The organism is Reyranella sp. (genome assembly GCF_017305915.1).
Lineage (GTDB): Bacteria > Pseudomonadota > Alphaproteobacteria > Reyranellales > Reyranellaceae > Reyranella.
Genome location: NZ_JAFKJN010000018.1, coordinates 273690 through 331360, shown reverse-complemented (window position 1 = coordinate 331360; position 57671 = coordinate 273690). Strand labels below are relative to the sequence as shown.

The 57671-nt window shown below is 67.7% G+C and carries 48 protein-coding genes (2 of these 48 cut by a window edge); 26 read left to right on the top strand and 22 right to left on the bottom strand.

What is annotated here, in order from left to right:
* The 12 genes from J0J01_RS18750 to J0J01_RS18695 form a co-directional block, all read left to right on the top strand.
* Positions 1 to 135 carry the end of a glycosyltransferase family 4 protein gene (locus J0J01_RS18750; RefSeq protein ID WP_296383317.1) on the top strand. Its footprint begins 936 nt before the window's first position, so the window shows 135 of its 1071 coding nt (coding positions 937–1071); its start codon lies off the left edge, out of view; its stop codon occupies positions 133 to 135.
* Positions 135 to 1364: a glycosyltransferase gene (locus tag J0J01_RS18745; RefSeq protein ID WP_296383315.1), complete on the top strand. Its 1230-nt coding sequence runs from the start codon at positions 135 to 137 to the stop codon at positions 1362 to 1364. Before J0J01_RS18750 ends, J0J01_RS18745 begins: the two co-directional genes overlap by 1 nt.
* Positions 1364 to 2407, top strand: a complete 1044-nt coding sequence (locus J0J01_RS18740) for a glycosyltransferase (protein ID WP_296383314.1) — start codon at positions 1364 to 1366, stop codon at positions 2405 to 2407. The genes J0J01_RS18745 and J0J01_RS18740 overlap by 1 nt, the downstream gene beginning before the upstream one ends.
* Positions 2404 to 3684 (top strand): hypothetical protein, encoded by a 1281-nt coding sequence (locus J0J01_RS18735; protein WP_296383312.1) that lies wholly within the window; start codon positions 2404 to 2406, stop codon positions 3682 to 3684. Before J0J01_RS18740 ends, J0J01_RS18735 begins: the two co-directional genes overlap by 4 nt.
* Positions 3681 to 4841, top strand: coding sequence for a glycosyltransferase family 4 protein (locus tag J0J01_RS18730; protein WP_296383310.1), 1161 nt, complete (start codon positions 3681 to 3683; stop codon positions 4839 to 4841). Before J0J01_RS18735 ends, J0J01_RS18730 begins: the two co-directional genes overlap by 4 nt.
* Positions 4838 to 6346 (top strand): hypothetical protein, encoded by a 1509-nt coding sequence (locus tag J0J01_RS18725; RefSeq protein ID WP_296383308.1) that lies wholly within the window; start codon positions 4838 to 4840, stop codon positions 6344 to 6346. The genes J0J01_RS18730 and J0J01_RS18725 overlap by 4 nt, the downstream gene beginning before the upstream one ends.
* The gene (locus tag J0J01_RS18720; RefSeq protein ID WP_296383307.1) at positions 6343 to 7182 is read left to right on the top strand and encodes an ABC transporter permease; all 840 of its coding nucleotides are present in this window, start codon (positions 6343 to 6345) and stop codon (positions 7180 to 7182) included. The genes J0J01_RS18725 and J0J01_RS18720 overlap by 4 nt, the downstream gene beginning before the upstream one ends.
* 1 nt (position 7183) lies before the next feature.
* A complete protein-coding gene (locus J0J01_RS18715; protein ID WP_296383306.1) occupies positions 7184 to 8509 on the top strand; it encodes an ABC transporter ATP-binding protein in 1326 nt (441 codons plus the stop codon).
* Positions 8506 to 10101 carry a hypothetical protein gene (locus J0J01_RS18710; RefSeq protein WP_296383303.1) on the top strand — a complete coding sequence of 532 codons (1596 nt, stop codon included), beginning with the start codon at positions 8506 to 8508 and terminating at the stop codon, positions 10099 to 10101. Before J0J01_RS18715 ends, J0J01_RS18710 begins: the two co-directional genes overlap by 4 nt.
* 7 nt (positions 10102 to 10108) lie before the next feature.
* Positions 10109 to 11044: a glycosyltransferase family 2 protein gene (locus J0J01_RS18705; RefSeq protein WP_296383301.1), complete on the top strand. Its 936-nt coding sequence runs from the start codon at positions 10109 to 10111 to the stop codon at positions 11042 to 11044.
* Complete coding sequence (locus tag J0J01_RS18700; protein WP_296383300.1) at positions 11041 to 12405, top strand: glycosyltransferase; 1365 nt, start codon at positions 11041 to 11043, stop codon at positions 12403 to 12405. The genes J0J01_RS18705 and J0J01_RS18700 overlap by 4 nt, the downstream gene beginning before the upstream one ends.
* Positions 12406 to 12572: 167 nt before the next feature.
* Positions 12573 to 13457, top strand: coding sequence for a glycosyltransferase family 1 protein (locus J0J01_RS18695; RefSeq protein ID WP_296383298.1), 885 nt, complete (start codon positions 12573 to 12575; stop codon positions 13455 to 13457).
* Between the two features lie 312 nt (positions 13458 to 13769).
* Here the strand turns inward: J0J01_RS18695 and J0J01_RS18690 are convergent, their stop codons facing one another.
* On the bottom strand, positions 13770 to 14813 hold the full coding sequence (locus tag J0J01_RS18690) for a PIG-L family deacetylase (RefSeq protein ID WP_296383294.1): 1044 nt from the start codon (positions 14811 to 14813) through the stop codon (positions 13770 to 13772).
* A gap of 71 nt (positions 14814 to 14884) precedes the next feature.
* Here J0J01_RS18690 and J0J01_RS18685 point away from each other — a divergent pair, with 71 nt between their 5' ends.
* The 7 genes from J0J01_RS18685 (at position 14885) to J0J01_RS18655 (ending at position 24933) form a co-directional block, all read left to right on the top strand.
* A complete protein-coding gene (locus J0J01_RS18685; protein ID WP_296383292.1) occupies positions 14885 to 16129 on the top strand; it encodes a glycosyltransferase in 1245 nt (414 codons plus the stop codon).
* On the top strand, positions 16126 to 17268 hold the full coding sequence (locus J0J01_RS18680) for a hypothetical protein (RefSeq protein WP_296383288.1): 1143 nt from the start codon (positions 16126 to 16128) through the stop codon (positions 17266 to 17268). The genes J0J01_RS18685 and J0J01_RS18680 overlap by 4 nt, the downstream gene beginning before the upstream one ends.
* A 1266-nt stretch (positions 17269 to 18534) precedes the next feature.
* The gene (locus J0J01_RS18675) at positions 18535 to 20073 is read left to right on the top strand and encodes an outer membrane beta-barrel protein (RefSeq protein ID WP_296383287.1); all 1539 of its coding nucleotides are present in this window, start codon (positions 18535 to 18537) and stop codon (positions 20071 to 20073) included.
* A 16-nt stretch (positions 20074 to 20089) separates the two neighbouring features.
* Positions 20090 to 20767 (top strand): polysaccharide biosynthesis/export family protein, encoded by a 678-nt coding sequence (locus J0J01_RS18670; RefSeq protein WP_296383285.1) that lies wholly within the window; start codon positions 20090 to 20092, stop codon positions 20765 to 20767.
* A gap of 225 nt (positions 20768 to 20992) precedes the next feature.
* Positions 20993 to 23377, top strand: coding sequence for a polysaccharide biosynthesis tyrosine autokinase (locus tag J0J01_RS18665; RefSeq protein WP_296383283.1), 2385 nt, complete (start codon positions 20993 to 20995; stop codon positions 23375 to 23377).
* 36 nt (positions 23378 to 23413) lie between these two features.
* On the top strand, positions 23414 to 24196 hold the full coding sequence (locus tag J0J01_RS18660) for a metallophosphoesterase family protein (RefSeq protein ID WP_296383281.1): 783 nt from the start codon (positions 23414 to 23416) through the stop codon (positions 24194 to 24196).
* Between the two features lie 122 nt (positions 24197 to 24318).
* Complete coding sequence (locus J0J01_RS18655; RefSeq protein ID WP_296383279.1) at positions 24319 to 24933, top strand: hypothetical protein; 615 nt, start codon at positions 24319 to 24321, stop codon at positions 24931 to 24933.
* 3 nt (positions 24934 to 24936) lie between these two features.
* Here the strand turns inward: J0J01_RS18655 and J0J01_RS18650 are convergent, their stop codons facing one another.
* From J0J01_RS18650 to J0J01_RS18580, 15 genes are all read right to left on the bottom strand, one after another.
* Positions 24937 to 26220 carry a nucleotide sugar dehydrogenase gene (locus tag J0J01_RS18650; protein WP_296383454.1) on the bottom strand — a complete coding sequence of 428 codons (1284 nt, stop codon included), beginning with the start codon at positions 26218 to 26220 and terminating at the stop codon, positions 24937 to 24939.
* A gap of 22 nt (positions 26221 to 26242) precedes the next feature.
* Positions 26243 to 28138 (bottom strand): nucleoside-diphosphate sugar epimerase/dehydratase, encoded by a 1896-nt coding sequence (locus tag J0J01_RS18645; RefSeq protein ID WP_296383277.1) that lies wholly within the window; start codon positions 28136 to 28138, stop codon positions 26243 to 26245.
* Between the two features lie 110 nt (positions 28139 to 28248).
* A complete protein-coding gene (locus J0J01_RS18640) occupies positions 28249 to 28812 on the bottom strand; it encodes a sugar transferase (RefSeq protein WP_296383275.1) in 564 nt (187 codons plus the stop codon).
* Entirely contained in the window at positions 28812 to 29918 is a 1107-nt protein-coding gene (locus J0J01_RS18635) for a hypothetical protein (protein ID WP_296383272.1), read from the bottom strand. Before J0J01_RS18635 ends, J0J01_RS18640 begins: the two co-directional genes overlap by 1 nt.
* A complete protein-coding gene (locus J0J01_RS18630) occupies positions 29899 to 30138 on the bottom strand; it encodes an acyl carrier protein (protein WP_296383270.1) in 240 nt (79 codons plus the stop codon). Before J0J01_RS18630 ends, J0J01_RS18635 begins: the two co-directional genes overlap by 20 nt.
* Positions 30135 to 30596 (bottom strand): VOC family protein, encoded by a 462-nt coding sequence (locus J0J01_RS18625; protein ID WP_296383269.1) that lies wholly within the window; start codon positions 30594 to 30596, stop codon positions 30135 to 30137. The genes J0J01_RS18630 and J0J01_RS18625 overlap by 4 nt, the downstream gene beginning before the upstream one ends.
* A 5-nt stretch (positions 30597 to 30601) precedes the next feature.
* Complete coding sequence (locus tag J0J01_RS18620; RefSeq protein ID WP_296383267.1) at positions 30602 to 32326, bottom strand: HAD-IIIC family phosphatase; 1725 nt, start codon at positions 32324 to 32326, stop codon at positions 30602 to 30604.
* 9 nt (positions 32327 to 32335) lie between these two features.
* Positions 32336 to 33226 (bottom strand): XrtA system polysaccharide deacetylase, encoded by an 891-nt coding sequence (locus tag J0J01_RS18615; RefSeq protein WP_296383266.1) that lies wholly within the window; start codon positions 33224 to 33226, stop codon positions 32336 to 32338.
* Between the two features lie 84 nt (positions 33227 to 33310).
* Positions 33311 to 34438 carry a glycosyltransferase gene (locus J0J01_RS18610; protein WP_296383264.1) on the bottom strand — a complete coding sequence of 376 codons (1128 nt, stop codon included), beginning with the start codon at positions 34436 to 34438 and terminating at the stop codon, positions 33311 to 33313.
* Positions 34438 to 36051: an aldo/keto reductase gene (locus tag J0J01_RS18605; protein WP_296383263.1), complete on the bottom strand. Its 1614-nt coding sequence runs from the start codon at positions 36049 to 36051 to the stop codon at positions 34438 to 34440. The genes J0J01_RS18610 and J0J01_RS18605 overlap by 1 nt, the downstream gene beginning before the upstream one ends.
* A gap of 7 nt (positions 36052 to 36058) precedes the next feature.
* Positions 36059 to 37348, bottom strand: coding sequence for an aminotransferase class III-fold pyridoxal phosphate-dependent enzyme (locus J0J01_RS18600; RefSeq protein WP_296383261.1), 1290 nt, complete (start codon positions 37346 to 37348; stop codon positions 36059 to 36061).
* Between the two features lie 32 nt (positions 37349 to 37380).
* Complete coding sequence (gene pseI, locus J0J01_RS18595) at positions 37381 to 38430, bottom strand: pseudaminic acid synthase (RefSeq protein WP_296383259.1); 1050 nt, start codon at positions 38428 to 38430, stop codon at positions 37381 to 37383.
* 7 nt (positions 38431 to 38437) lie between these two features.
* Positions 38438 to 39625: a UDP-4-amino-4,6-dideoxy-N-acetyl-beta-L-altrosamine transaminase gene (gene pseC, locus J0J01_RS18590; protein ID WP_296383257.1), complete on the bottom strand. Its 1188-nt coding sequence runs from the start codon at positions 39623 to 39625 to the stop codon at positions 38438 to 38440.
* Between the two features lie 3 nt (positions 39626 to 39628).
* Positions 39629 to 40621, bottom strand: a complete 993-nt coding sequence (pseB, locus tag J0J01_RS18585) for a UDP-N-acetylglucosamine 4,6-dehydratase (inverting) (RefSeq protein ID WP_296383255.1) — start codon at positions 40619 to 40621, stop codon at positions 39629 to 39631.
* Positions 40622 to 40940: 319 nt separating this feature from the next.
* A complete protein-coding gene (locus J0J01_RS18580; RefSeq protein ID WP_296383253.1) occupies positions 40941 to 42542 on the bottom strand; it encodes a GNAT family N-acetyltransferase in 1602 nt (533 codons plus the stop codon).
* Between the two features lie 192 nt (positions 42543 to 42734).
* Between J0J01_RS18580 and J0J01_RS18575 the strand changes: the two genes are divergently transcribed.
* Together J0J01_RS18575 and J0J01_RS18570 are read left to right on the top strand one after the other, a co-directional pair.
* Positions 42735 to 43925, top strand: a complete 1191-nt coding sequence (locus J0J01_RS18575) for a hypothetical protein (protein WP_296383252.1) — start codon at positions 42735 to 42737, stop codon at positions 43923 to 43925.
* Between the two features lie 2 nt (positions 43926 to 43927).
* Positions 43928 to 45373, top strand: a complete 1446-nt coding sequence (locus tag J0J01_RS18570; protein WP_296383250.1) for a hypothetical protein — start codon at positions 43928 to 43930, stop codon at positions 45371 to 45373.
* Here the strand turns inward: J0J01_RS18570 and J0J01_RS18565 are convergent.
* From J0J01_RS18565 to J0J01_RS18540, 6 genes are all read right to left on the bottom strand, one after another.
* Positions 45351 to 46100 (bottom strand): class I SAM-dependent methyltransferase, encoded by a 750-nt coding sequence (locus tag J0J01_RS18565; RefSeq protein ID WP_296383248.1) that lies wholly within the window; start codon positions 46098 to 46100, stop codon positions 45351 to 45353. The two genes, J0J01_RS18570 and J0J01_RS18565, sit on opposite strands and share 23 nt — an antisense overlap.
* The gene (locus J0J01_RS18560) at positions 46081 to 46635 is read right to left on the bottom strand and encodes an acyltransferase (RefSeq protein ID WP_296383246.1); all 555 of its coding nucleotides are present in this window, start codon (positions 46633 to 46635) and stop codon (positions 46081 to 46083) included. Before J0J01_RS18560 ends, J0J01_RS18565 begins: the two co-directional genes overlap by 20 nt.
* A 21-nt stretch (positions 46636 to 46656) precedes the next feature.
* Complete coding sequence (locus J0J01_RS18555; protein WP_296383244.1) at positions 46657 to 47580, bottom strand: phytanoyl-CoA dioxygenase family protein; 924 nt, start codon at positions 47578 to 47580, stop codon at positions 46657 to 46659.
* Between the two features lie 81 nt (positions 47581 to 47661).
* Positions 47662 to 48141, bottom strand: coding sequence for a GNAT family N-acetyltransferase (locus tag J0J01_RS18550; RefSeq protein WP_296383242.1), 480 nt, complete (start codon positions 48139 to 48141; stop codon positions 47662 to 47664).
* Entirely contained in the window at positions 48138 to 49577 is a 1440-nt protein-coding gene (locus tag J0J01_RS18545; RefSeq protein WP_296383240.1) for a hypothetical protein, read from the bottom strand. Before J0J01_RS18545 ends, J0J01_RS18550 begins: the two co-directional genes overlap by 4 nt.
* A gap of 54 nt (positions 49578 to 49631) precedes the next feature.
* Entirely contained in the window at positions 49632 to 51626 is a 1995-nt protein-coding gene (locus J0J01_RS18540) for a right-handed parallel beta-helix repeat-containing protein (protein WP_296383238.1), read from the bottom strand.
* Between the two features lie 105 nt (positions 51627 to 51731).
* Between J0J01_RS18540 and pseG the strand changes: the two genes are divergently transcribed.
* From pseG to J0J01_RS18515, 5 genes are all read left to right on the top strand, one after another.
* The gene (gene pseG / locus J0J01_RS18535; RefSeq protein ID WP_296383236.1) at positions 51732 to 52760 is read left to right on the top strand and encodes a UDP-2,4-diacetamido-2,4,6-trideoxy-beta-L-altropyranose hydrolase; all 1029 of its coding nucleotides are present in this window, start codon (positions 51732 to 51734) and stop codon (positions 52758 to 52760) included.
* Positions 52761 to 52770: 10 nt separating this feature from the next.
* The gene (locus J0J01_RS18530) at positions 52771 to 54153 is read left to right on the top strand and encodes an O-antigen ligase family protein (protein ID WP_296383235.1); all 1383 of its coding nucleotides are present in this window, start codon (positions 52771 to 52773) and stop codon (positions 54151 to 54153) included.
* Positions 54154 to 54488: 335 nt separating this feature from the next.
* Complete coding sequence (locus J0J01_RS18525; RefSeq protein WP_296383234.1) at positions 54489 to 55817, top strand: outer membrane beta-barrel protein; 1329 nt, start codon at positions 54489 to 54491, stop codon at positions 55815 to 55817.
* Positions 55818 to 55917: 100 nt separating this feature from the next.
* Complete coding sequence (locus tag J0J01_RS18520; RefSeq protein ID WP_296383232.1) at positions 55918 to 56457, top strand: polysaccharide biosynthesis/export family protein; 540 nt, start codon at positions 55918 to 55920, stop codon at positions 56455 to 56457.
* Between the two features lie 126 nt (positions 56458 to 56583).
* A protein-coding gene (locus tag J0J01_RS18515; RefSeq protein WP_296383230.1) for a polysaccharide biosynthesis tyrosine autokinase crosses the window boundary here: on the top strand, positions 56584 to 57671 show its start. 1156 nt of this gene lie beyond the right edge of the window; only the first 1088 of its 2244 coding nucleotides appear in the window; the start codon lies at positions 56584 to 56586; its stop codon lies off the right edge, out of view.

Genomic DNA, 57671 nt, shown 5'->3' with positions numbered 1-57671 from the left:
GCGCTGGCGGCGACGATCCTCGACCAGCTCGGCCGTGGCCGCGCCGATCCCGCCGCCGTCGAGCCGTATCGCCGCAAGCATTTTGGCGCGGCGGCGCAGCGCCTGCTGGCCCGCTTCGTCGAGGAGAGGCGCTGATGGCGCGCCGCATCTGCCTCGTGACGCCCGGCAATCTCGCCGCCAATCCGCGCATCGTGAAGGAAGCCGATGCGCTGCAGGACGCTGGCTATGAGGTCACCGCGGTGGTGTCCGACTACTCGCAGGGCCTGCGCCGCTTCGACGACGAGATCAGCGGCCAGGCGAGGTGGCGTGTGGTTCGCGCCCCGCGCGCCTCGAGCGAGCGCTATGTCCGCGCCGCGGCGCGCGTCGCGGCAAAGGTGATCGACGGCGTCGGCGTCAGCATTCCGTCGGCGATCGCCGCACCCGCGTCGGGCGGACCGGTCGCGATCCTGCGCGAAGCCGCCTGCGGCGTGGCGGCCGACCTCTACATCGCGCACTACACCGCGGCGCTGCCCGCGGCCGGCGCCGCAGCCGAGCGCTACGGCGCGCTGCTCGGCTTCGATGCCGAGGATTTCCATTCGGGCGAAGGCGACGGCTCGCCGGCCGAGTCGCTGCGCATGGCGACGGTGCGGGCCGTCGAAGCCAAGTGGCTGCCGCGCTGCAAGCATCTCACCGCCGCGTCGCCGCTGATCGCCAAGGCCTATGCCTCGGCCTATGGCGTGCAACCGGTGTCGGTGCTGAACGTCTTTCCGCTCAAGATGGCGCCGCACCAGCCGGCCGCGCCGCGTCCTGCCGGGGCGCCGCTGCGCGCCTACTGGTTCTCGCAGACCATCGGTCTCGATCGCGGATTGCAGCCCTTTCTGCAAGCGATGGCCGTGGCTCGCACAAGCATCGAGCTCGACCTGCGCGGCGCCGATCCGTGGGCCCATGGCGCGGCCTTGCTGGCGATGGCGCGCGACCTCGGCCTCGCCGACCGCGTGCGCGTGCTGCCGATGGCCTCGCCGGACGAGATGGTGCGGCTGGCAGCCGCCTACGACCTCGGCCTGTCGCTGGAGACCGACGTGAGCGAGAACCGCCGGCTCTGCCTCACCAACAAGATCTTCACCTATCTGCTGGCCGGCGTGCCGGTGGTGATGAGCGACACGCCCGCCCAGCGCCAGCTCGCGCCCGATCTCGGCGAGGCGGCGGCCGTGGTGTCGCTGTCCGATCCCGCGGGCATCGCGATGGCGCTCGACCGACTCGCCGGCGGCCTCGAGGCTGCCAAGGCGCACGCCACGCGGCTCGGCCGCGAGCGCTACAACTGGGAGACCGAGAAGCGGGCGTTGCTGGCCTCGGTCGAGACCGCGTTCGCGCGAGGAGGGCGTTGATGCGCCTCCTGCTGACCGCCGATCCCGAGATCGAGGTGCCGCCGCGTCTCTATGGCGGCATCGAGCGCATCGTCGACGTGCTGGTGCGCCGCCTGAAGGCCAAGGGCCATCAGGTCGGCCTGGTGGCACGCGAGGGCTCGACATGTTCGGCCGACGTCTTCTATCCCTGGCCGGGCAAGAGCTCTTTGTCGCGCGGCGACACGGTCTCGAACACACTGGCCTTGTGGAAGGCCAAGCGCGACTTCCGGCCTGACCTGGTGCACAGCTTCTCGCGCATCGCCTACCTGACGCCGCATCTGCGCGGTCGCGTGCCGCTGGTGATGTCGTTCCAGCGCGAGCCGACGCCGCGCACCGTGGGCTTCGCGAGCAGGCTCGCCGCGCCCGGTACGCTGACCTTCACCGGCTGCAGCGAATACATCGCACGCAACGGCCGGCCGAGCGGCGGCGAATGGCTGGGCATCCCCAACTTCGCCGACACCGAGAGCCTGCATTTCAGCCCGAGCGTGCCGGCCGACGCGCCGCTGGTCTTCCTGAGCCGCGTCGAGGAGATCAAGGGCGCGCATTGGGCGATCGAGATCGCGCGTCGCACCGGCAACAAGCTGATCATCGCGGGCAACCATTCCGACAGCGGGCCGGAAGGCCAGTACTGGCGCGACAAGATCGTGCCCGAGATCGGCCGCGACGGCGTCGAGTATGTCGGCCCGGTCGACGACGTGCAGAAGGACAAGCTGTTGGGCGGCGCCAGGGCGATGGTCGTGCCGATCCGCTGGAACGAGCCGTTCGGCATCGTGTTCGCAGAGTCGCTGGCCTGCGGCACGCCGGTGATCTCCTGCCCGACCGGCGCGCTGCCCGAGATCGTGCGGCCGGGCGTCGAGGGCTTCCTGATCGAATCGATCGCGGAGGGCTGCGACGCGGTGGCCAAGCTTGGCAGGATCGATCGCGCCGCCTGCCGCAAACGCGCGGTCGAGCACTTCTCCGCCGAGGCCGTGCTGGCTCGCTATCTCGAGCTCTACACGCGCCTGGTCGCGAGGAAGGCCAAGTGACCCGGCGCCTCGTCCTCGCGAGCAGCCATTTCGCGCCCAGCAACCTGGTCGGCGGCCATCGCGCGCGGCTGCTGTCGCGCTACCTGCCGGAGTTCGGCTGGGAGCCGATCGTGGTCACCGGCGATCCGCGACACTACCAGGAGCGGCCCGATCCCGATCTGCTGCGCCTGGTCGCGCCCAGCCTCGAGGTGGTGCATGCCTCGACCCTGCCGCACCAGCCGCTGGTCGGCGATGTCGGGATTCGCGCCTTCTGGGGCGCCTACCGCGCGATCGCCAAGCTGGTGCGCGAGCGTGCCGCCGACTTCTTGATGGTGACCATCCCGTCGAACTTCTTCGCGCCGCTCGGCCGGCTGGTCCATCGCCGCTTCGGCGTGCCGTTCGGCATCGACTACCAGGATCCGTGGGTCGCCTACTGGCCGGGCGTCGAGCGCAAATTCTCGCGCGCCTGGGGCTCCTACACGCTGGCGACGATGCTCGAGCCGTGGTCGGTGAAGGGTGCCGCGCTGATCACCGGCATGGCGCCGGGCTATGTCGCGGGCATGCTCGAGCGCAATCCCGAGGTCGCGAGGAACGCCGTCGTCGCCACCATGCCGATGGGCAGCGCGCCGGAAGACTTCGCTCTGGTGAGCGCGCTGCACCGCGCGCCCTTCCTGTTCGATCCGGCCGACGGCCGCTTCCACATGGTCTATGCTGGCGCGATGCTGCCGGCGGGCTTCGTCGTGCTCGACGCCTTCCTGTCCGGATTGCGGGCGCTGAAGCAGAGCGCGCCGGCGGTCGCCGACAAGGTGCGGGTGCATTTCGTCGGCACCGGCACCTCGCCCGACGATCCGAACGGCCACCAGGTGTTGCCGCGCGCGCGCGCTGCCGGCGTGACCGACATGGTCGACGAGCATCCGCATCGCATCGGCTACGTCGACACGCTCAATCACTTCCGGCAGTGCAGCGCCGTGCTGGTGCTCGGCTCGACCGAGCGGCACTACACGCCGTCGAAGGTCTTCCAGGCGATCCTGTCGCAGCGGCCGGTGTTCGCGATGCTGCATGCCGAGAGCACGGCGACCGGCATGATCGAGCAAGTCGAGACGGGCAGGGTGCTGCCGCTCACCGAAAACGCCATGCCCGAGCCTTCAGCGGTGGCATCGGCGCTGACGGCGATGGTCGAGATGCCACGCGCCGTGCCGGCGACGATCGACGACTCGTTCGAGCCCTTGTCGGCGCGCGCTTCGGCGCGGGCGTTTGCGGAGGCGCTGGACCAGGCTTGTGTGCGGGGGCAGCGATGAGCCTGCGCCTCGGCTTCCTGGTCAGCCACCCGATCCAGTACTACGCGCCGATCTTCCGCGCGTTGGCCGAGCGCTGCGACCTCTCGGTCTTCTTCGCCCATCGCCAGACCGGCGAGGGGCAGGCCAAGGCAGGCTTCGGCATCGCCTTCGACTGGGACGTCGACCTGCTGGCCGGCTACCGGAGCACTTTCCTGACGAACGTCGCGCGCCAGCCCTCGACCGACCGTTTCAGCGGCTGCGACACGCCCGGGATCGCCCAGGAGATCGCGCGCGGCCGCTTCGATGCCTTCGTCGTGCCGGGCTGGGGTCTGCGCACCTATCTGCAGGCGGTGCGCGCCTGCCGCCGCGCGCGGGTACCGGTCATGGTGCGGGGCGATTCGCAGTTGCCGGGCCAGCGCAGCACTGCTGTTCGCCTCGCCAAGGCACTGTTCTACCGGCGCATGATGCGGCGATTCGACGGCTACCTCTATGTCGGCCAGCGCAGCCGCGCGTACTTCGAGCACTACGGCGCGCCGATGTCGCGGCTGTTCTTCGCGCCGCATTGCATCGACAACCAGGCCTTCACCCACGACCGTCCGGCGCGCCGCACGCCCGACGGCCGGCGGCGGCTGCTGTTCGCCGGCAAGCTGATCGAGCGCAAGCGGCCGCTCGACCTCGTCCGGGCGGCGGCGCTGCTGCAGGGCCGCGGCGCCAAGGTCGAGGTCGCCTTCGCAGGCTCGGGCGAGCTCGAGGCCGAATTGAAGCGCGCCACCGAGGCAGCCGGCCTACCCGCCGTGTTCCACGGTTTCGTCAACCAGAGCGCGCTGCCCGCCACCTACGCCGCGGCCGACCTGCTCGCCCTGCCGTCGGACGCGCGCGAGACCTGGGGGCTGGTCGTCAACGAAGGTATGGCCTGCGGCCTGCCGGCGGTCGTGTCGGACGCGGTGGGCTGCGGTCCTGACCTGATCGAGGAGGGCGCCACGGGCGCAGTCTTTCCGCTCGGCGACATCGAGGGGCTGGCGGGAGCGCTGGCGCGCACGCTTGCCCTCGATCCCGCGCGCAGCGGCGAGGCAATCAGGGCGCGACTGGCCGTCTATTCGCCCCGTCGCACGGCACAAGGTATTATGGATGCTGCCACCGCCCTTCGGCGGCTCGCAGGGAACGAGACAGGGCTTTGAGAGCGACAAGACGACAACAAGCGCCGCTGGGGGCGAAGCTGGCGAGGCCAGAGCGGTTCACGACGCTCAGTTACGGCTTCCTCGAGCAGGTGTTCCTGTTCATGGGGGTCGGCCTGTTCGTCCTCGGCCTGTTCTCCAAGGACCCCGTCGCCTTCGCCGTCGGCGGCATGACGCCGTACGCGATGGTGCGGATCGTCGGCCGCCCCAACATGCCGGTTGCCGTCGTCTACATGCTGCTGTGGCAATGGGCGCAGGTCTTCGCGCGGGCGATACAGACGTTGCCGGACGGCGAGGCCCTGGGCGGCGGCATTTTCGGCCCCAACGTGGAGCGGGCCTACTGGTACATGCTCTCGAGCGTCGTGGTCCTGGCGATTGCGATGCGGGTGACGCTCGGCACCCTGCCCGAGCCGACGCCCCAGGCGCGGTCCTGGCACGCGCGCTGGCAGCCGCGCGACCTGATCTCGGTCTATGTCGCGACGCTCGCCCTCGCGGTGCTCCTGCGGTTCAGCGGCCTGATGTCCGGTGCCCTCGAGCAGCCGTTGACGGCGGTGCTTCACCTCAAGTCGCTGGCGCTGTTCCTGCTGTTCGCCAACGTGCTGACGACCGGTCGCGGCGGCGGCTTCATGACGTGGGTCGTGCTGTTCGAGGTCGTCAACGGCTTCGCCGGCATCCTGGCGGACTTCAAGTCGGTCTTCTTCTTCCTGGCCCTGGCGGCGCTCGCGGTGCGCATCCGCTGGACGGTCACGATGGGCATCGGCTCGGTCGTCTGGGGCACGGTGCTGATCTTTCTCGCGGTCTTCTGGACCGGCGTGAAGATGGAGTATCGCCAGTTGGCGACCGGTTCGGAGGAATCGCAGGCCGTCACGGCGTCGCTCAGCGACCGTCTGGGCTATCTCGGCAGCCGCGCCGTTTCCCCGAGCAGCGTCGACTGGGGCGAGTCGGGCTACTTGCTGCTGATCCGTTTCGCCTATGTCGACATCACCGGCTCGGTGATCACCGTGCAGGAAGCGTCACCCGAGCCGCAGGCGATGCGGCAGTGGAGCGATGCGCTGGCCCACGTGCTGCAGCCGCGCTTCCTGTTCCCCGGCAAGGCCGCCCTGTCGGACAGCGACGTCTATGTCCGGCTGGCCAAGGGCGATCCGACCGAGGAAGTGCGCGCCGGCACCTCGATCAGCGTCGGCTATATCGGCGAGAACTACGCCGATCTCGGCTTCCCGGGCATGCTGCTCGGCATCATGGTCATCGGGCTCGGGGTCGGGCTCGTCTGCCGGTACTTCATGACCCGCAAGAACCTGCCCTGGATGGTCCGGGAAGGCACCGTGCTAGTGATCATCTACTCCTCGGTGAACACCGTGGAAGCGTCGCTGCCGAAGCTGCTGGGCGCCATCATCATGGTGTCGATCGTCTTCATCGTCATCGTACGCTTCGGGTATCCGCGCGTGCTGCAGTGGCTCGACCGCCCGGCCGGCGGAGCCCGGCGCGTCGTGCGACGAGCGCAGACATGAATGCACAAGCAAAGGCCCCGTACGTCGTCCTCGAAGCGGGGCGGGCCGATCGGCAGTACTGGCAGGACTTCTGGCGCTTCCGCGAGCTTCTCCTGATCCTCGCCTGGCGCGACGTGTCGGTGCGCTACCGGCAGACCACCGTCGGCATCGCCTGGGCGTTCATCCGCCCGTTCCTCACCACCGTGGTGTTCACGGTCGTGTTCGGCCACATCGCCAGGGTGCAGCCCGACAATGCAGTGCCCTACGCGCTGGTGGTAATCGGCGGGCTGCTGCCCTGGACCCTGTTCGCCTCGGTGCTGGGCGACGCGTCGAGCAGCGTCATCTCCAACGCCAACCTGATCAGCAAGGTCTACTTCCCGCGCCTGATCGTGCCGCTCGCCACCGTGCTGGTCGCGCTGATCGACTTCGCCGTCAGCCTGTCGATCCTGGCGCTGCTGATGCTGTGGTACGGGGTCGTGCCGGGCTGGCAGATCCTGCTGCTGCCGCTGTTCGTGGCGCTGGCGCTGCTCGCGAGCCTGGGGCCCGCGATCTGGGCGTCGGCGATCGTGGTCAAGTACCGCGACTTCCGCTTCGTCGTGCCGTTCGTGCTGCAGTTCGGCCTCTACGTCTCGCCGGTCGGTTTCCCGAGCTCGGTCGTGCCGGAGAAATGGCGGCTGCTCTACAATCTCAATCCGATGGTCGGGATCATCGACGGCTTCCGCTGGTGCATCGTCGGCGGCGACAGCCCGATCTACTGGCCGGGCTTCCTCATCAGCCTCGGCGTGATGGTCTTCTTCCTGTGGCTCGGCATCAGCACCTTCCGGCGGATCGAGCGCGGCTTCGCGGACATCATCTGAAATGAGCGACACCGTCATCCGCGCCGAAGGCCTGAGCAAGAAGTTCGTCATCGGCCATCAGGTCGAGCAGGACCCCCTGCTGCGCGAGGCGATGACGCGCGGCGCCCGCGCCCTGATCCGCCGCAGCGTCGACCTCGTCAAAGGCCGCGCGTCCGGCCTGCCGGCCGCCACCGAGGAGTTCTGGGCGCTGCGCGACGTCAATTTCGAGATCAAGCGCGGCGAGCTGGTCAGCATCATCGGCCACAACGGCGCCGGCAAGTCGACCCTGCTCAAGGTGCTGTCGCGCATCACCGAGCCGACCGAAGGCCGGGTCGCGATCGCCGGCCGGGTCAACAGCCTGCTCGAGGTCGGCACCGGCTTCCATCCCGAGCTGACCGGCCGCGAGAACATCTTCTTGAACGGCGCCATCCTAGGCATGAGCCGCGCCGAGATGAAGGCCCGCTTCGACGAGATCGTCGAGTTCTCGGGCGTCGCCAAGTTCATCGACACGCCGGTCAAGCGCTACTCGGTCGGCATGTACGTCCGCCTCGCCTTCGCCGTCGCCGCCCATCTCGAGGCCGAGATCCTGGTGGTCGACGAGGTGCTCTCGGTCGGCGATGCCGAGTTCCAGTCCAAGTGCATCAATCGCATGTCCGAGGTCGCCGGCAGCGGCCGCACCGTGCTGTTCGTCAGCCACAACTTCGCCGCGGTGCGGGCGCTGACCAAGCGCAGCATCGTGCTTGAAGCCGGGCGGCTCACCTTTGACGGTCCGGTCGAGGCGGGCCTCGCTTTCTACACGGCGTCGCTCGGCCGGGCCGGCCATGTGCGCGATTGGGGCCATGGCCAGGAGGCCAGCCTGGTCGAGGCCGAGCTGCTCGACGAGCAGGGGGCGGCGACCGATCACTTCACCCCCGGCACGCCGCTGCGGCTCCGGATCGCGATCGAGACGACCGGCGCGCCCGGCATGGCGTTCAGCGTCACCCTGCGCGACCAGCACAATCTGCCGATCGGCTCCTATGCCTCGGGGACCTTCAACAGCGTGACGCTGCCGACCGCGGCCGGGCGCTACGAATGCACGGTGGCGCTGGATCCGCTGTTCCTTGCAGCCGGCGAGTACAGCATCGACCTGCAGACCGCGAGCTCGGGGATCGTCGTCGACCACAAGGTCGACAGCGCGCTGCAGTTCGTCGTCACCGGCTGCAACCCCGGCGACATCGGCTACGACTTCCGCCAGGACCAGGGTGTCGGCAACCTCGCGCTGCGGCTGACGGCGCCGCTCGAGTTCAGGCGCGTCGCGGCCCGCACGGAGCGTGACCCTCAGCCGGTCGGCGGAAACAGCGCGCGATGACCAGTCCTTCGGCTGTCGAAGGCCGCGCCCATCTCGCCCCTGCGAGTTCCCGGACGTGGCTTCTGGCGAGCGCCGTGGCCGGCGCGTCATGGTTCGTCGTCGACGGCCTGCTCCTGCCGCCGGCCTTCGGCGGCACCGACATCTACTACTTCAAGGATGCCGGGATAAATCTGGTCTCGGGCCTCGGCTTCGTTTCGCGGTTCACTTTCGGCAATCCGACCTTCCTGGATCAGGTCTACGCGCAATATCCGCCGATCTATCCGCTTCTCTTCGGACTGTTCGCAAAGCTGTTCGGAATCTCGGCCGTCACCAATCAGGCCTTCAATGCCGCGGTCGGCGTGGCGCTCGGCCTTGCCGGCTTCCTCGCTGTGAGGCCCTTGATTGCCCGCGAGTTCCCGCGCCTTGGGCCGGTGTTGCTTGCGTCTCTCCTGACGATCTCGGTCGTCGCTTCGCTTTTCCTGCCGGGCGTGGATCGGCCGGATGGGCTCGGCATCTGCCTCGGCTTGGCGGGGTTGGTCGTCTTTCGTCGACAAGCGCTCGGCCCCGGGGCGGTCGCCGCCGGCATCCTGTGCGGCGTCGCTCTGCTCGTGTCGCCGTTTGCCGGAGGGCTGGGGCTGATCGTCGTCGGCATCGTCGTCCTGGACCGTTACTGGCGCGAGAAGGGGCTGGTCGCGGCCATCGCGGGAGGGCTTCGGACCGTGGCGGGCGCGCTCGGCGTTCTGGTTGTCGGCGCCAGCCTCATGGTTCTGTTCTTTCCGGCGTGGCTGCCGGCCTTTGCCGGTGTCTTCCTGGGAACGACCACCCAGAACGAGACAGGAGGCGGCTACTTCCTGGCCTTGCTGCGCGGCGAGTTCGGAGTTTGGCTCGGGGCGTTTCCCGTGGGCGACCCGTATTATTTCGTGGCGCTCAGCAAATTCGTTTTCGTCCTGGTCGTGCTCGTCGCCGCCGCCATCGTCGATTGCCTGCGTTCCGGCCGAAGCGCTTTGGCCTCGGCGATCGTGCCGTTGATCGTCATCAGCCCGCTTTGCCTGATCGTGATGCCTTATCAGGGAAACTATCCGCCGATGTCGGCCGCCCTGGTGCTGGGTGCCATCGCGGGCGTTGCGCTCGGCATCCCGCCGACGTCGAGACGGATCCATGCCGTGGCGGTCCTGATCGGTTTCGCCGGGGTGTGTCTCCTGAGCCTGCCGGAGAGAGTTCGAGATACGAACGTTCGGATCGCCACGCGGGGATCGATGCGGCCTGCCGTGGAGGCCATCGATCAGCTGCGCGACAGGCTTCGCGGCAGCGACGCGTTCCTGGCGGTATCACCGGCGAACTACATTCTGTGGCGGCAGGAAGGCTTGCGACCTCTGATCACCACGTACTCCGGCCTCGGCCATCCCGAGCACCGCCAGCGGCTCCTCTATGTCGTCGCTTCCTATGGCGGATCGGGAGATCGAATGGCGCCGCAGCTTCCATCTTGGTTGACCGATAAGGAATATCGCCTCGTCCATCAGCCGAGCCTGCCGCAGCAGGTCTCGATCCTCGGGCTGTTCACGACCAACAGCAGCTGGACCTGGGAAAGCGCCATCTATCGGCGCAAGGACTGAGGTCGAGATGGTCGACGTCTCGATCATCATCCCGACGTTCAATCGGCTGTGGGATTTGCCCAAGGCGGTCGATTCCTGCTTTTCGCAGGGCTGCAACGTCGAGGTCATCGTCGTCGACGACGGCAGCACCGACGGCACGTGGGAATGGTTGCAGACCCGACAGGACGTTGTAAGTATCCGACAGGAGAATTGGGGAAAGGATTGGGCGGTCGTGGCGGGTGTGGCTGCGGCCCGAGGAGATTACATTCGGTTCCTGGATTCCGACGACTGGCTCGAGCCCCAGGCGAACGTCGAGCAGCGCGCGCTCGCGCGCGAAACCGGCGCAGACATCGTCGTCGCCGGATACCAGGACTATTACGAGGACGATGATCGGCTCGAGCCGCATCCCTGGGTCGACTGCGACGACTTCGTTGCCCAGCAGTTCGGCGAGGTGAGCTTCTCGCACTACTCGGCCTTCCTGTTTCGCCGCGCGTTCATCGCCGACATTCCGCACCGCCAGGAGTTCGCGCTGCGCGACGATCGCATGTTCGTGCTCGAGGCGGCGATCAAGGGGCCGCGGCTCGCGGTCTACGACAAGCCGGCGTTCGTGCATCGCCATCATCGCCGCGGCCGGCTGCAGGGCACCGCGGGGTTCCAGCGCAGCCTCGCGCACTGGACCAACATCGAGGTCTACCGCAAGGCGGCGGCGCTGCTGGAGCGCAGGGGCGAGTTGACGCCGCGCCGGCGGCGGGCGGCGGTGTCCTATGTCTGGCCGGTCGTGCGGACGCTGGCCAAGACGCAGCTCGACGAGGCGACGCGGGCCGCCGAGTGGATCTTCGCGCTCGATCCCGACTTCGCGCCGCCGGAGCGTGCGCCGATCCAGTGGGCCTACCGGATGTTCGGCTTCCGGCGGACGGAAAGCCTCATCCGCATCTGGGCGCTCTTTCGAAGGCCGGCCGGATGACCCCGCCGGCGCGAGTCGCCCATTGCGTGGGCTTCTATTTCCCCGACCAGGTGGGCGGCACGGAAGTCTATGTGCAGGATCTCCTGTCGGAGCTCGCCAAGCTGTCGGTCGACGGCCACGTCGTCGCGGCGACCAACGAGCGGTTCCGCGAGTACGAGTGGGAGGGCATTCGCGTCGCGCGCTATCCCAGCAACTGGGCGGATGTTCGCGAGTACGCGCCGTCGCGTCCGCACGCGGGCCTGAGCAAGTTCCAGGAGCTGGTGCTCGAGAACCGTCCGGACATCTTCCATCTTCATTCCTGGACCAGCGGCGCGGGCCTCGAGCACCTGTCGCAGATCGCTCGGCTCGGCATTCCCTGCGTGGTCACCATGCATGTGCCGTCGGCGCTGTGCATGCGCGGCACCATGCTGCTGCATGGTCGCAAGGCGTGCGACGGCCTGATCGAGGAGAAGCGCTGCGCCCAGTGCTGGTCGGAGCAGCGCGGCCTGCCGTCGTCGATTGCCTTCGCGATGTCACGGCTGCCGCGCATGTCGTTCGCGGGCGGCTCGACCTCCAAGGTTCTGTCGCGTGCGGTGACCCTGCTGTCGGCCCGCTCGCGCGCCCTCGTCCAGGCGCACGAGCTGCGCCAGATGGCCGACCTCAGCGAGGTGATCGTGGCGCCGAGCGGCTGGGTCCATGACGGCCTGCTGGCCAACGGCATTGCCGCCGACAAGCTCACGGTCTCGCGTCAGGGCGTCACCCTTGCGCTGGTGCGCGAGGCCGCGCGCACGCCGCCGCGGCCCAAGTCGGCGGAGCTCAAGGTCGGTTTCATCGGCCGGCTGGAGCATTACAAGGGCGCGCACATCCTGATCGAGGCGATGAACCGCCTGCCGCCCCAGGTGCCGGCCCGGCTGCTGATCGCCGGTAGCGGCACCGAGCCGCACTATCTGAAGCAGCTCACGGCGGCCTGGGACGGCGACAAGCGCATCGAGTTCCTGGGGCCGATCACGCGCGGGGAGGTGCCCGACTTCCTGCGCCGGCTCGACGTGCTGGCCGTGCCGTCCAACTACATGGAGACCGGGCCGCTGGTCGTGCTGGAGGCGCAGGTGTTCGGCATCCCGGTGATGGGCGCGGATCTCGGCGGCATCTCGGAGCGCATCCGCGACGGCGTCGACGGCTGGCTGCTGCCCTTCGACGACAGCGGCGCCTGGGCCGCGGCGATCCAGGAGATCGCGCTCGACCGGGGCAAGCTCGAGCAGCGTGCCGCCGGTGTCGGCCGCACGCGCACGATGGCCGACGTTGCCGGCGACATGGCTGAGCTTTATCGAAGCATCCTGCAGCGACGACCAGAAGTGCAGAACGAAGCGCTGCAGCGCCAGTGAATCTGTGATACTAGAGCCCCGTGTTTCACGGGGGAGCGAGGCTCGAATGCCTCCGCGGGCAGTGGCAGGTGACGGTTCGGAAGCCGCTTAGCATTTTCTTCCGGGAGGAAGATGCCGACCGCTGGCTTCCTTTCGACCATTATCCTCGCCGCGTCATACGCTTCCTGGTGCGCGGCCCGCAGCAACCCGGCGGCGCGCGGCGGGTATTCCTGAACCTGACCCGGGGCCTCGACCGCATCGGCGTTGCTCACCGGGTCAACGACTTCCGCCACATGCGCCAGCATGAGGAGGAGCCGGTCTGCCTGATCGGCCAGCCGCAGCTCCTGCGCAGCTTCCGTCCTCACACGCCGCTGCTCTTCGGCCCCGCGCTCTACAACCATCCGGTCGACGACGAAGCGCTGCCACGGCGCCACGCCATCCGGCGGATCGTGGTGCCGAGCCCGTGGGTGAAGGAGATGTTCTCCAAGGTCTGGCCGAACCTCGTCTCGGTGTGGCCGGTGGGCATCGACACCGAGACTTGGTTGCCCGCTGCGGGCACCACCAAGGACATCGACGTGCTGGTCTACGAGAAGCTGTTCCGCGATCGCCATCGGATCGCGTTGGTCGAGCCGATGATCGCCGAGCTGCGCCGTCGGGGGCTTTCGGTGTCCTATCTGCGCTACGGCTTCTACCGCGAGCCCGAGTTGCTCGCGCTGAGCAGGCGGGCGAAGTCGATGATCTATCTCAGCCCGCACGAGACGCAGGGCATCGCCGTCGAGCAGATGATGGCGGCCAACGTGCCGGTCATGGCCTGGGATCCCGGCGGCGACTGGCAGAGCCTCGACTACCTGCTGCGCGGCGTGCGCTTCGGGCCGGTGACCAGCGTGCCCTACTGGGACGATCGCTGCGGCGTGAAGTTCACCAACCTCGAGGATTTCCGCGCGGCGCTGGCCCGCTTCTGGCCCGGCGTGCAGCGCGGCAGCTTCGCGCCGCGCCAGATGATCCTCGACAACGGCCTGACGCTGGAGACGGCGGCGCAGGCCTATGTCGATCTGGTCGACAAGTATCTCTGAAGGTGTAGATAAGCCTGCGCGGGCGACCCTCATTATGGGCAATGGAACGCGAATCGCCTCCTGATTTTCTTGACGAAAAATCGCGGCCATTGCCCTTATTTGGAGTCGGGCGCGCCTTGCTGCAGTGTGGCGCACATGACGATGCCCGTTTTTTGTCCGAACCGCCGTGTGCCAGGGGCATGGAGAACGTGGGCGCGAAAAGGTGGGACCTCTCAAAAAAATTTTGGGACTCAGAGACCTTCGATGCCGATGCCATCGGCATCGAAGCCGTCCCAGGCCCCCTTGGGACGGGTGGAACGGGGGGACCTTTCTCTAGCGGCCGCCGATCTCGGCCTCCCAGTCGGTGAGCGTGGGTTCGCGGCCGATCGTGCCATGTTCGACCGGCAGCAGGCGGTCGACGATCGCGGCCGGCAGGACTCGTCGCGCCGCGAGGGCAAAGGCGAGGAACGAGCCGCTGAGCTCGAACGGATGGCGGCGCGCGCCGGGAGTCCAGCGCACCAGCCGGTCGGGGTAGGAGCGGGTTTCCATCAGCGACGGCGCGTTCTGGGAGACGAACGCGCCCAGCATGCGGCGCTTGAGGTCGAGCTCGGCGGCGGTGAGGCGGATCTTCAGCACCGGCCGCGCATCGATGCCGTCGGGCGGGCCGTAGTAGGAGACCAGCCCCAGCCAGCGCGTGCACAGGCCGATCACACGGTGCGGCGTGAAGCGCAGCGAGGCGTAGGGGCTGTATTCGGGTGCCTCGTAGATCTCGAAGCCGTCGGCCGGCGTCACGATCGAGCCGATCAGCCCGGCGACCATGTCGTGATGGATATGGCCGCCTTCGAACATCGGCATCACCAGCACGGTCGGCCGGAAGTCGTCGATGATCGCCCGCAGCCGCTCGCCGGTGACGCGAAGCTTCTGCGGATCGCGCTCGCGCAGCCGCGGCAGCAGGTCGAGATGGACGAGATCGGATGCCGCGAGGCCTGCTTCGCGCCAGGCGGCATGCGCTTCCTCGGCCCGCCGATCCGGCAGGCCGGGCGCCTCGTCGGGTGCGAGATAGACGATGCGCGTCGCGCCGCCCAGCGCGTGGTTGCGCGGGCCGATGCCGCCCGAGGAAATGACGCAGTCGTCCTCGTGCGGGCTGAGGATCAGCAGCCGCTGCGGCTCGTTCCAGTCGGTCCAGCGCTCGAGCATGGCGAGGCGCGACAGCGCCCAGCCGGCGAGGCCGAACAGGACGAGGTAGAGGAGGGCGACCGGCAGCACGATCAGCCCATACGGCCAACCGATCGCCCGCGTCACGACCGCGAGCGCCAACGCCGCCAGGCCGAGAAGGCTGACGGCGAGGGCGGGTTTGCCGAAGATGCGCAGTTTCATGGGATGACGGGATACTCCGGGGCTGAGGGGCTTGGCTTCCCCGCCCAACTATGCCAGAGGCGCAAGCGTTGATGGGGGAGACGTTTACGGCCGGGACGACCGCACGCAGAACTGCCGCCGCGCCGAGGTCGGGCGGCGCGCCGCTGCGCCTGCTGCACGTCATCCCGACCTACCTGCCGGCGACGCGCTATGGCGGCCCGATCCGCACCGTTCACGCGCTCTGCCGCGCGCTGGCCGGGCAGGGCCACACGACCGACGTCTTCACCACCAATGTCGACGGGCCCGGCGACAGCGACGTGCCGCTCGGCACGCCGGTCGATGTCGAAGGTGTCCAGGTGACCTACTTTCCGAGCCGCGTGCTGCGGCGGCTGTACTGGTCGCCGCCGATGGGGCGGGCGCTGTTCGCGCGCGCCGGCGGCTACGACCTGGTGCACGTCCATTCGATCTATCTCTGGCCGACCTGGATGGCGGCGCGGGCGGCGCGCCGGCACGGCGTGCCCTACGTGCTGTCGCCGCGCGGCATGCTGGTGCCCGAGCTGATCCGCCGCAAGAACCGCTGGATCAAGCAGGTGTGGATCCGGTTGATCGAGCAGCCGAACCTCGAGCAGGCGGCGGCCCTCCACACCACCTCGGAGATCGAGGCGCATCATCTCGAGAGCTTCGGCTGGACCTTGCCGCCGGTCGCGACCATCCCGCATGGCGTCGACGATCCGCCAACCGCCGGCACAAGAATATCGCCCGATGTCGCGGCGGCGCTCGCCGGCCCGCCGGCCGTGCTGGCGTTCGGCCGCATCAGCTGGGAGAAGGGGCTCGACCGCCTGGTCGCGGCGATGCCGCTGGTGCCGGCGGCGCGGCTGATCATCGCCGGCAATGACGGCGGCCAGGCGACGGCGCTGGCCGAGCAGGCGCGGCAGCTCGGTGTTGCCGATCGCATCACCCTGCTGCCGCGCAACATCTCCGGCGACGACAAGGAGGCGCTGTTCGCGCAGGCGGCGTGCTCTGCCATGACCTCGCTGTCGGAGAATTTCGGCATGGCCGCCTTCGAGGCGATGCGCCGGGGCCTCGCGGTGCTCACTACCGCCGACGTCGGCATGTCGGAGATCGTGCGCCAGGCCGAGGCCGGCGTGATCGTCGATCCGACGCCGCAGGCGATCGCTCGCGGGCTCGAGACGATGCTGGCCGATGAAGCGGCGCGGCGCGCGATGGGGCGGCGGGGCTGCGAGATGGTGATCGCGAACTACGGCTGGGGCATGGTGGCGGAGCGCATGACCGATCTCTACCGCACGGTGATCGCGGCACGGCGGGCGCGTCCATGATCGAGCTGCTGGAGCAGAGCCCGTTCGATCTGGCGACCGAGCGCTGCGTCGTGATCATCGCCGACTGGCTGCCGCCGGATTTCGGTGCGGTCGGCCAGTACATGCAGATGCGCGCCGAGTATCTCGCGCAGCGCGGCCACGAGGTGACGCTGGTCGGCCTCGCGACGGCGGCGGCGTCGATCGTGCGGCGCGACCTCGGCAAGGGCAGCCTGACCGAGATCCGCCTGCAGGCGCGGCCGGTGCCGCGCGGCTCGCTGGTGACGCGGCTCCTGTGGACGATCTGGACCAACCTGCGTCTGGTGCTCGCGGCCTTTCCTCGGCTGCGCGCGGCCGACGGCATCCTGTTCACCGGCTCGCCGCCGTTCCTGATCCACCTGCTGGTGCCGCTGAAGGTCCTGTGGCGGGGGCGGCTGGTCTATCGCATCACCGACTTCCATCCCGAATGCCTGATCGCCGCCCAGGCTCGGCCCTCGCGCGGCCTGAAGCTGCTGCTGGGCCTGACGAACTTCTGGCGCCGGCGGGTCGACCGCTTCGAGGTGCTGGGCGAGGACCAGATGCGCCGCCTGCGCGACGAGGCGGGCATTCGCGGCGAGCGCATCGCCCTGGTGCGCGACGGCTCGCCCGTGGAGTTCCGCGACGACGACGCGCCCGTGCCGGTGCCCGACGATCTGGCGGAGGCCTGCGTGCTGCTCTATTCGGGCAACTACGGCATTGCCCATGAGGTCGAGACCGTCGTCGAGGGCTATCGGCTGCATCACAAGTTCGGGAGCGGCCGGGTCCGGCTGTGGCTCAGTGCCACAGGGGCAGGGGCGGAAGAAGTCGCCTCGCGACTGGCCGCCCTCGATTTGCCGTTTCACCGCTCCAAGCCGGTGCCCCTGGACCGGCTGCCCGGCCTGTTGAAGGCGCCCGATGCACACCTGGTGGTGCTCAAGGACGCCTTCGTCGGATTCGTCATGCCGTCTAAGATTTATGCGTGTTTGGGGTCCGGCAAGCCACTTATTTTCGTCGGAAATGCGAACTCCGACGTACACTTGCTCGCCGAGGCAACCGGATTGCCTTATTGGCGCGTCCCCTGCGGCGACCCTGGGAGGCTGGCGGCCGCCCTGGATGCGCTGGCGGATCGTCGGCAGAGTGGATGATCCTGCGCCTTTCCCGGACCTGTCGGAAACATCTGCTACCAGCCCCAAGGTTGGAGTGGCTTGGATTCGAACCAAGATTTCGGTATTTTGGCTGCAGATTTGGGTGGGAACCACGGCCATCGGTCGGGGTCCAAGTCGATTGGGCAAGAGATGACCCGGCGTAGTTGTGGATCTGCTGCCGGGAGGAAATGGGTGACCTCTATGCATAAAATTGCATTAAAGACGCAGAGTTTGGTCGCCATTCTGACCGTGCTGAGCACAGGCGTCGCGTTCGCGCAGACCCAACAGCAGAATCAGGATCAGCAACAGCAGATCCAGGACAACAACGCGGGCCCGCTTCAGGGCGGCAATCCGATCGGCTCGGGGCCGCTGCAGGGAAACAATCCGCAAGGCAGCGGGCCGCTCCAAGGGGCCAATCCGAACGGCACCACGCCGCTTCAAGGGAACAGCCCTCAGGGCACGGGTCCTCTTCAAGGGGCCAATCCCGATGGGACGGGGCCGCTTCAAGGAAACAACTCCGCTGGGACGGGGCCGCTCGATGGCAGTGGGCCGCTGCAGGGCGCGGGACCACTTCAGGGTGGCGGACCGCTCGCGGGCGGACCGTTGCAGGGAGCGGGGCCGCTCCAGGGAGCGGGGCCGCTCCAGGGCGCCGGGCCGTTGCTCGGCGCTGGGCCGCTGCAGGGCGCCGGACCGCTGCAGGGCGCCGGACCGCTCCTGGGGGCTGGACCGTTGCAGGGAGCAGGGCCGCTGCAAGGCACCGGCCCGTTGCTCGGCGCGGGTCCGTTGCAGGGTGCGGCGCCGTTGTTGAATGCGGCACCTGCCGGCGTTGGCGGTCCGATGCTCACCTCGGTGGCGCCGCCTAACGCGCCGCCGGTGATGGCTGCACTGCCGCCGGCGCCTCCTCCTCCGCCGCCGGCTGCCCCGCTGGCGCCGCCCACCGACGCGCCTGCGCCTCCTCCGCCGTCGATTGCGCTGGCCCCGCCGCCGGCGCCATCGCCCCCATCAAGTCCGCCGACTCCGCCGGTGTCCACGCCGCCCATCGTGACGCCGCCGCCGGCACCGCCGACGTTCGTCCCACCAGCGCCGCCGCCGCCGATTCCGCCGACGGCCGGATGCACGACGGGTTGCAGCCCCACGCCGCCGGTTCCGCCGACGCCGACACCGCCATGCCAGTCGCAGACCAGCGGCTGCACCTAACGATCAAAGGCCGTGCGGAACTTCTACCAGCCGATCATTGGACCGGTTCCGGGATGGCGTGAAAGGCCTATGACGATTAGTGCGCATCGTTCCCGGCTGATCTGGTCGCCGTTGGCTGGTTGGGTGGTTTTGTCGTGCAGCCTGTGCGTCGTGTATGCGCAGTCGCCGACGCAATCGGATGCCGATCCCAACGCCACGACGACTCCGTCGGTGCCGGCCGGCGGCGCCGCGCCGGTGATCGTCACCTCGGGCGGCACGTCGGGCACGCAGTCGCAGCCGGGCAGCCTGAAGCTTCCGCCACTGACGCCGCCGCCCGATGCGCCCCTCACGGCGCCCACCGTGCCGTCGGCGAGCACGACGATCGTCAACTCGCCGTTCGGCGCCAGCGTGCCGTACTATGGCGGCATTAGCGGCTTGAGCAGCTCGTCGGCCGTCGGCGGCGCGGCCCGGCCGGGTGACGAGACCGGCATCGGCCTGGGCCCGTTCACGCTGACGCCGATGCTCGAGGTCAGCACTGGCCTCGACAGCAACGTGTTCGCGCAGGGCAACGGGCAGGCGCCGACCGGCTCGATGTACACTACGATCTCGCCGTCGTTCGAGCTGAAGTCCGACTGGTCGAACCACCTGCTGCACGTGCTGGCGTCGGGAGCGTTCGGCTACTACTACAGCGCGCCGACCCAGAACTACCAGAACTACGGCATCCTGATCGACGGCAAGGTCGACATCCACCACGACATCTGGGCCTTCGGCACGGTCGGCTTCCGCCGCGCGACGGAAGCGCTCGGTACGCCGAACGTGGCGTTCGCCAAGGCGCCGACCGTCGTCGACACGCTGCCCGTGGAGTTCGGCTTCCATCAGGAATTCAACAACTTCTTCTACGAGGTCAAAGCCGGCGCGACCCGCTACTGGCACTACGACAACAGCGTGATCACTTCCCAGGGCCTGCCGGCGCAGAGCCGCGACCGTTTCGAGTACAGCGAATCGTTGCGGCTTGGCTACCACGTCAACGAGGACGTCGACATCTTCCTCACGCCGTCGCTGCAGCAGGTCCGCTACCTCGAGAAGATCAACTCGGCGGGCCAGCAGCGCGATGCGGACGGCTCGAACATCGGCATCGGCGCAAGCTGGAAGATCAATGAGATCTCGAAGCTCGACGGCGAGATCGGCCTGCAGACCCGGAACGACCCGACCCAGGGCGGCAGCACCTCGGCGCTGTCCTACGGGCTGAAGGGCAGCTGGACCGGCTATGCGCCGCTGACCTTGCGGCCGACCATCCTGCGCTCGATCAACGAGACGGCGCTCAGCAACTACAAGAACTACGTCTCGACGACCTATGCGCTCGACTTCAACTACGAAATCCACAACGAATGGACGCTGGCCGGCGGCCTGATGTTCCAGACGGCCGACTACAATCCGGCTGCCGGGTCGAGTGTCGGGCCGCGCACCGACTTCTTCATGCGAGGCCAGATCGGCCTGCTCTACAGCATCAAGCCGGAAATCCAGATCGGCCCGTTCTTCGAATACTCTCGCGGCTCGTCGACGGATTCGACGCTGGGCCCGAGCTATGATCGCCAAATCTACTCCCTCCGTCTGATCGCGAAGCGGTGATGTCGTGCTGAGATCCGTGTCCGAATTCCTCCGTCGCCCCAGACCGGCCAAGGCCGCGATCGCCGGCGTTACCCTGGTCGCGCTGCTCGGGGTGGCGGCCTGCGATACCAGGACGACCGGCGTCTGGCAGCTGCCGATGCCGCCCAATCGCGACGCCGCCACGTTCAACAACCTCGCGGCGCCGATCACCGGCCCGGCGCTCGGCCAGACCAACGACTGCAAGCAGGCCGGCGCGGGTTACCGGTTGGGCGCGGGCGACAAGATCCGGGTGGTCGTCCTGCAGGACACCGAGTTCTCGGGCGACTACGAGGTCAACGCCTCGGGCGGCATCTCGGTGCGCATGCTCGGCCCGGTCCAGGTGGTCGGCAAGACGGTCGGCGAGATCGAGGAGTATCTCCGCGAGCGCTATCGCGAGCAGGGCTACCTGGTCTCGCCGCGGCTGAGCGTCGAGCTGGTCTCGATGCGGCCCTTTTATATTGTCGGGGAGGTTGCCCGGTCGGGCCAGTTCCCCTACGTCAACTGCCTGCGTGTGATCCAAGCGGTTGCCATTGCCGGCGGCTTCACCCGCCGGGCCGGCAAGACGCGGCTCACGATCAAACGGTTTTACTCTACAAGTGCCGAAGAAGAGTACGTCACCGAGGACACCCTGGTGGAACCTGGCGACGTGATTCGAATCCCGGAGAGGTGGTTCTAGGGACACGACAGGAAATCGGGGCGGGGCTGTTGGGGGCTCTCGTTCCGGATAGGCAGCCGCCGGCGTGGGGACGCCGGCAGGTCGGGTGTGGGAAGGGTTGCGGCCAATCCGGTCGCAGGATGGTAAGCTATGGGCTCTGTGTCGAAGGCTGGACAGATGGATGACGAGGCCGGTCTGAACCGGATGTCAGCGGCGGGCGAACCCGTCGGCTCCTCGGGGCACGCGATGGAGGCCCCGAACGAGCTGTGGGAATGGCTGCGCCTGCTCAACCGGCGGAAGGCGCTGATCATCGGCGCCGGCCTGCTGGCGGTCGCCCTGATGGCGCTGATCATCGCCCAGGCCACGCCGATGTATAAGGCCTCGGCCCGCATCATGCTGGATACCCGCACCTTCACCCCGGTGAAGGCCGAGGCCGCCCTGTCGGGCGTCGACACGATGAACATGGGCGCGATCCAGAGCGAGCTCGAGGTCATCCAGTCGGAGTTCCTGATCGGCCGCGTGGTCGATCGCCTGGGCCTCGCCTCCAATCCCGAGTTCAATGGCACCAAGCCGCCGGGCTTCCTTGACAGCTCGCTGGCGCCGATCCGCGAGCTCTGGCATTCCGGCATCGCCTCGCTGCTGTCGCCGTCGCAGCCGCGCGCGCCGCAGTCGCCTCCGCAGGCGTCGAAGCCCGGCCGCACCGACGACAACGACCCCGGCCGCCGCACCGCCATCGGCACGGTCGCCGGTCATCTCAGCGTCCAGCTGCTCGGTCGCACCTTCGTGATCCTGATCACGGTCGAGAGCACCGACGGCACGATGTCGGCGCGCATCGCCAATGCGATCGCCGAGGTCTATCTGGCCGACCAGGTCGACAACAAGAACGAGGCCAACCGGCGCGCCACCGAATGGCTGGAAGAGCGCCTGGCCGAGCTGCGCCGCAACCTGCAGGTCGCGGAAGAGGCGGTCGTCAGCTATCGCCGCGACAAGGGCCTGGCCGGCAGCCCCGAGAGCGTGGTCTCTACCCAGACGCTGTCGGACCTCAACCAGCGCTACATCGCGGCCAAGACCCGGCGCATCGAGAAGGAAAGCCGCCTGGTTGCGCTCAGCAAGGCGAGCCTCAACCCGAACGAGGTCGCCAACATCGCCGAGGTGGCAAACAACGCCACCTTGAGCACGTTGCGCCAGCAGGAGGCCGACCTCAACCGGCGCATCGCCGAGTACCAGACCACCTTCGGGCCGAACCATCCCAAGGTCGTGCAGGCCCAGGCCGAGCTGGCCTCGGTGCGCGGCCGCTTCCTCGCCGCCACGCAGAGCATCACCTTGGCGATTCGCGCCGAGCTCGATGCCGCCAAGTCGGAAGAAGAGGAGCTGCGCAACCAGGTCGACAAGTCCTCGGTCCTGGTGGGCGCGAGCAGCCAGTACGAGGCTGAGCTCAAGCAGCTCGAGCGCGAGGCACAGTCCAACCGCGCCCTCTACGAGAGCTTTCTGAACCGCTTCAAGGAACTGCGCGAGCAGCAGGACATCCAGCGCGCCGACGCGCGCATCCTGGCCTATGCCTGGCCGTCGGGCGCGCCTTCTTCGCCGCAGTACAAGTCGGGCCTGTTCGCCGCCTTCCTGATCGGCTGCCTGCTCGGCATGGCGGGCGCGATCGCGGCCGAGAAGCTCGACCGGGTATTCCGCTCGGCCTCGCAGGTCGAGAAGGCGACCGGCGTCGCGGTGCTCGGCATGGTGCCGCTGGTCAAGAGCTCGGGCGGCCTGCGCGCCAACATCGTCACCACCGTGCTCGACCGCACGACCTCGTCGGCGGCCGAGGCGATGCGCGCGGTGTTCACCGCGATCAGCCTCAGCAACCTCGACCGTCCGGCGCGGGTGATCGCGATCACCTCGTCGACCCCGGCCGAGGGCAAGACCACCTTCGGCGCCGCCCTGGGCGGCCTGCTGACCAAGATGAACGCCTCGCGGCGCGTGCTGCTGGTCGACCTCGACCTGCGCCAGACCAAGCTGGCGGTGGCGCTCGGCGTCAAGGATCGCGGCGGCACCATCGACGAGTACCTGATGGGCACCAAGACGCTGGACCAGTGCATCCATCGCCACGAGGCCTCGGGCGTCGACTACATCTGCGCCCGGGCCGACACGCCGAACGCGCCGGAAATCCTCGAATCGCATGCCATGAAGGCCGCGCTGGCGACCTTCGCCGACCGCTACGACCTGGTGCTGCTCGACAGCCCGCCCGTCATGGCGGTGTCGGATGCGCGCATCATCGCCCAGCTGGCCGACTACACCGTGTTCGTGGTGCACTGGGCCAAGACGCCGCGTGACGTGGTGAAGAGCGCGGTCGCGGCCCTGCTGGGCGTCACCGACCGCGTCGGCATCGTCATCAACAAGGTGAACCTCGCCAAGCACGCGCTGTACGAGTACGGCGACTACGGCGACTACTACTCGCGCTACAACTCCTACTACGGCGCCAATCCCGGCCAGCGCAGCGGCGGCAGCGGCAAGCCCGACAACGCCCAGGCCGCACCGCGGCGCGAAGCAGGCGGCGGCCCGGTCACCCGGCCGCGACCGGTGGCCGGCGAGGACGAAAGCGGCATCGCCAAGCTCAAGCGCATCGTGCCGCGGATGAAGTGAGTTGCGCCCCCTGTCGCACGGGGGTAACCGCTTCACATGTTGCGACGTCTGTTAGGGCTTGCGCCGGCGACGCGGCCGGGAACGGTCCCGGCCGCCCAGGCGGTCTACGCCATCGGCGATGTTCACGGCCGGCTCGACCTGCTCGAGGACCTGCTTGCCCGCATCCGTGACGACGCTGCCCGGCACTCAGCCGATGCGGCGCGCACCCTGGTCTTCCTCGGCGACTATGTCGATCGCGGTCCGGAAAGCCGCGGCGTGGTCGAGGCGGTGATGTCCGACCCGCTGCCGGGCTTCGCCGCGGTGCGGCTGCTGGGCAACCACGAGGAGGCGATGCTCTCCTTCCTCGACGGCGAGAGCGACGGCCTCGACTGGCTGTCGTTCGGTGGGCTGGAGACGCTGCTGTCGTACGGAGTGCCGCTGCGCAGCCTGCCGAGCACGGCGGCGGCGGTGCAGGCACTGCAGCAGGCGCTTCTCGAGGCGGTGCCGGAGAGCCACGTCAGCTTCTTCCGCAATTGCCCGCTGCACCACACGGTCGGCGACTACGTCTTCGTCCATGCCGGCGTGCGGCCCGGCATCGCCTTCGAGAAGCAGAGCCAGACCGACCTGCTGTGGATCCGCGACGACTTCCTGCGGGTGCGCATCCCGCTGCCCGGCCGCGTGGTGGTGCACGGCCACACGATCTGCGACCTGCCGCAGAATCGCGACCATCGCGTCAACATCGACACCGGCGCGTTCGTGAGCGGCCGTCTCACCTGCCTGGTGCTGCGCGGCAGCGAGCGCCGCTTCCTGTCGACCGGCGACGAGGCCGACGACGACTGACGCTGTCAGTGGCCGTGCAACGGCCGCGCATGCCCGGGAGCACACGAACGGCTCACGCAAACGTAAGGGGTTCGTACCCGGCCCGCATGGGAAGCTGCGCGCTCTCTGTGAGAGGAGACCGCATGCGCACCATTCGGCTGATCACGTCGTGTCTCGTTGCGGGCGTTGCGTTGCTTTCGGCCGCGATCGCTGCGGCCCAGACCACGCCGGTGCGCCTGCGCGGCGCGATCACGGCGATCGACGACAAGACCGTCACCATCGCCACGCGCGAGGGCACGACGGTCAACGTCAAGCTGGCCGACAACTGGACGGTCGGTCTCGTCGTGCCGGCCAGTCTGGCCGACATCAAGCCGGGCACCTTCGTCGGCATTGCGTCGCTGGGCAGCGATGCCGATCGCACCGCGCTCGAGGTGCTGGTGTTCCCCGACGCCATGAAGGGCTCGAACGAGGGCCACTATCCCTGGGACCTGCAGCCGAGCAGCATGATGACCAACGCCACCGTCGCCACCGTGTCGGGCGTCGCCGACGGTCAGACGCTGAAGCTCGACTACAAGGGCGGCGGCACGCAGACCATCAAGGTCAAGCCGGGCACGCCGATCGTCACCTTCCAGCCCGGCAAGCGCGAGGATGCCAAGGTCGGCGCCAAGGTCTTCGTCGGCGCGCAGAAGGCTGCTGACGGCAGCATGACCGCCGGCCGCCTCAATGTCGGCAAGGACGGCATGATGCCGCCGATGTAGCGGCTACAGCCGCCAGAGGCTGACGCCCGGAGGCGTCGCCTCTCGGTCGAGCAGGGCGGGCACGTCGGCGACGAAGGCGCCCGGCTTGATCAGCGTCTTGACGAGATCCCAGCCGGCCTCGCGGTACTGGCGATGGGCGACGGCCAGCACCACCGCGTCGGCGGGCTTCATCGCCTCGAGCGGCATCAGCGTCAGGCCGTACTCCTCGTGCAGCAGGCCGCCGTCGGCCTCGGGGTCGTGCAGCTGGACGGTGATGCCGAAATCCTCGAGCTCGCGCACGATGTCGACGACGCGCGTGTTGCGGATGTCGGGCACGTTCTCCTTGAAGGTGGCGCCGAGCACGGTCACGACCGGCCGGCCGTTGCTGGCGCGGCGCATGATGCTGCGCGCGACGCGGCTTGCGACATGGACGCCCATGCCGTCATTGACCCGCCGGCCCGAATGGATGACATGCGGGTGGTAGCCGACTTCCTCGGCTTTGTGGGCGATGTAGAACGGGTCGACGCCGATGCAGTGGCCGCCGACCAGGCCCGGCCGGAACGGCAGGAAGTTCCACTTGGTGCCGGCAGCCCGCAGCACGTCCTGGGTGTCGACGCCGAGGCGATCGCAGATCAGCGCGATTTCGTTGATCAGGGCGATGTTGACGTCGCGCTGGGTGTTCTCCAGCACCTTGGCGAACTCGGCGACGCGGATCGACGGCGCGCGATGGGTGCCCGCGGTGACCACGCTCCGGTAGACCGCGTCGACGATGTCGAGCGTCTCGGGGGTGTCGCCGGAGACGATCTTCAGGATGTTGTCGAACCGGCGCTCCTTGTCGCCCGGATTGATGCGCTCGGGCGAGTAGGCAACGTTGAAGTCGGCCTTCCACTTCAGGCCGGAGGCCTGCTCGAGCACCGGCACGCAGACATCCTCGGTGACGCCGGGATAGACGGTCGATTCGTAGACCACGATGTCGCCCTGCTTGAGCGCCGCTGCGATGGTCGCCGATGCCTTGCGCAGCGGCTCGAGGTCGGGCTGCTTGCTGGCGTCGATCGGGGTCGGCACGGTGACGATGTGGAAGTCGGCCTGGCGCAGGTCGGCGGTGCGGGTGGTGAAGTTCAAGCCCTTGGCGCGCAGGTCCCCGCCCGCGACCTCGCCGGTGCGGTCGTGGCCGGAGGCGAGCTCGGCGATGCGGCGCGGATCGATGTCGAAGGCGACCACCGGCCCGCCGAGGCGCGCGAAGGAGGTGGCCACCGGCAAGCCGACATAGCCGAGGCCGATGACCGAGATCCGGCGGTTCATTCCGATGAAGTCCTAGTCTGATGACGTCCTAGATGGTGACGGGCTCGAGCACCGCGACCGGCTGGGGAGCGGCGCCGGCATGACGGAATTCCGGCACCAGCGATTTGACGATGGCTATCGCCTCGGCCGCATTGCCAGCTTCGCAGACCAATTGCAGGCGCGACAAGGTCTCCGTGAGCTGGCGCAGGCCCGCGGTGCGGGGCGAGGCGACGTTGACCCGCGGGATGGCGGTGGCTGCGATCTGCTCGCCGTAATGGAACAGCTCCTCGTAGAGCTTCTCGCCGGGGCGCAGGCCGGTGAACTGGACGGCGACGTCGATCTCGGGCCGCAGGCCGGCGAGACGGATCATCTGGCGGGCGAGATCGACGATCTTCACCGGCTGGCCCATGTCGAGCACGAACACCTTGCCCTGGGCGCTGACATCCTGGGTGCCGAGCGCGGAGGCCTGCAGCACGAGCTGCACCGCCTCGCGGATCGTCATGAAGAAGCGCTCGATGTCGGCATGGGTGACGGTGAGCGGCCCGCCCGCCTTAAGCTGGCGCTCGAACAGCGGCACCACCGAGCCGGTCGAGCCGAGCACGTTGCCGAAGCGCACGGCGACGAAGCGGGTCGCGTTGGGGCGGACCGACTGGGCCAGAGCGAGAGCCTGCACGTAGCTCTCGGCGCAGCGCTTGCTGGCGCCCATGACGTTGGTCGGGTTGACCGCCTTGTCGGTCGAGATCAGCACCATGGTGCGACAGCCGGTGGCGACGGCGGCGTCGGCGACGTTGCGCGAGCCGATCGCGTTGGTCCAGATGCCCTCGGCCGGATTGGCCTCGACGATCGGCACGTGCTTCAGCGCCGCGGCATGGAACACGATGTCGGGCTTGAAGCCGGTCATGCAGGCGCCGATGCCGGGACGATGACGGACGTCGATGACGCGTGCGACCCGCTCGAACTGCGGCCAGTCGCGCGCGACCTCGCCGTCGATCGTGTAGAGATTGAGCTCCGAGCTGTCGACCAGGCAGAGCGCGGCGGGGCCGATGCTGCAGACCTGGCGCACGATCTCCGAGCCGATCGACCCGCCGGCGCCGGTGATCAGCACGCGCTTGCCGGCGATCAGGCCCATCACCGGCGCGGGGTCGAGCACGATCTGCGGCCGGCCCAGCAGGTCCTCGACGGAGATCGGCTGCAGTTCCGGCTTGTCCTCGGTGCCAGGCCGCAGCTGGCTGAGATCGGGGATGCGCGCGATGGTGAGGCCGAGCCGGGCGACCAGGGCGACCAGCTGCTCGAGCACTTCGGTCGGCAGGGTGCGCTCGACGACCACCAGCTTGCGCGGCCGGTTATCGTCGTCGCCGAAGCTCTCGATGACCTTTTCCGCCTCGTCGATCCGGCCGAGCACGGGAACGCCGCGCAGCAGGTTGCCCGACGCGAGGTCATCGAGCACGCCGACGGCGTAGAATTCGGACTTGTCGTCGAGGCTGCGCAGGAAGATCTCGGCGTTGTTGCCGCCGCCGACCAGCAGAACGGGCACTTGGCCCGGCTGCATCGAGCGGCGCATGAACAGGAGGCCGCGTTCGTGGAACAGGCGGTAGGCGACTCGCGAGCCCGACATCAGCACGATGAACAGCACCCAGGCGATCACCACGAAGGTACGCGGAATCTCGCTGAGGCGCGTCGTCACGAACGACAACGGCAGGTAGATGAGCACCGCGAGCGTCGCGGTCTGGACGATGGTGACGAGGTCGGCAGTCGAGACGTGCCGCCAGCTCGTGCGGTAGTTCCTCAGCAGGATCAGGCTGATCGCAGCAGCTGCCGTGAACGGCAGGATCGCGCCGCTGAACAGGCCGCGCTCCTCGAGATAGTCGAACGTGCCGAAACGGAAGACCACGGCCACGAACACGGCAATGACCGCCATCGCCACGTCGTGAACGAAGGCGACCATCTGCTTTCTACGGATGTTGCCAAACCTGCCCATTTCCCCAACCCACTAGGCGCCCTGAGTTCCCACCCCTCCCGGCTGCCAAGAACGATCTACACCTGCGTCCCGTCAGTTCAGTGACTCACTCCTTTGCGTTGCAGGACATTGACGACGGTCAACAGGATAATCCGCAAGTCGAAGACAAACGACTGCCGCTTAAGGTATTCGTGATCATAGGCCACTTTTTCCGGGATCGGCAGCTCGTCACGCCCATTGATCTGCGCCCATCCCGTGATGCCCGGCTGGAGGGCGTCGACCCCGCATTCTCGACGCGCCGCCACCAGGTCGGCCTGATTATAAAGGGCCGGACGCGGTCCAACGAGGCTCATGTCGCCTCGGAGCACACTCAAAAGCTGCGGCAGTTCGTCCAAGCTGGACGAGCGCAGGAAGGCGCCGATCGGGGTGATCCATTGGGCCGGGTTTTGCAGTAGATGCGTTGCCACCACCGGCGTATCGGTCCGCATGGTCCGGAACTTGGGCATCCGGAAGATGCGGCTGTGCGCGCCCACCCGGTCCGACCAATACAGGACAGGCCCAGGGGAGGTGGCCTTCACCAGGATCGCAACGACCAGGCACACCGCCAGGATGGGCATCGCCGTGGCCAGGATCATCGCGAGATCGAAAGCGCGCTTGGCCATCAGAAGTAGTCGAGGTCGGTGAGGAGGAAGTAGCCGTCGCGCCGCGCTGCGGCGTCTTCTAGCGAACGGTCGATATCGAGGACGAAGATCGGGGTGGGGTGCTTCATCAGTCGCTCGGGCAGCGGCAGGAACGGGAAGCCGAGGAAGCGCTGGGCCAGCGGTGACTGCGGATTGAACATCGCAAACAGGATGTCGCAATCCGCCGCCAGGGCGTCAGCGAGGACTCGACGCTTGATTGCCCTGACTCCGCCGTCACCGGCCGCCAGATCGACCACGGCGTCCATCAGCGCCAGGAACTTCGCACCGGCGAATTCAGTGACCGTGGTCGCGTAGTAGCCGATCAGCGCCCCGTTGCGACGCAGATAGGCCACCCGCCCGTTGAAGAACGGCCCGTCGGCGAAACGCCAGCGCAGGACGGCCGGGTCGCGGACGCTGTGCAAGCCGGCCGTCGCGGCGAAGCGATCGAGCAGGCCGGCGAGCTCGGCCTCCGGCGGCGCCTCGGTGGTCGCCTCGATCCGCGCCGTCGCCGCGAATGCCGACAGGGCCAGCCGCCACGGTGTGGCCAGGATGTCGATGCCAGGGAGGTCGAGCCTGGCCAGACTGGCAAGCGGCCGGCGCACCCGCAGCGGCAGCCCGTACGGCATCAGACGGAAGCGCTCGACGTAGTTGGGAAAGAACTGCTTGATTTGCTCGTAGAGCGGTGCCGAGCGCTCGTTGTAGGTCTGGTAGACCAGGTCGAAGCCGGCTGCCTTCGGCACCGACGCAACGAGCTTCAGCGCGTCTGTCGCCTTGGCCTGCTGCGCGTCGACCAGGAAGTCGACGGTGTAGCCGGCACGCAGACGGCGATCGCCGAGCCTGAGGTCGCGTCGCTGCAGCAGGATGCGGCCGATCTCTGCGTCCTCGCGCGTCAGGGCGAAATGCGCGGCTGGCCCGGCCGGCGGCGTCTGCAGCTTCCAGCGCGCGTGGCCGGCATGGGCGCTGCGCGAGTCGGTCCCGTAGTGGCGCGCGGACAAGGCGAGGTAGCCCGCGAGCACCGCCTCGTCGAACGGGCTCGCGACGATGCGCGCGCTGGGCGGCGCAGGCTTCTTACTGGCCGGTTCGGGCATCGATGGCGTCGGCGATCGCGCCGATGGAGGTCAGCTCGGTGACCTCGTCGAGCTCGAAGGCGATGCCGAATTCTTCCTCCAGCGCCATCATCAGCACCAGGTGGGTCGAGGAGTCCCAACCCGAAACATCGGCGGCTTCGCTCGCGGCGCTGAGACTAGCAGCATCGACCTTGAATTCCCTGGCGGCGACCGTGCGGACGCGGTCCAGCGTCGTCGTCATTCTTTCCCTTCCCCCGGCTTTTCAGCCTCCACCAATTCGACCAGTCCATGGGCCCGATGCATGAAGAACGCAATCCGTCTCCCCCCAAAGGCGACGTCGGGCGTGGGCTTGAGCACGATCATGCCGCGCGCCGCCCTGACCTCGGCCAGGGCGGCCTCGATATCGGCGACGACGAAGCAGAGATGGTAGGCACCGCCGCCGCGCCGGACATGCTGCTCGATCGGCGAGTCGACGCCCTCCTTGAAGCCGAGGATCTCGACCGTGAGGCCGCTGTTCACGGCGACGAAGGCGTAGTCGACCTTCTGGGTCGGATTCCAGCCCGGGCCCTTCACGAGCTTGGCGCCCGGCGCGGACAGGTAGTCGGCGAGGGTCTCCTCGAAGCGGCGGGTGGTCACCGCCACATGGTCGACCCCGAGCACGCCGAGGCGCGCCAGCGCGCCTGGCGCCAGGCCGGCCATCGCGGTCATGTCCGGATCTCGAACCAGGCGGGGCGCGCGATCGGCGTGGCGAGGTCGAGGCTGAAGCGGCCATCGCCCTCGGCGCGGAAGCCGTGGTCGCTGTAGAGCTTGCGGCAGGGCTCGTTGCGCGGCGTCTCGATGATCGCGCCGGCCAGCGTCGTGCAGCGGTGCGCGGCCGCGCGCTCGCAGACGACCGAAAGCGCCGCCGTCTCGACGCCGCGGCCGAGCAGACGGCAGCTCATGACGAAGTTGTCGACCGAGGCGGTGGGCCCGTCGTAGCGCACCACGATCGCGCCGACGATCTCGTCCGAGCCCTGCTTGTCGATGACGCGGACGGCGAATACGTCGTCGCCGTTGGCGACCAGGTCCTTCAGTTCGCGCTCGGAATAGCGGCGGCTGGTGGTGTTGTATTGGTTGGTCTTGGCGAACAGCTGATTGATGCGCAGCTGTGTCCTGGCGTCGATCTTGCGCATCTCCAGCACCAGCCCGAGGCTGTGCAGGAAGGCCTCGCGGCCGCCCGGACGGCTGCCGGCGGAGCGGATGTCGCGGCGCACCTCGTAGCTGCGAGCGCGGTTGAGGTCCTCGGCCGAGAGCGCCAGCGTCGTCAACCCGGGATGGGCAAGCAGCAGGCGTGGCCATTCCGACGGATCGGCCGGCAGGTTGGGGATCGCGATGCCGGCGACGTTCTCGCCGACCTCGGCGCGCTCCACCGGATTGTCGTCGACGAACAGGAACGACGCCGTCGAGAGGTCGAGCTCGCGGGCCAGCGCATCGATGTTCATCGACTTGGGATCCCAGTTGATCCGCCAGGCGATGAAGTCCTTTTCGCGCAACACCATCGCGCCGTGCTCGCGGATCGCCTCGAGAGCGACGGCCTCGGTATTCTTGCTGACCAGCGTGAGCAGGATGCCGCGGCGGGCCAGCGCCTTCAGCACACCCTGCACCGCCAGGAACTGGTTGCCCGGATGGTCGGCGCCGAGCTTCAGGTTGTCCATGCCGTCGTCGCCGACCACGCCGCCCCACAGCGTGTTGTCGAGATCGATCACCAGCGCACGCGCCGTCTTGCCGGTCTGCGCCATCATGATGCCGGCGACCAGCCGCGCGTAGGGCTCGGCGAAGCCGCGCGAGAAGGGGACGCGGCCGATCAGCCAGTACTTGCCGGGATCGCAGGCCTGCCGGCCGAGATCGGCGACGATGCTGGACACCGGCACGACCTGGGTGTCGGGCAGGTCCGCGAGCGCCGCGACCAGCTCGGCGTTCAGCTCGGCAATCAGCCGCTCGATGCCCATCGCGGCGCCGGTCTGCTCGGCGATGGTCGAGGCGAACGGGCGCACGGGCGCGAAATTGTTGACCAGGAAGCGGCCGCCCAGCAGCGCGCGGGCGTGGCGGATGTCGTCGACGTAGTCGGCGAACTTCTGGCGGATACTGGGAATGGCCGAGGCATCGAGCGTCTCGAACGGACCGGCGAAGTCCTCGATACGCTCGGCGAAGACGTAGAAGTCGCAGGTGCTGCGGCGCAGCCCGGACGTCTCGTCGTTCAGCAGGATGCGGTACTGGCCGAACGGCGGCGCCTCGAATTTGGTCGCGACGCCGGCGCTGGCCGAGCAAGTGTCGGACAGCCGGCGCAGCAGGATGTCCCAGTTGGCGCTCGACAGCAGGCAGACGCTGCGGGCCGGCGCGGTCTCCCGGCTCTCAGCGGTCGGCTTCTCGAGGGACAACGCTTGGGACATGGCGATCCGTCAGGCGGAGGCGTGCATCCGACCGGAAAGTGTCGGCAGCCTGGTCTCGTTCGCTTCCACCCAGTCGATCATGCGCTCGAACTCGTAGCGCCGGCAAAGCGCTGCGATCTTGCCGCGCGTCGACGACAGATTGACGTACGAGCGGAACTTGCGGCCGAACGGCATCGGCAGGCGCGGCTGCTCGACGTCGATCTCGCGCGGATGGATGTAGTAGATGATCGGCGCGTCGGGCTGCGCCAGCTTGTCGGCGAGGAAGGTGATGGCCGAGGTCGGCAGCAGGCGGAGATAACCGCCGCCGGAGAAGATCAGTGACTTGCCGAAGGCGCGCGCCGGGCGCAGCGGCATCGCAACGACTCCGGAGCTGCCCCCCTCTGACTTGCCTGACGGGCGGACGTGCGGCTTGGGATAGGCATCGGGATCGCCGCCGAAGCTGCGGCTCGAGGCGAACAGCGAGCTGTCGTAGCGATAGCCTTCCTCGGCGAGGATGTCCCAGGCCCACGGCGTCTGCGGCGTGATCGAGAAACCCGGCGCGCGATAGCCCTGGACGGTGCCGGCGAAGCAGCCTTCGAGGATCTGCTTGGCGCGGCGGATGTCGGCGCGGAACACCTCGGGCGTGATCTCGTAGACCAGCTCGTGGGCGTAGCCGTGGCTCGCCACCTCGTGACCGCGCGCCGCGGTCTCGCGCACCAGGCCAGGGAATTTCTCGCCGACCCAGCCGAGGAAGAAGCAGGTCGCCTTCACGCCATGGCTGTCGAGCAGGTCGAGCAGATCGCGAAGGTTGCGTTCGACCCGCGATTCGTACTCGTGCCACGTACCGACCAGCGGCGTGTTGTCGAGGTCCGAGATGTGGAACCAGTCCTCGACATCGATGGTGAAGATGTGCGCGGTCAACGGGGTGCCCCGGCAGGTGGAAATGCGCTGAAATCCCATCCCTTGAATATCACGGGGCCCTGCGCGCTCCAAGGTACAGCGCGGTTAAGTCGCGAGAATATCGTCATAAAATGCCAGCAATTTGCCCAGGACCCTGCTCCGCTCGAAGACCTTGCGAATGCGGGTCAAGGCGCCGGCGCCTAGTCGCTCCCGCAATTCCGTGTCGTTCCAGAGCTTCAGCATGGCCTCGCGTAGCACCACCGGATCGCGTGGCTCGACGGTGAGGCCGCTCACCCCGTCCAGACTGACCGTCGGCACACTGGTCATCAGCCAGGTGTTGATCACGGGCCGGCCGGCCGCCATGGCCTCGAGCTGGACGAGGCCGAAGGCCTCGCCCTGGGTGACCGAGGGGAAGACCAGGAATTCACAGCCGCAGTAGAGGTCGCGCACGGTCTCGTCGTCGACGGCGCCGGCGAACACGATCTGGTCGGCGACACCGCGCTCCTTGGCTTGCGCCAGCAGCGACTCGCGCAGCGGGCCTTCGCCGACGATCACCACCCTGAGATCGGTACCGGAGACGGCGTCGATCAGCACCTCGTAACCCTTGTAGGGAATGAGCCGCCCGCAGGCGAAGGCGAAGCGGCCGCCCCAGCGCTTGCGCGTCGCCGCGATACGGTCGGTCTGGCCGCGCAGGACGTCGAACGGCGTGGTGTCGATCATGAACGGCATGATCCGGATGCGGTCGGTATGGCGGCCCAATACCGGCGAGCCGGCCGGCATGCGCTCGGAGGTGGCGAGGATGGCATCGGCGCGGCGCGCCAGCTTGTCCTGCAGCCACTCGGCGTAGGGCTTCAGCCGCTTCTGGCGCAGGATGTCGCCGTGCCAGGTGATGACCAGCCTGCGCGGTTTGGGCATCAGCAGCATAGACAGGGTCGCGGCCGGGTAGGGCTCGTGGAAGTGCACCAGGTCCGCCTTGCGCATCAGGCGCCACAGCGCGAACGGCAGGCCGGGCGCGACCGGCATGGAGAACAGGATGCCCAGGCTGCGCAGGCGCTCGACCATCACGCCGGTCGGCGTGACGGAGCGGCCGGCCTTCTCGCTGTCCTTCTCGCAGACCAGCACGGTGACATCGTGCCCGGCGCTGCGCGCGGCGTCGGCGCAGAACTCGGCGACCTTCTCGATGCCGCCGATCGAGGGCGGGTACCACTTCAGGACGTGGACGATGTGGGCCATTAGCGCGGCCGATTGATGGCAGCGATGTCCGGCCGGCGCTCGAGCAGCGCCAGGATGTCCGCCGAGCCGAACCGCTCGTTGACCGGCAGCAGCTCGCGGTAGACCGCGTCGACCATGTGGAAGTCGTCCGGTGTGTCGACAGTCCAGCGCATCAGGCTCTGGTCTGTGTCGTTGTGCAGCTTGCCCAGCCGGAAGCGCTCGGGCTGGGTGTAGAGAAACGACGTGACGTGCTCGCGCTGGTGGGCGGTCGCTGCCTCCACCGCCATCAGGCGCAGGGCTTCCCGGGTCATGACCTCGGTGTCGAGGCCGTCGGGATAGGTCGGCGGATTGGTGTTCGACGAATAGTCGTATTGCCCGGCGACGTGCATCTCGATCGTGCGGTCGATGACCTCGGGATCGGCGAGCGGACAGTCGCCGGTCAGCCGGACGATGTGGTCGACCGGATCGTTGTCCCGGGCGGCGCCCTCGTAGCGGGCCAGCACGTCGTGCAGGGAGCCGCGATGGCAGCCAATCCCCTCGGCGGCGCAGAAGGCGGCGATCGGGTCGTCGCTGGGATCGACGCTGGTCGCCACCACGAGGCGGTCGATCATCCTACTGCGCTTCAGCCGGTCGATGTGGCGGCCCAGCATCGGCCGGCCGAGGATCGGCTTCAGCACCTTGCCGGGCAGACGCGTCGAGCTCATGCGAGCCTGAAGGACCGCTAGCACGACCGGCTTGGCCGCGGCGCGGGCACGGAATGCCTCGTCGGACACCCACTGGCGCGGATCGAGCAGGACCTCGTCATCGACGGCGAGCTCATGCCACGGCACGCCGCTGCGGTCCTGTGCCGCGGCGTAAAGGATCTGGTGGCTTTCCGCGACCGCGGTGACGCCGACGAGGGCGTAGTCGATCTCCGGGACCGACAACGGGTAGCCGATGCCGGCCTCGACGGGCGACAGGCCGAGCGCGGCCAGCCGAGCTTGGAAGGCCGCGAGCCGGGGCGCAGCATGGGCGAGGCAGAGCGGCAGCTTTGCCGGATCGAGGAAGATCGCGCCTTGGAGGAACAGCGAGCGGGCATGGATCTCGACGCCGAGATCCTTGAGGCCGCGCAGCACGCCGCTCCGGACCAGCCGCTGGTCGAGCACGCTCACCGGCAGCTGCATGATGTCGGGGCGGAAGCGCCGGGCCAGCTCGAGCGGGTCGTCCGAGGCGTAAACGGAAATGCCGATGCGCGCGAACAGGCCTTCGTCGCGCAGACCCTGCAGCGCTCCCCACAACGCCGGGCCGTCGGTCGTGCGCAGGTCGGCGGCCGAATGGACCAGCAGGCCGTGCAGGCGCCGGCCGCCTAGCACGCGGTGCGACTGGCGGGCGCGGTCGACCACGCCCTGGATGCCGGCACCGGGCGCGGTCTTGGTGATGATCCGGAATCCGTCATCCGGCGCGACCAGCCGGCCGAGCACTTCCTCGGCCTGGCCGTAGGCCGCCGCGGTGTCGAGCAGGCGCACGCCGGCGCCGCGCGCGAGCCGGAGGATCTCGGCGGCGGTTTCGAGAGCGACCTGGCCATGCGGATTGGCGATGCCGTACGCCATTCCGAACTGGACAGTCCCGAGGCCGATGCGGCCGGCGTTGGACATGCGGGCGCTATCGGACCTTGAACAGGGGAACCAGCGGATCACAGCGCAGGTACTGGCGGACCGCGCCGTCGCGCACCGCATTGGCGACGAAGGGGATAACCTCGTCGTACACCGCGAGCAGGCGGTCGATGTCCTCGTTCGAGTGGGCGTAGCTGATGTTGTGGGTGCCGAGTGAGAGGATGCCGCGCTCGAAGATCTCCTGCAGCCACAGCGTCTTGATCTCCCACGACGTGGCGCCGGCCGCGTCGGAGAAATTCAGGAACGACCACGTCGGATGGCCGGAATGGGCGAGGAAGCCCGAGGCGCCGTACTTCGCCAGTCGTTCGGTCACGCCCTTGGACAGCCGCTCGCCTCGCTCGCGCATGGTGGCGATTACCGGCTCGCGCACCAGCTTCTGCATGGTCGCCAGCGCCGCCGCCAGCGACAGCGTCTCGCCGCCCATGGTGAAGGAGAAAAAGACCTCCTCCATCTCGGCCATGATGTCCTTGCGGCCGCACACCACCGACAGCGGGTAGCCGTTGGCGACGCCCTTGCCGAGCGTCGTGAGGTCTGGGGTGACGCCGAACTGTTCCTGCGCACCGCCGATGGCGAAGCGGAAGCCGGTAATGGTCTCGTCGAACACCAGCACGGCACCGGCCTTGGTCGCCGCCGTACGCACGCCCTCCAAGTAGCCCGGCGCCGGGTACTGGACGTTCATCGGCTCCATGATGATCGCGGCCACCTGGCCGTTCCATTTCTCGAGCTCGCGCTCAAGGGCGCCGAGGTCGTTGTAGGGCACGACGTGGGTCAGCGTGCCGGTCGCTACCGGCACGCCCTTGTTGCGCGCGGTGGCGCCGATGTACCAATCCTGCCAGCCGTGATAGCCGCAGGCGATGACGTGCTCGCGGCCGGTGAAGGCGCGGGCAGCGCGCACCGCGCCCGCCGTGGCGTCCGAGCCGTTCTTGCCGAACCGCGCCATCTCCGCCGACGGCACGAGCTGGCAGAGCATCTCCGCGACCTCGCTCTCGAGACGATGGGAGAGCGAGAAGATGGTGCCTTTGGCGAGCTGCTCCGACACCGCCGCGGTGACGTCGGGGTCGCAGTAGCCCAGGGTCACCGAGCAGAGCGCGTTGATGAAGTCGATGTACTCGTTGCCGTCGACGTCCCACAGCCGGCTGCCCTGGCCGCGCTCGGCGAAGTAGGGCGAGACGCCCAGCGGGAACTGGGTGATGCTCTTGGAGAAGGTCTGCGCGCCCAGAGGGATCGTCCTGCGCGCCCGCGCCAGCTGCTCTTCCGAATGCGCGTAGCGTACCGACATGAGGGCCCCCTAAAAGAGATGAAAGCGGCCGGTCATTCCACGACCGACGGCAGGATCGGCTCGCCGCGCTCGATGCGCCGCCGCGCCTTGCGTCCGACCAGCGCGGGCAGTTCCTTCGGCGGCATGCCGAAGCCCGGTCGGATCGATCGCACGTTCTGCATCGAGAAGGCCTCGCCGGCCTCGATCGTCTGCATCGCGTAGAGCGATCGGCGGAAGGTCGTGCTGCCGCGCTCGCTGCCCTGCAGGTCGTAGGTGACGTCGCCCAGGGCCTCCCAGGCGGCATGGCAGTCCTCGACCAGGCGCTTGAACTCGTCCGGCTCGAGCGAGAAGGCCGCGTCGGGGCCGCCATCGGCGCGCGCCAGGGTAAAATGCTTCTCGATCACCGCGGCGCCGAGGGCGACGGCGGCGACCGCAACCGCCGTGCCGGGCGTATGGTCGGACAGCCCGCCAACGACGCCGAAGGCGCTGGCGAGATGCGGCACGGTGCGCACATTGGCGTCGCCCACCGGCGCAGGATAGGAGCTCACGCAGTGCAGCAGGGCGATGTCGGAGGTGCCGGCCTTGCGCGCCGTCGCCACGGCATCCTGGATCTCGGCGAGGTTGGCCATGCCGGTTGAAAGGATCATCGGCTTGCCCTGGCGCGCGACCCGCTCGATCAGCATCAGGTCGATCACTTCGAACGAGGCGATCTTGTAGGCTGGCGCATCGAGGCTCGCGAGCAGATCGACCGCGGTCTCGTCGAACGGCGTCGAGAACAGCGTGACGCCATGCTCCTTCGCGCGGGCGAACAGCGCAGGGTGCCATTCGTAGGGCGTGTGCGCCTCGCCGTAGAGCTCGTACAGCGTCTTGCCGGACCACAGGCCGCCCTCGAGGCGGAACTCGGGACGGTCGGATTCGATGGTCAGCGTGTCCGGCGTGTAGGTCTGGATCTTGATCGCGTCGGCGCCGGTCGCGGCAGCGGCGTCGACTAGCTCGAGGGCGCGCTCGAGGCTGCCGTTGTGATTTCCCGACAGCTCGCAGATCACGTAGGGCGGGTGTCCCGGCCCGATCTTGCGTCCCGCGATCTCGATCTCCGGATGCATGGGCTCCTCAGCCGTTGCGCATGCAGACATTGCGGACCGCGCCGATCACGCGCTCGACCTCGGCATCGGTGAGGCCGGGATGCAGCGGGATCGACAGGCACTCGCGATAATACGCCTCGCTCTCGGGGAATGCCGCCCGATCGACGCCGTCGCGATGATAGGGCTGGCGATAGACCGGAATGTAGTGGACCTGGCTGCCGACGCCGTTCTTGCGCAGCTCCGCCATGACCTGCTGGCGCGTCGTCTTGAGGCCGGCATAGTCGAAGCGCAGGATGTAGAGATGCAGGCCCGAGCGGGCGCGTTCGCCCGGCGCCGATTGCGGGATGGCGAGATGCGGCAGGCCGCGCCACCGCTCGTCGTAATAGGCGGCGATCGCGCGCCGGCGCGCGAGGTAATGGTCGAGCTTGCCGATCTGCGACAGGCCCAGCGCCGCGCCCAGATCGGTAAGGCGGTAGTTGAGGCCGAGCTCGTGCTGCTCGTAGTACCAGGGCGGCGGCGTGTCGGTGCCTTCGTCGTCGAGAGCGACCAGGCGCGCCGGCTCGCGCTCGATGCCATGGCCGCGGAACAGCCGCAGCAGGCGGGCGAGCTCGTCGTCGTTGGTGACCACGGCGCCGCCTTCGCCTGTCGTGATCGGCTTCACCGGATGGAAGGAGAAGATCGACATGTCGGCGTAGGCGCCGCTGCCGACCAGCCGGCCGTCCTCGTAGGCGCCGCCGAAGGAATGCGCCGCGTCCTCGATCAGAAGCCGGCTGCCGGCGATGCGGCGCAGGTCGGCGGCGTGCGAGGCAAGCCCGCCGAAGTGGACGGGCATCACGGCCTTCACCGACGGGTGCGCCGCGAGCGTGCGCTGCAGGGCCGCCGGCGACAGCGACAGCGATTCGCGATCGATGTCGGCCAGGTGGACCGTGCCGCCGCACAGCTTCACACAGTTGGCGCTGGCGACGAAGGTGATCGGTGCGGTGACCGTCTCGGAGCCGGCGCCGATGCGCGCCGCCAGGCAGGCGATGTGCAGCCCGGAGGTCGCCGAATTGACCACGACGGCATGCTTGGCGCCGACCCGCTCGGCGACGGCGCGCTCGAAGCGCTCGACCATCGGGCCGGTGGTGAGCATCTCGCCGCGCAGCACCTCCACCACGGCGGCGATGTCGTCATCGTCGACGAGGTGACGGCCGTAGGAGAGGAAGCGCTCGGTCATGGCTCAGTCGTAGTCGGCGGCGGTCTGGGTGATCATCGCATGCAGCGCGGCCGCGTCGAGACGCTGCTCGGCGGAGTCGCTGGCATACTCGAACTCCTCGTCGACCGGCTTGCCGGGCACGCCGCGCACGGTGATCTGCCGGTCGCGAGTCCAGTTCTGCATCGCCGGACGGATGACATAGAGGCTGCCATGGTCGAGCGTGTTGCGCGCCTCGTCCTTCGGCACCAGGATCTCGTGCAGCTTCTCGCCGGGACGGATGCCGACGTTGCGCAACTCGGCCTCGGGCGCCATCGCCTTGGCCAGGTCGACGATGCGCATGGTGGCGATCTTGGGCACGAAGATCTCACCGCCGTCCATCACGTCGAGGCAGGAGGAGACGAACTTCACACCGTCCTCGAGCGTGATCCAGAAGCGGGTCATGCGCTCGTCGGTGATCGGCAGCCAGCCGTGCTTGCGATGGGCGATGAAGAAGGGGATGACCGAGCCGCGCGAGCCGACCACGTTGCCGTAGCGCACGGTGGCGAAGCGCGTGCCGCCACGGCCGCCCAGGTGGTTAGCGGCGACGAACAGCTTGTCAGCGCACAGCTTGGTGGCGCCGTAGAGATTGATCGGGTTGACCGCCTTGTCGGTCGACAGCGCAATGACGCGCTTCACCTTGGCATCGATGCTGGCGTTGATCAGGTTCTCCGCGCCCAGCACGTTGGTCTTGATGCACTCCATGGGGTTGTATTCGGCCGCGGGCACCTGCTTCAGCGCGGCGGCATGCACGACATAGTCGACGCCATGGAGGGCGCGCTGCAGGCGCGCCTCGTCGCGAATGTCGCCGAGGAACCAGCGGATGCGCGGATCGTCGATCTTCTGTCCCAGCTCGAACTGCTTCAGCTCGTCGCGCGAGAACACGACGAGGCGGCGTACACCGCTGTCGAGAGCGAATTTTACAAAACGGCGACCGAACGACCCCGTACCGCCAGTCACCAGGACGACGGAATCCTTCAAAGACTCAGCGCTCAAAGTAAGCCCCCCAAATGGCCCAACGATGACGACGTCTGCGAGTGAGCCGACCGTATGCCGCTCCCACTGCAGACATGCAACTGGCATTTTGGCGCTGGCTGCCGAGATCGCATTTGCGTTACGACGATGGTCGAAACGGCGGACTGGTCGGACGGTACTTGCGACTAGATCGGCCCGACGGCCTTTGCGGTCGGCATGCAACCGATAGGCGAGGCGGAGCGGCAAGTGCTGGGGAGGACGCGCCACCCGGCGCCCGCGGCCTTCCAACGCACCCTCGATCTGGCGGCCGCCAACCGTGGCGGCGCTAGCGGTTGCCGGGGTTGAACTGGCCGATGAGAAGCGTGTCCTGGCGCCGGCCGTCGAATAGACTATGCTGCTTCAGCCTGGCCTCGACGTGCCAGCCGGCCCGCGTGTAGGCCCGGAGCGACCCGATGTTGTCGGCGTACATCGAGGCATGCAGCTTCTGCAGGCCCAGCGTACGGAAGGCCAGCCGGCTGGCCAGTCGGATCGCCTCGGTGGCGGTCTGCCGTCCCCAGTAGTTCTTGTCGCCGATCACGGTGACCATGTCGGCGACGCTCTGCTGCCAGCGGATCGGCCCGATCTTCAGGTTGCCGACATGCAAGCCGGTCTCGGCGTCACAGATCGCACACATGAAGTAGATGTTCTTGCTCGGGCCTTCCTCGATGTACTCGCGCGCCTCATCGGCGGAAATCCCCCGAACCTCGCGGTAGCGGTGGACCTCGGGATCGGCGAACCAGCTTAGATATCGCGGCGTCACGTCCCCCGGCGTTAGCGGACGCAACATGACCCGCTCGCCGCGCGACAGGGCCGGATCGGCGAGCGCGGCAGGTAAGACCTCGCGCAGAGGGACCTCGCTAGGCGAGCTCGATGCGGCGGCGGCCGGCTGATATGCGGCCAGGGGTAAGGTGACGACGAATTCCGGCCGCGACCGGCCACCGAAGCTACGCTTGAACCGCGAGATGTTCACTTCCTTGCGGCTCGGCGCCGTCAGATGCCAGCGGTAGCGCTCCCATACCTGGCTGCCCAGCCAGAAACGCAGACAGCCGCGCTGGCGCGTATGCTTGATCGCCTCCCAGATGATGGCGTGGCTCAGCGGCTTGTCGAACAGCAGGCGATCGGACGCGCTGACGCCGTAGTAGCAGTCCGAGCGGGAGACCTGGAAAAGCGCGGCCGAGACGATGCTGCCGTTCAGCTCGGCGGTGACGACGAACGCCTCGTCATCCTCCATCATCTTGCCCTGGAGTTCCCAGGTCGCGGCCTGGCGCGTCGCTCCGCCGGCTGCCTCGAGATGCAGGCGCCGCAATTCCTTCAGCGCCTGAGGGTCGCGCCGAACCCTCAGGACCATATGCTTGCGGCCCCAGTTCACCGCCCACTGGCAGCTCTTGGTCAGCGCGCGCCACAGCGATTCCTCGTCGATCGTCAGGTCGACGATCTGGTTGAACTCCGATTCGATGTGGGCGCCCTGATCGAGCGCCCAATGGGTGAGCGGCGACAGGCCGCCGTCGAGGAGCTGGTCGCGAAAGGTCAGCCGCTCCACCTTGCTGCTGTCGGCCGCCTCGTAGATCCACTTCCGAAGCAGCGTCTCGGCGCCGTTGCGCATTGGCGCCGCGGTGTCGCGGGCGACGATGATCTGGCTCGCCATCTGCGTCGCGTCGAGCGCGCGGCGGCCGCCGGTGTCGCGCAGCAGCTCGAAGTAGGTGCCGATGATCGGCCGATCGCCTTCGACGACGACGGCGCAAACCTGCTTCTCGAGCGCCTGTCCCAGGTAGAGGGCGCGGTAGGCGAAATGCGATTGCGAGATCAGCGCGGTCGGATTGTCGTGGTTACGTAGCAAAACCGCCCAAAAGCGTTCGAAGTCGCGATCCTGCCGTTCGAGTATTCTCATGTGTCCAAATTCGCGTAAATCGCCCGCCACATCAATCCTTGGTCGGGTCGCGCGGAACTATATATAAGATGGCCGGGCGATAGGCGCTGGGGAAGCTCGATCGAACCGAACATGTCGGTATTGTCGTCGAACGTCATTCGGACTGGCGTCACCTTCGTTTTGTCCTTCGGGCTCGGGAAAGGCACATCCTTCTTGGCGGCGCTCGCGCTGCCGCGGCTGATCGACGCGAAGATGTACGGCGGCATCGAACTGGCGCTGACGATCAGCACGCTGGGCGCTGCGGTCGTCGGACTGGGCGCGACCTCGGTCGGCACACGACGCGCTCTCGTCGACAACGAGCCGCGCGGCGAAACCATCGTCTTCGTCCATTGCCTGTGGCTCGTCCTGATCGGGCTGGCCGCGGCGGCCGGTCTGGCCGCCGCCGGATGGGCCGTGCAGTACATCTGTGGCGCGGCCATGATCGGCATCGTCGGCTTCCAGGTTTCGGCTGCGAGCCTTACCCGCATCCGCGGTCAGGTCCACTGGTCGGGTTGGTTCGACAATATCTCGATCATGATCACCCTCGTCCTGGTCGTTCTCGTGGTCCTGTTGGGAAGGGCGGACCTGCCGACCTTCACCTGGGGTGTCGTGGCGACATCGGCAGCCGCGGGCGTCGCCGCCGTGTGGGGCCTGATGCGGCGGCCGATCGGCCCCTGGAGACCGATCGTCGCGGACGTCCTCGCTCTCGGCGTGCCGATGATGCTGTTCGGCGCGGCCATAGCGCTGATCTTCGGCACGATCCGGATCGCCATCGCCCAAGAGCTGGTTCTGCGCGACGTTGCCTGCTTCTCGCTGTGCGCGCGCATCTGCCTGGTGCTGATCTTCGTCAGCCAGACCCTGGTGACGGGGCTGTTCCGGCCGATCTACAAGGCCGGCGGCGAGGCCATTACCCGCGCCTTCAGTCTCTGGATCCCCGCGCTGTCGGCGATCGCTCTGGTCGTGGCGATCGCCGGCTACTACGGCGCACCGCTGCTGGTTGCCGGGACGACCACCCCGGCGGCCGATTTCGCCGCGGTATTCCCGGCGGTCGTCATTCAGACGTCGTTCTGGGTGCTGAACTCCAATCTCGAGATCTTCGTGGTGCGCGAGCTGCTGTCGCGCCAGGCGTCGGTGGCCTGCGTGGTGATCGCCGCGAGCGGGCTGGCGGTCGGCACCGCGGTCACCGCGCTCGGCCTGCTCACCCTCATGACGGTCATCAACCTCTATTCGGTGATGATGGCCATCTTGCTGCTGACACAGATGCGGCTCCTGCTGCGCAGGGGTATCGACTTCCGCAGGGCCTACTGGGCGCTGCCGTTGCTGGCGGCGCCAGGGCTCATTTACCTCCTGCCAGGGCCGGCGTGACGATGTCGCTGTGTTTCATCGCGAACAAGGATCTGACCGTTCCCTTCTCGGACATCGCCCGCCGCCTCAGGGCGCGCGGCGAGGAGATCGTCTGGCTGTCGCCGAGCACGCGATGGACGAATTGGCTGATCGCCGAGGGCTGGCCGAAGCAGGACGTCGTCAACCTCCCCGACCATGCGGATGAATGGCGCGACCTGTCGATCGAGCAGGCGGTGGCGTCGCTCGCCGACATCGAGGACGAGCCGCCAGCCACGATCAGCAACGCCATCCAGATGTGCCGCAACCTCAAGCGCTGGCCGCGGCGCTCCGCCTACGCTTACCTGGCGGTCGCCCGACGGCATGTCGAGCCGATCCTCCTGCAGCGCAAGGTCGAGGCTGTGTTCGGCGAAGGAACCTGGGGCTTCGAGATCCTGATCTGGCTTCTGGGCCAGCATCACGGCATTCCGGTGCTGACCCCGACATCGACGCGCATTCCCGGCGATCGCTTCTATTTCTCCGACGCGGTGACCGCGGGCTTGCACCAGTTCATGCCGGCCACTGAAGACGATCGGGTCTGGGCGACGGCGTTCCTCGACGAATGGCTGAACCGGCCGACGCAGCCCGAGTACATGCAGAGCCACACCAAGGGCTATCAGCTGTTCCAGCGGCATTGGCTGCGCGAGCTGGTAATCGGGCTGTTGCGCCCCGACCTCGATCGCCACGATGCGACGCTGTGGCCCCTTCATCGCCGCATCGCCGACCGCACCATGCGCATGGTCAATGCGCTGGGCTCACGCTACTTCAGCCCGTTCGACCGCGGTCCGCCGGGCGAGCGCTACGTGCTTTTCCCCCTGCATCACCAGCCCGAGGCGTCGGTCGACGTCTATGGCTCTCTGAACAGCAACCAGGAGGCCCTGATCGCGACCCTCAGTCGGATCCTGTCAGCAACCCACAAGCTCTGGATCAAGGAGCATAAGGGCGCGATCGGCGACAGGTCGCTCGGTTGGTACCGGAGGATGCTGGCGCTGCCCAACGTGCGGCTGATCGATCCTTTCCAGGACATCTACGGGCTGATCCGCGGCGCCGACATCGTCGTCACCATCTCCGGCACGCCGGCCTACGAGGCGGCCTTGATGGGGGTGCCGGCGCTGGGGCTGGCGCCGGTTTTCTTCTCGTCGCTGCTGTGGAACCAGCCGGTGGCGCGCAGCCATCCGCTCGAATGGCAGATACAGGCGCTGCTCGACGAGGCCACGGCGCCGTCGACCGCGGTCGATCGGCGGGCCCGCTCAGTCGAGTTCCTGGCCATCCTCCATGCCAATTCGTGCGCCGGCAATCCGGCCCGGTTGCTGACGCCCTCCACCGCGCGCGCCCAGCCGGACTATCTGCTTGCCGAGAGCGAGGGCATCGCCCGGTTCGCCCAGGCGATCCGCCGCAACAAGGTAGCGCTCAGTCGAGAGCCGGGCAGGTGAGCCGGCGCTCGGCGACGATCACCCATTTGCTGAAGACCAGGCCGTTCAGGAACCACAGGCCCGGCAATTGGCGATGGCCGACCGGCAGGAAGGTCGGCCGGAAGCCAGTGGCGCGCATGTAGTACTCGTACTGCGCTTTGAGATAGCTGTTCTCGGTCACACCGGCCGCGACCTCCTCGGAACGCAGCAGCTTGCGCAGCGCCCACGGGTAGGTGAGGGGTGCGGCGTACTGCTCGCGCTGGGCGATCAGCAGGCCGTCGTCAGCCAGCACGCGGTGGCACTCGCGCAGGGTGGTCCACATGTTGCGCGAATGGTGGAGCGCGGCGTCGAACAGCACGACGTCGAATTGGCCATCGCCGAACCGGAGCGGGTCGGTGAAGTCGGCCTCGCCGAAGGTCAGCAGCTCGATGCGGCCGCCGATATGCTGGGCGACGGTGCGCGCCAGCGAATCCATGCGATGGGCCGAGATGTCGGTGCAGTGCATCGCGCCGATCCACGGCTCGCGCGACAGGGTGAGCGACAGGGTGCAGGTGCCGGCGCCGAGCTCCAGCGTCTTGAGCTTGCGGCCCTTGCGCTTGGCCAGCGCGGCAAGAGTGGCGCGATACTTGGCAACATAGGTTTCGACGACGGCCTGGTGGTCCGTCATGAAGGACGGATCGCTGAAATAGTGGGTTTCGGCGTCGTAGAACTTCTTGTCCGCCGTCTTACTAGGCGTTGTCTGGCTCATGGGCCCTAGCCTGATGCACTTCGGGGAGGGGGACTTTTGGCTTGCGACTGCGGATGAGGGACGGCGCGCCGGTAACGATCGCATCGGCCGGGACGTCCTTGGTGACGACGGCGCCGGCGCCGATGATCGCGCGCTCGCCGATCGTGACGCCGCCCAGGATGATAGCCCGCGTACCGATCCACACGCCGGCGCCGATCACGATCGGCTTGGCGACGTGCGGATAGGGCGCCGGGCCGGAGAAGTCGAGCCCGGCGGTCTCGATCACCACGTCCTTGGAGATCCGGACATGGTCACCGAGCACGATACCGGCGTCGCCGCCGAGCGTCGTGCCCGGCCCGACGATCACCCGGGTCCCGAGTTTGATGCGCTCGGGGAACTTCACTTCGACCGACCAGTGCATCACCACGTCCCTCGACTGCGGCAACATGGCGCGAGCTCGCGCGACGTTGGCGATGCGCTCGCCCTGCTGGATCAGGAAGATGATGCCGCGCGTGACCAGCCGCACCGGCGAGCAGGCGAAGAAGGCCCTCAGCATGCTGTGCCGCGGGCGCGTGCGTCAGGCATGGTCGACATAGACGCGGTTGATGTAGGGATCGATCGCTGCGTTGGTCGACGAGAACTCGCGGCGCTGGAACGGCCTTGCGGGGCCGTACGCCATCGGCAGCATCGAGAAGACGACCTGCAGGATCAGCCGCGTGCCCTTCTGGACGTTGAGCCCGCGATGAAGCCCCGTGGTGTTGACGATGAACGCCGAGCTCGCCGGGCCGGTGAAGCTCACGATCTGGTCCGGCGGGAAAGCCGCAGCGACCTCCTCGTCGGAGTAGCGGCCCGCGCCGCGCAGCTTCGGTGAGAGTTGGGAGCTGCGAACGAATTCGTGCGGGCCGTTCTCGGAATCGACGTCGTTGAGATAGATGAAAAGCTTCAGGAAATCGACGTCGTCGTAGTCGCGATGGAACAGCTGCGCATGGCGTGCCTTGCGGTCCGTCGTCGGCACCGACCACCACGCCATCATCAGACCGATCGTCGGCTTGCAGCCGAAGGCGCCTTCGACGATCGACAGCACCTTGGAATCGTTGGCGATGTCGAGCAGATGCGGACAGGTGATCAGGTCCTGGTCGGCGATCTGAAGGACATGGCTGTCGAGCTTGGCTGCCTCCTGCAGCGACACCACCGGCGAGTGCTCCAGGTAGGGCGCGAACACCTTGCTCTTCTCGAAATGCCGCCGCATTTCCTCGGCCATCGCCGGCGTCACGAGCCCGTCTAGATTGACGAAGCCCTGGTCCTGCAGGTGCCTGACGTCCGGAGCCAGCTGCGGGTCGACGGGCTTCGCGGGCGGCAGAAAACGGGCGACCAGGCCGGCGATCCGACGGCGCGGCGCACTCTGACGGACGCGTCGTTGCGCGAAGAACACGACGCCGCGGATGTTGGCGTAGCTCCGCAGGTCCCGCAGCTTGCGCCTCACCCGTGCCAGCGCACCCATCGTCGCCCCCAAAAAGAACTCAAAGCCGCCCATCCCAGCCCGCGGCACACGCACGGAAACTAACGCACACGGCCCATTTCCTCAACCGCGGCACGACAGCACAAAGCGGTCGACTTCGCCAAACGAGCCGATGCGGCGAAAGCCGTGCGCCTCGAACAGCCGGCGGGACGGCACGTTCTCCGGCTTGATCTCGGCGACAATCTCCGCCGGCCGATGCGCCGCCATGACGGATTCGAGGGCGGCGGCGAGCAGGGCATGGCTCCATCCCTTGCCGCGATGCCCCGGGGCGAGGTTGATGTTCACTTCCCAAGTGCTGGACGCCAGCCGGTCGAAGCGCACCATGCCGACCTTGTCGCCAGCAATGCAGCCGACCAGCAGGAGCTTGGCCGGGTCGTCGAGAGTGCGCGCGAACCATCGCCTGTGGTCCGCGTCGGAGACCGCCGTGGTGTTGCGCGACATCGCGCGGGTTACCGCGTCATTACGCCATTCGAGGAGCTCGGCGGCGTCGTCGAGCGTCGCGTCGCGGAGCACGAAGGAGCCCACATCCGGCGGAGGCGTCACGTCGCTCCCGCGTTGGGGGCGCCGGATCGAGCCGGCAGCGAGGGCAGCTCGCTGATCTCGGACTCGCGCGAGAGCGTCGCCACAATGAAGTGGATGATGACGTAGAGTAGCGTTCCCCACACGGCGAAGGCGCCGAGACCGCCGGTCAGGGGATTGTCTATGAACGTCATGAAATTGGCGAAGCACATGAGGATGTGCAGCGGCAGCCAGCGCTCGGGCAGGTGGACCGCCTTACGGTGAAGCACGGTCTGGGCATAGCCGAACGCGAAGGCGAGGGGCACGCCGAGAAGGCCGAAATCGTAATAGATGTTCGACAGCGACGCTGAATACATGCCTTCCTCCATGCCGTGCACGAAGGGGCTGTAGAAGATCTGCTGGCCGGTGATGTAGGCGATCACACGCAGAGGAAGGCTGAAGTGGATGTAGCCGTCGCCGAATTCCAGTTCGTCGAAATGAGCAAAGTTCGCGAAGTAGACGACCCAGGAATGGGTGATGTGCTGCTCGATGTGGACTAGGTTCTTCAGGATGGCGACGTAGAAGCCTTGACCGTCCGTCGCGATGATGGCGTTGGTGATCCAGGCCGGGGGCGCGGCGAACTCGGCCATGCCGGTGAACCGGAAGGCTTCGGCGATCGATTCCTCGTATCCGCCGCCTTCCAGCGTCCGGATCTCGAACAGCAGCTGGAAGAAGGTGATCAGCACGAGGCCGACCGCGAGCAGGGCGACCCGCGAATGGACGAGCCACGTCAGTGATCTGGTCGCCCGCGCCAGCACGAAGACCAGGATCGCCGTGTGGAGCATCGGCGAGCGGCTCGCGCCGAGAAGGCCCTCGGTCATCGGGTAGGCGGCCAACAACATCGCGATCGCCGTGGCGACCGGCCGGCGGCGGTCGGTTTTGGTCAGCCAGACCAGGGTGAGTGCGATCAGGCCGAACGAGAAGGCCAGACCGCCGATGTACCCGAACACCGACACCTGCCCTTCCAGGGATTCGCGGGTCTCAGCGAAGGTTTCCTGAACGGAGAAGCTGCGCAGGATGAAGCGGTCGTAGACGCGGGCGAGAATGCCGAGGAAGGCGATGATGATCGTTAGGTAGATGTAGCGGCCGGTCGATGCTTGAAAAGGCAGCGGCTTGACGGTGTCGATAGGTGGACCGGTGTTCGTCGACACGTAGCATCCGCCGAAGAACGCGCTCATGATCGCCAGGGCATAGACCGCCGCCGTCCAGGTCACGTAGGAATAGTTGAATTCCAGAGGCGACGTCACCGCGACGACGGCATAGACGACCATGCCGACAGCCATGCATCGAGCGGGCGACCAGTGCCGCACGAAGCTCAGATCGAGCGAAGGATAGGTCGGCGAAGACGCCATTCGGACAGCCCGATGCCAAGGGTGAGGGGAGTGGATACGCTGTCCGCCCCGGGGGGACAAGAGCCCCATCCCGCGTACGGTTGCCGCCGCCCGGCGTACGCGACCGTTGAGGGTGGTTATCGCTCAGGTGGCAGCAATGATGCTCAGGCTGCCGCCGGTTGCCCCGGCCATCGCCACGATCTCGCGCTCGCCGTCATGGGTCAGCCGCAGACCGACGCGGGCTCCGGTGGCGAGTGGTAAAAGCGCCCGCAGCGATAGGCTTTGTCGCAGGATCGGGCCGGCGGCGAGCATCGCCTGTCGGCGGATCACGCCATCGACGACAAGGGCGAGCTCGATCGTCGAACCGGCGGTCGCCCCTTCGACGCAGACCAGCGCGTCGATTTCATAGAGTTGGGCATAGGGCACGCTGAGGCCGCCCACCAGGAGCATGAGGTCGCCATCCGAACGCGCCGCCGTTGAAACCCGGATGCGGTCCTGCTCGACGGCGAGGATGCGGCTGTCTGCGACAAAGCGGCCGGAGCCGTCCGACACCGGCAGGCCCGCGCGCAAACCGGCGGTTGTCGCCACCGCGAGCCAATCGCTGTCGCGGGTCGCCTTGGTAGAGATGTAGCTCTGCGGTGTCACGCCGCCGCGGCCGAAGTCGCCCTGCGCGCGGTCGAACACCAGCTCGACGGCCGCGCTGGCGGCAATCCGTTGCACAGCGCCCCGTTCCATGATCGCCCAGGCCCGCGGCGTGCGATCTGCATAGCGGGTGAAGCCGTTCTCCTGGACCAGCACGTGGGCGCCGGCCGCCGGCTCGTTGTCGAGCAGCAGGTGCTGCGGCGCCTTGTCGACCCAGGCCGGGTCGACGATCTGGATGTTGCGGTAGCCGCCCGGCGCGCCGAAGCGGATGGCGGAGTATTTGTGGGCGCTGTCCGGCGTCGCGCGGAACTGGCATCCCTTCAGCTCGACGTCGCTCACCAGATGCTTGTAGGGCGTGTTGCCGATCACGACGCCGATCTCGGGGCGGTTCTTCCCGGCCGCCGGATCGTGGTGAGTGATGAAGCGGCAGCGCTCGAAGGTCGCGGTGACGGCCTCCTTCAGCCAGACGTGGCTGCCGAGGTTGCTGTCGAACTCGATGCGCTCGACCTTTAGGATGAGCGGCGTGCCAGCGACCCGCTCGACGAGCAAGCCGACGCCGCCGTTGACGGCGATCGAGCCGCCGTCGATTTTCCAGCCGCTGCCGCTGCAATAGACGCCGCCGGCGCCGTTACCGTTGGCCTCGCTGCGCTGCCAATTCAGGATGGCGGCCTGGGCGGCGCCGTCATGGACGCCCCAGCCGCGATTGTCGCTGAATGCACACTCGCTGACATGGATGATCGAGGAGAAGGCATCGAGGTTGCCGGTGATCTCGATCGTGCGCGGACCACTTTCGGTCGCGGGCTTCGACATCTCGAGGGTAGTCTCGTCGATGATGCGCTCGACGATGGTGTCGGGCGGGATACCGGAACCGAAAATCCGCATCAGTTTCCAAATGCGCATGTCTTCGTTGAAGCCGCCCTTGGCAAAGCGCCGGGCGATCGTCGAGCCGCTGGTCGTCTCGAAGTCACCGAGTTTCCAGCGCAGGTCATGGCGCCACGGCATGGACATGCCGTTGCCGCTGAAGCCGCGCACCCAGACGTCAGACAGCGTGTAGTTCCACGCGCCCGAGAACCGCAGGCCGTCCTGCGGTGGCGCTGAGCGGTTGCCGACCAGCGTGAAGCCTTCAAGGCGGCCGCCGACCGAGAACCGGTAGGGGACCTCCTGGCCGATCTCGAATGCCGCCTCACCCGGGCCGGTGCAGTGGATGAAAGTGCGCTGGGAGCCACTTCCGCTCAGGACGAGCCCGGGCGCGCGCGAGGCGCCGGGAAGGTCGCGGTTGATGTAGACGAACGGCGACGCCAGCCGGTACTCGCCCGGGCCCAGGCCGATCGGCCGGCCGGGCGCTTCCGCCAGCGCGCGCGTGATCGCCGGACTGATGTCGTTGCCTTCCTTGGCGCCGAAATCCTTGAGATCGACCGCGAGGGCGGCGGCCGGAAGGCTCACGGCGAGCGGACCCGTGGCGATCAATCCGCGGCGCGTCACACGAGGTGGAATCAAGCACTCGCTCCGATTCGGGTTTCCGCACGGTCAGCTTACTGACCGACGGTGATCGGGACAATAAAGCGGGTCGGCGGCGTACACGCCTGTGCTAGCGTGCGCCGCGTGATCAAGGCGACGTTCGTGACGGCTGCGGCGCCGCAAATCGGCGGCGGACATGTGCTCCGATGCCTCGCTCTGGCGGAAAGCCTCGCGGCGCTCGGTGTGCGATCGCGGTTTGCCATTGATCGCGTGACCCGCGATACCGTCGGTTTGCTCGAATCGAGCGGCGCCGAAGTGGTCGAGACGACGCCAGCCATCGCGCACAGGCATCCGGCCTTGCGCGATACCGACATCGCGATCTTCGACGGCTATACCCTCAACCACGCGGTCGAAGTGGGATGGAACGGTATCGCGGGGCTGCGGGTCGCGATCGATGACCTCGCCAACCGTTCGCACGATTGCGACGTGCTGGTCGATCATGCCGCAGGCCGCGAGCGCACCCATTATGCCGGGCTGGTGCCGACCGGCTGCACTGTGCTGACGGGACCCACCTATGCCCTGATGCGGCCAGAATTCCGCGCGCTGCGGCCGCGGGCACTGGCGCGCCATCAGGGGCAGGCGCCGCGGCGGGTGCTGATCGCGATGGGGCTGACCGATGTCGGTGGCGCCAGCCGGCATGCCGTCGAAGGCGTACTGTTGGCGGGCAGGGGGCTGGCGATCGACGTCGTCACCGGCCGCACCGCCGGCAGCCTGCCGTGGCTCGAAGCGCAGGCGCGGGCCGGTGCGCTGCGGCTGCATGTCGACCTTGATGCACGCGGCATGGCCGAGTTGATGACCGAGGCCGACATCGCCATCGGCAGTGGTGGCGGCACCGGCCTCGAACGCTGCTGCCTGGGCTTGCCGAGCCTGGTCATCGTGTTGGCCGACAACCAGCGCGAAGGTGTCGCGAGCCTCGTCCGGCTGGGCGCTGCGACTTCACTCGGCGACCTCGCCGCGGCGACGCCGCAGCACATTGCAGCCGCTCTCGCCGCTCTTGACGATGATCGGCAGACGCTCGCTGACCAGGCGCGCGCCGCCGCAGCGATCGTCGACGGCGCGGGCGCGCAGCGGGTCAGTCGCATCCTGCTCGACAGGCTGGCGGCTGCCCGGTAGGACGACGCGTATGCGGCGTCTGCTCCTGGTGCTATTCGCGGCGACGGTCGCCCTGGCGCCGGTGCCTTTCGGCAGCAAATATGACTGGGCCTTTAGTCCTCTCGGCGGGATCGTAGGGGTGCTGCTGGTTGGCATCGCGGCGCTGGCCTGGCTCGATCGCGATTGGCAGCGCCGCGCCTTCGTCCGGTTTGACACGCTGCTGGTGCCCGGCGTGCTGTTCGGCCTGGTTGTGATCTGGGGGCTGGTACAGCTCTCGGGCTGGACGCCGGCGGGTTGGGCGACCTCGATCTCGGACAGCGCCTCGCTCGGTTTGCCGGAGACGCGTCAGTCGATTGCATTCGACAGCGAACAGCAATGGACGGCCTTGATGCGGTTGCTCACCTACGCTGGCGTCTTCGCGCTGGCGGCCATACTCAGCCACTCGGCCTCGGACGCGCGGCAAATCCTGGCAACCATTGTGATCGTCGCGGCGGCCATGACCCTTTATGCAATGGCGGCGCAGGCGGTCAACGGCCAGGCGCGGATCACCGGCGTCGCGGTCTGGGTGCCGGATGTGGAATTCTTCACCGGCACCTTCATGAGCTCCAACCACTACGCCACCTACTGCGGCATCGCGGCGCTCTCGGCCCTGGTGCTCGCCTTCCGGCCGGCTGGCGGGCAGGCCGCCAAGGAGACCGCGCGGGAGCGCTGGCGCCGGCGGATCGCCGTGATGACCGGCCTGAGCGGCCTGTGGTTCGCGCTGGCCCTGGTGCTGTGCATGGGGGTCGTGCTGTCGGGCTCTCGCGGCGGCGCGATCAGCCTGACGATCGGGTTGATCGCCTTCGCCGTTTTTTACGTCCGCGGCTCCACGCGGATCGTCGTGGTCTCGCTGATCCTCCTCATGGTGGCGGCCGTCGTCCTGCTGGTGCCGAGCGGAGAGCGTTTGGTGACGCGGATGGCCAAGCTGTTCGCGCAAGGCGAGTCCGGTCGCGAGCTGCTGTTTCCCATGGCCCTGACGGCGATCGCGCTACGGCCCCTGACCGGCTGGGGCATGAACTCCTTCGAGCAGCTCTACAGCGTCTTCCAGCCGCCGGCGCTGAACGAGTACTACGACAAGGTTCACAACACGTATCTGGAGCTGGCCTTCGACCTCGGCGTGCCGATGGCGCTGGCCTTGGTGGTCGCCGTCGGCTGGATCGCCGGACAATGCGTCGTAGGCTTCGTCACCCGCCGGCGCGACCGTGAGCTGGCCGGCCTGGGCGTGTTCGCCACGGCCTTGGCCGGCTTCCACTCATTGTTCGACTTCAGCCTCCAGATACCGGCCGTTGCTTGCTGCTACTTTGCCATCTTGGGCATTGCTTGGAGCCAGAGCACCAGCAGCCAGCTCGTGGAGGAAAGATTGTCGCAGTCCTGATGTGCAAAATATATGGGATAATGTTCCCGATTCGGGATACTATATCTCGTAGGTCTCTTCCGAAATCGACATCGGAGTAACGCATTTGTGGTATGTGCGGAATGAAATCTTCGCAAGCGCGCAGTTGCAAGCCCCTGATGCTGCAAGCTATTAAGGCCCCTACAGGGGGCGTGGGAGTTCGGGGATGGGTGCCAGTGTCAGCTTTTGGGCGAAAAGACGGTGGTCTGATGCCCAGCCCGCTTTCCAAGAGGGCCGTCTTGGAATGCATTGCTGCGCTGCCGTTAGAGTGTGATCTGACGGTCGCAAGAACACAGACATCGTAAGGGCGGCTAACCATGAGAAACGACAAGCGATTCGGGGTTGAGCGGGTCTTGGGCGCGGCGGCGCTCGCCGTTGTCGTCGGGGGAGGGGTCGCGCAGGCGCAGACTCCTGGCGCTGTCGGTTCGCCGGGCGTCCGCGAGGAGCGCCCGGGCAGCCAGACCGCGCCCGCAAGGGCGGCGGAGAACTATGATGCGCAGGGCGTTCCGATCGGATCGTTCCGGCTGTTCCCGGACCTCGAGCTGAACGAGGTCTACAACGACAACATCTACGCCACGGCGAACGGCACTTCGGGCCGGACCGCGAGCTTCATCCAGGTCGTCAAGCCGACGCTCGACCTGCGCTCGGACTGGAACAACCACATGTTGAACCTGTTCGCGAAAGGCGCCTTCGGCTTCTACAGCGCGAGCTCGACCGAGAATTATCAAGACTTCGGCGTCGGCCTCGACGGCCGGTTCGACATCCAGCGCGACTGGAACGTCTACGGCGGCGGCTCCTTCAACCGTCGCCACGAGGACCGCGGCACACCCAACGTGACGACGTCGCTGTTCTCGCCGACCATCTACAACCAGCTGGTCGGCAACGTCGGCTACTACCAGCGCTTCAACCGGTTGAACGTTCGCATCGACGGCCGTCTCGACAACTACACCTACTTCAACAACGGCCTGGGCACGGCGCAGGGCGTGATCCAGAACAGCGACCGTAACCGTAACGAGTTCCGCGAGTCCGCCCGCTTCGGCTACGAGTTCTCGCCGGGCTATCAGGTCTGGGTGCGCGGCAGCCTGAATCAGCGCTCCTACATGACCATTCCCGACAGCACGGGCTTCAACCGCAATTCGAGCGGCTGGGACCTGGTCGGCGGCGTCACCGTCGACCTGGGCGGCATCACCTCGCTCGAGGCGTTCGGCGGCTACATCCAGCAGAACTACGTCGACGGCCGGCTGTCGCAGATCTCGGCGCCGATGTTCGGCCTGACCGGCTACTGGAACCCGCTCCGCGAGCTGATGATCCGGCCGTTCGTTCGGCGTACGGTCGAGGACTCGGCGCTGACGACGGCGGTGTCGTACGTCAACACAGCGTTCGGCGCGGACGTGACCTACAACGTCAGGCCCAACATCACCCTCGACGCCCACGGCGACTACGCGATCGCCGACTACGGTTCCTTCCCGGGCGTTACCCAGCAGCGCAACGAGCAGTATCTGACGCTGCGCGCCGGCGTGCTGTACCGGCCGACCGCGAACTTCTACGTCGGCCCGACCTATCAGTACCTGCATCGCTCGTCGAACCTGCCGCTCAACGACTATGACCAAAACATGGTCATGCTCCGGCTGGGCGCGCGGCTGTAACCGGCTGTGACGAAATAACCTTGCCTTGAGGAAAGCCGCCGATGTTCAATCGGCGGCTTTCTGTTTATGACAGCGGCCTCACGCCGTGCGGAGGGAAGGGATGTTGCCGCGGTCGAAGTTCTTGAGGCTCGCGGCCGGTACCTTGATGGTGCCGTTGGCGATGGCCGCTCCGGCTCGGGCACAGGGGGGCTACCGGCTGGGCTCCGGCGACAAGATCAAGGTCACGGTGTTCGGCGAGGACGACGCCTCGGGCGAGTACGAGATCGACGCGACCGGCGCGATCTCGGCGCGCCTGATCGGGCGCCTCCAGGTCAAGAACATGACCGTGTCGGAAGTCGAGCAGGCGATGATCGAGCAGTATCGCAGCCGCGGCTTCTTCAAGAACCCGCGCATCAGCATCGAGCTGACCAACCTGCGCCCGTTCTTCATCCTGGGCGAAGTCGAGAAGCGTGGTTCCTATCCCTACGTCAACGGCCTGACGGTCGCCCAGGCGGTTGCGATCGCCGGCGGCTATACCTATCGCGCGTCGCGCACTCGCATCACCATCCAGCGCGTCGGCGCGCCGCACGAGGAGGCGGCCAAGGAAAACGACCCGGTCTTTCCCGGCGACATCATTCGAGTACCCGAGCGCTTCTTCTAGTCCTGAGAGCGGCGCGACAACGACGCCCAGTGGCGGGCGCGCCGAAAAAGCGGTAACACAGTACCAAGCGGCCGGGGGGCCGTTTTCAGCCCGCTTGAAGCCTTCATACCGGAGCATCGTGCGCCCGTGAGCACCGCGACCGAGACCACGACGACGACCGAAGAGCGCAAGCCCAACCTGCCGGCGTTCGGAGCGACCGCGCGGATCGAGGCGCGCGAACTGCTTCGGATGTTCAACCGCCGCAAGTGGCACCTGGTCGGTGTCACCGCGCTGGTCTGCGCCCTGACGGCGCTGCTGCTGTTGCAGCTGGTGCCGGAGTACCGCTCGTCGGCGATGGTCATGCTCGACACCCGCAAGGCGAAGGTGACCAACACCGCCGACGTGCTGACCACGGGCGTGATCGATATCCCGGCGATCCAGACCGAGATCGAGATCATCCGCTCGGCGGCCCTGCTGGGCCGCGTCTCCGACAAGCTGCATCTCGACCTAGATCCGGAGTTCGGTGCGGTGCGGCGGTCCGTGATCGGCGACCTGATCCAGCGCGGCAAGGAGATGGTGTCCAAGTACGTGCCATTCCGCAAGGCACCCGATACGCCCGCCAACGCCGACAACGGCCCGCGTTCGCGCGCGATCACGGCGCTCACCCGCAACCTCACCACGCTGGCGCGCGGCCGCTCTTACGTCATCGCGATCTCTATGGATTCGAACGATCCGGTCAAGGCCAAGCGGATCCTCGACACCATCACCGACTACTACATCGTCGACCAGCTGCAGGCGAAGCTCGACGCCAACAAGCGTGCGACCGACTTCTTCAACGACCGCCTCGAGGAGCTGAAGCGCAACGTCGAGGTGTCCGAGCGCGCCGTCGCCGCCTTCCGCGAAAAGTCGGGCCTGACCATCGCCAAAGACGCGACCATCGCCGCGCAGTCGCTGTCGGAGCTCAACTCGCAGCTCGTCCAGGCGCGTGCCCAGCGCGCCGATAAGGAATCGCGCCTGATCGCCTTGCAGCAGGCGGCGCGCAACCCCGCCACGCTGGGCGGCGTGACCGAGGTGCTGGCCAATTCGCTGATCTCGTCGCTGCGTGCCCAGGAGGCCGAGGTGGCGCGCCGCGTCGGCGACCTGGGCCAGCGCTACGGCGACAGCCATCCGCGCATCCTGCAGGCGCGCGCCGAGCAGGGTCAGATCCAGGGCCGCATCAGCCAGGAGGTCGCGAA

Bases quoted from the DNA above. Each gene is read 5' to 3' on its own strand.
- J0J01_RS18745 (WP_296383315.1), top strand. From the start codon at position 135: ATGGCGCGCCGCATCTGCCTCGTGACGCCCGGCAATCTCGCCGCCAAT.
- J0J01_RS18740 (WP_296383314.1), top strand. From the start codon at position 1,364: ATGCGCCTCCTGCTGACCGCCGATCCCGAGATCGAGGTGCCGCCGCGT.
- J0J01_RS18730 (WP_296383310.1), top strand. From the start codon at position 3,681: ATGAGCCTGCGCCTCGGCTTCCTGGTCAGCCACCCGATCCAGTACTAC.
- J0J01_RS18720 (WP_296383307.1), top strand. From the start codon at position 6,343: ATGAATGCACAAGCAAAGGCCCCGTACGTCGTCCTCGAAGCGGGGCGG.
- J0J01_RS18715 (WP_296383306.1), top strand. From the start codon at position 7,184: ATGAGCGACACCGTCATCCGCGCCGAAGGCCTGAGCAAGAAGTTCGTC.
- J0J01_RS18710 (WP_296383303.1), top strand. From the start codon at position 8,506: ATGACCAGTCCTTCGGCTGTCGAAGGCCGCGCCCATCTCGCCCCTGCG.
- J0J01_RS18705 (WP_296383301.1), top strand. From the start codon at position 10,109: ATGGTCGACGTCTCGATCATCATCCCGACGTTCAATCGGCTGTGGGAT.
- J0J01_RS18700 (WP_296383300.1), top strand. From the start codon at position 11,041: ATGACCCCGCCGGCGCGAGTCGCCCATTGCGTGGGCTTCTATTTCCCC.
- J0J01_RS18690 (WP_296383294.1), bottom strand. From the start codon at position 14,813: ATGAAACTGCGCATCTTCGGCAAACCCGCCCTCGCCGTCAGCCTTCTC.
- J0J01_RS18685 (WP_296383292.1), top strand. From the start codon at position 14,885: ATGGGGGAGACGTTTACGGCCGGGACGACCGCACGCAGAACTGCCGCC.
- J0J01_RS18680 (WP_296383288.1), top strand. From the start codon at position 16,126: ATGATCGAGCTGCTGGAGCAGAGCCCGTTCGATCTGGCGACCGAGCGC.
- J0J01_RS18675 (WP_296383287.1), top strand. From the start codon at position 18,535: ATGACGATTAGTGCGCATCGTTCCCGGCTGATCTGGTCGCCGTTGGCT.
- J0J01_RS18665 (WP_296383283.1), top strand. From the start codon at position 20,993: ATGGAGGCCCCGAACGAGCTGTGGGAATGGCTGCGCCTGCTCAACCGG.
- J0J01_RS18660 (WP_296383281.1), top strand. From the start codon at position 23,414: ATGTTGCGACGTCTGTTAGGGCTTGCGCCGGCGACGCGGCCGGGAACG.
- J0J01_RS18655 (WP_296383279.1), top strand. From the start codon at position 24,319: ATGCGCACCATTCGGCTGATCACGTCGTGTCTCGTTGCGGGCGTTGCG.
- J0J01_RS18645 (WP_296383277.1), bottom strand. From the start codon at position 28,138: ATGGTCGCCTTCGTTCACGACGTGGCGATGGCGGTCATTGCCGTGTTC.
- J0J01_RS18640 (WP_296383275.1), bottom strand. From the start codon at position 28,812: ATGGCCAAGCGCGCTTTCGATCTCGCGATGATCCTGGCCACGGCGATG.
- J0J01_RS18635 (WP_296383272.1), bottom strand. From the start codon at position 29,918: ATGCCCGAACCGGCCAGTAAGAAGCCTGCGCCGCCCAGCGCGCGCATC.
- J0J01_RS18630 (WP_296383270.1), bottom strand. From the start codon at position 30,138: ATGACGACGACGCTGGACCGCGTCCGCACGGTCGCCGCCAGGGAATTC.
- J0J01_RS18625 (WP_296383269.1), bottom strand. From the start codon at position 30,596: ATGGCCGGCCTGGCGCCAGGCGCGCTGGCGCGCCTCGGCGTGCTCGGG.
- J0J01_RS18620 (WP_296383267.1), bottom strand. From the start codon at position 32,326: ATGTCCCAAGCGTTGTCCCTCGAGAAGCCGACCGCTGAGAGCCGGGAG.
- J0J01_RS18610 (WP_296383264.1), bottom strand. From the start codon at position 34,438: ATGGCCCACATCGTCCACGTCCTGAAGTGGTACCCGCCCTCGATCGGC.
- J0J01_RS18605 (WP_296383263.1), bottom strand. From the start codon at position 36,051: ATGTCCAACGCCGGCCGCATCGGCCTCGGGACTGTCCAGTTCGGAATG.
- J0J01_RS18600 (WP_296383261.1), bottom strand. From the start codon at position 37,348: ATGTCGGTACGCTACGCGCATTCGGAAGAGCAGCTGGCGCGGGCGCGC.
- pseI (WP_296383259.1), bottom strand. From the start codon at position 38,430: ATGCATCCGGAGATCGAGATCGCGGGACGCAAGATCGGGCCGGGACAC.
- pseC (WP_296383257.1), bottom strand. From the start codon at position 39,625: ATGACCGAGCGCTTCCTCTCCTACGGCCGTCACCTCGTCGACGATGAC.
- J0J01_RS18580 (WP_296383253.1), bottom strand. From the start codon at position 42,542: ATGAGAATACTCGAACGGCAGGATCGCGACTTCGAACGCTTTTGGGCG.
- J0J01_RS18570 (WP_296383250.1), top strand. From the start codon at position 43,928: ATGTCGCTGTGTTTCATCGCGAACAAGGATCTGACCGTTCCCTTCTCG.
- J0J01_RS18565 (WP_296383248.1), bottom strand. From the start codon at position 46,100: ATGAGCCAGACAACGCCTAGTAAGACGGCGGACAAGAAGTTCTACGAC.
- J0J01_RS18560 (WP_296383246.1), bottom strand. From the start codon at position 46,635: ATGCTGAGGGCCTTCTTCGCCTGCTCGCCGGTGCGGCTGGTCACGCGC.
- J0J01_RS18555 (WP_296383244.1), bottom strand. From the start codon at position 47,580: ATGGGTGCGCTGGCACGGGTGAGGCGCAAGCTGCGGGACCTGCGGAGC.
- J0J01_RS18545 (WP_296383240.1), bottom strand. From the start codon at position 49,577: ATGGGGCTCTTGTCCCCCCGGGGCGGACAGCGTATCCACTCCCCTCAC.
- J0J01_RS18530 (WP_296383235.1), top strand. From the start codon at position 52,771: ATGCGGCGTCTGCTCCTGGTGCTATTCGCGGCGACGGTCGCCCTGGCG.
- J0J01_RS18525 (WP_296383234.1), top strand. From the start codon at position 54,489: ATGAGAAACGACAAGCGATTCGGGGTTGAGCGGGTCTTGGGCGCGGCG.
- J0J01_RS18520 (WP_296383232.1), top strand. From the start codon at position 55,918: ATGTTGCCGCGGTCGAAGTTCTTGAGGCTCGCGGCCGGTACCTTGATG.